This window comes from Aeromonas sp. ZOR0001 (assembly GCF_000801015.1).
Taxonomy (GTDB): domain Bacteria; phylum Pseudomonadota; class Gammaproteobacteria; order Enterobacterales; family Aeromonadaceae; genus Aeromonas; species Aeromonas veronii.
Genome location: NZ_JRJY01000033.1, coordinates 140,947 through 182,034, shown reverse-complemented (window position 1 = coordinate 182,034; position 41,088 = coordinate 140,947). Strand labels below are relative to the sequence as shown.

35 protein-coding genes are annotated in these 41,088 nt (G+C 60.0%); 17 read left to right on the top strand and 18 right to left on the bottom strand.

The window, feature by feature from the left end:
• From L972_RS03990 to L972_RS03980, 3 genes are all read right to left on the bottom strand, one after another.
• Positions 1-1,321, bottom strand: a 1,321-nt coding sequence (locus L972_RS03990) for a Spo0B domain-containing protein (RefSeq protein ID WP_047435774.1), incomplete at its 3' end; no start/stop codon positions are given.
• A gap of 17 nt (positions 1,322-1,338) precedes the next feature.
• A complete protein-coding gene (locus L972_RS03985) occupies positions 1,339-2,889 on the bottom strand; it encodes an NAD-dependent malic enzyme (protein ID WP_047435771.1) in 1,551 nt (516 codons plus the stop codon).
• A gap of 23 nt (positions 2,890-2,912) precedes the next feature.
• Entirely contained in the window at positions 2,913-4,229 is a 1,317-nt protein-coding gene (locus L972_RS03980; RefSeq protein WP_047435768.1) for a 2-hydroxycarboxylate transporter family protein, read from the bottom strand.
• 987 nt (positions 4,230-5,216) lie between these two features.
• Between L972_RS03980 and L972_RS03975 the strand changes: the two genes are divergently transcribed.
• The 4 genes from L972_RS03975 to L972_RS03960 all read left to right on the top strand — a co-directional run bounded on the left by L972_RS03975 (position 5,217) and on the right by L972_RS03960 (position 8,468).
• Positions 5,217-5,729, top strand: coding sequence for a MarR family transcriptional regulator (locus L972_RS03975; RefSeq protein WP_005349886.1), 513 nt, complete (start codon positions 5,217-5,219; stop codon positions 5,727-5,729).
• Between the two features lies 1 nt (position 5,730).
• Entirely contained in the window at positions 5,731-6,750 is a 1,020-nt protein-coding gene (locus L972_RS03970) for an HlyD family secretion protein (protein WP_052200024.1), read from the top strand.
• Between the two features lie 25 nt (positions 6,751-6,775).
• Positions 6,776-7,873, top strand: coding sequence for a DUF2955 domain-containing protein (locus tag L972_RS03965; RefSeq protein WP_047435765.1), 1,098 nt, complete (start codon positions 6,776-6,778; stop codon positions 7,871-7,873).
• Between the two features lie 238 nt (positions 7,874-8,111).
• Positions 8,112-8,468, top strand: a complete 357-nt coding sequence (locus tag L972_RS03960) for an MliC family protein (protein ID WP_047435762.1) — start codon at positions 8,112-8,114, stop codon at positions 8,466-8,468.
• Between the two features lie 56 nt (positions 8,469-8,524).
• Here L972_RS03960 and L972_RS03955 read toward each other — a convergent pair whose 3' ends face one another.
• From L972_RS03955 to nrdD, 4 genes are all read right to left on the bottom strand, one after another.
• Positions 8,525-8,917 carry a TonB family protein gene (locus L972_RS03955; protein ID WP_047435759.1) on the bottom strand — a complete coding sequence of 131 codons (393 nt, stop codon included), beginning with the start codon at positions 8,915-8,917 and terminating at the stop codon, positions 8,525-8,527.
• Positions 8,918-9,093: 176 nt separating this feature from the next.
• Positions 9,094-9,264, bottom strand: a complete 171-nt coding sequence (locus L972_RS20570) for a YqaE/Pmp3 family membrane protein (protein WP_005338440.1) — start codon at positions 9,262-9,264, stop codon at positions 9,094-9,096.
• Between the two features lie 64 nt (positions 9,265-9,328).
• On the bottom strand, positions 9,329-9,838 hold the full coding sequence (gene nrdG / locus L972_RS03945; protein WP_047435756.1) for an anaerobic ribonucleoside-triphosphate reductase-activating protein: 510 nt from the start codon (positions 9,836-9,838) through the stop codon (positions 9,329-9,331).
• Positions 9,839-9,938: 100 nt separating this feature from the next.
• Entirely contained in the window at positions 9,939-12,056 is a 2,118-nt protein-coding gene (gene nrdD / locus L972_RS03940; protein ID WP_047435755.1) for an anaerobic ribonucleoside-triphosphate reductase, read from the bottom strand.
• Between the two features lie 445 nt (positions 12,057-12,501).
• On the opposite strand from nrdD, the gene L972_RS03935 reads away from it, so the two are divergent.
• Positions 12,502-13,476: an ABC transporter substrate-binding protein gene (locus L972_RS03935; RefSeq protein WP_047435754.1), complete on the top strand. Its 975-nt coding sequence runs from the start codon at positions 12,502-12,504 to the stop codon at positions 13,474-13,476.
• A 63-nt stretch (positions 13,477-13,539) separates the two neighbouring features.
• On the opposite strand, the gene L972_RS21285 is transcribed toward L972_RS03935, so the two are convergent.
• From L972_RS21285 to L972_RS03920, 4 genes are all read right to left on the bottom strand, one after another.
• Positions 13,540-13,851, bottom strand: a complete 312-nt coding sequence (locus L972_RS21285; protein WP_013724005.1) for a hypothetical protein — start codon at positions 13,849-13,851, stop codon at positions 13,540-13,542.
• Positions 13,841-16,204, bottom strand: coding sequence for an NAD-dependent DNA ligase LigA (ligA, locus tag L972_RS03930; RefSeq protein WP_047435751.1), 2,364 nt, complete (start codon positions 16,202-16,204; stop codon positions 13,841-13,843). Before ligA ends, L972_RS21285 begins: the two co-directional genes overlap by 11 nt.
• A 99-nt stretch (positions 16,205-16,303) precedes the next feature.
• Positions 16,304-17,473 carry a cell division protein ZipA gene (zipA, locus tag L972_RS03925; RefSeq protein WP_047435748.1) on the bottom strand — a complete coding sequence of 390 codons (1,170 nt, stop codon included), beginning with the start codon at positions 17,471-17,473 and terminating at the stop codon, positions 16,304-16,306.
• Positions 17,474-17,488: 15 nt separating this feature from the next.
• Positions 17,489-20,863, bottom strand: a complete 3,375-nt coding sequence (locus tag L972_RS03920; RefSeq protein ID WP_047435745.1) for an AAA family ATPase — start codon at positions 20,861-20,863, stop codon at positions 17,489-17,491.
• 213 nt (positions 20,864-21,076) lie between these two features.
• Between L972_RS03920 and cysZ the strand changes: the two genes are divergently transcribed.
• Together cysZ and L972_RS03910 are read left to right on the top strand one after the other, a co-directional pair.
• Positions 21,077-21,841, top strand: coding sequence for a sulfate transporter CysZ (cysZ, locus tag L972_RS03915; RefSeq protein ID WP_047435742.1), 765 nt, complete (start codon positions 21,077-21,079; stop codon positions 21,839-21,841).
• Between the two features lie 146 nt (positions 21,842-21,987).
• Entirely contained in the window at positions 21,988-22,602 is a 615-nt protein-coding gene (locus L972_RS03910; protein ID WP_005338456.1) for a trimeric intracellular cation channel family protein, read from the top strand.
• An 85-nt stretch (positions 22,603-22,687) separates the two neighbouring features.
• On the opposite strand, the gene L972_RS03905 is transcribed toward L972_RS03910, so the two are convergent.
• From L972_RS03905 to L972_RS03890, 4 genes are all read right to left on the bottom strand, one after another.
• Positions 22,688-22,939 (bottom strand): lipoprotein, encoded by a 252-nt coding sequence (locus tag L972_RS03905; protein WP_005338457.1) that lies wholly within the window; start codon positions 22,937-22,939, stop codon positions 22,688-22,690.
• 47 nt (positions 22,940-22,986) lie between these two features.
• Entirely contained in the window at positions 22,987-23,532 is a 546-nt protein-coding gene (locus L972_RS03900; RefSeq protein WP_005338458.1) for a DUF882 domain-containing protein, read from the bottom strand.
• A 165-nt stretch (positions 23,533-23,697) separates the two neighbouring features.
• Entirely contained in the window at positions 23,698-25,182 is a 1,485-nt protein-coding gene (locus L972_RS03895; protein ID WP_047435740.1) for a L,D-transpeptidase family protein, read from the bottom strand.
• 92 nt (positions 25,183-25,274) lie between these two features.
• Positions 25,275-26,039: a substrate-binding periplasmic protein gene (locus tag L972_RS03890; protein WP_047435738.1), complete on the bottom strand. Its 765-nt coding sequence runs from the start codon at positions 26,037-26,039 to the stop codon at positions 25,275-25,277.
• A gap of 316 nt (positions 26,040-26,355) precedes the next feature.
• On the opposite strand from L972_RS03890, the gene L972_RS03885 reads away from it, so the two are divergent.
• From L972_RS03885 to L972_RS03865, 5 genes are all read left to right on the top strand, one after another.
• Complete coding sequence (locus tag L972_RS03885; RefSeq protein ID WP_041202288.1) at positions 26,356-26,901, top strand: hypothetical protein; 546 nt, start codon at positions 26,356-26,358, stop codon at positions 26,899-26,901.
• A 55-nt stretch (positions 26,902-26,956) separates the two neighbouring features.
• Positions 26,957-27,976 (top strand): glycosyltransferase family 2 protein, encoded by a 1,020-nt coding sequence (locus L972_RS03880; RefSeq protein ID WP_047435733.1) that lies wholly within the window; start codon positions 26,957-26,959, stop codon positions 27,974-27,976.
• Entirely contained in the window at positions 27,973-28,344 is a 372-nt protein-coding gene (locus L972_RS03875; protein ID WP_005338463.1) for a GtrA family protein, read from the top strand. The genes L972_RS03880 and L972_RS03875 overlap by 4 nt, the downstream gene beginning before the upstream one ends.
• On the top strand, positions 28,344-29,510 hold the full coding sequence (locus L972_RS03870) for a hypothetical protein (protein ID WP_040066657.1): 1,167 nt from the start codon (positions 28,344-28,346) through the stop codon (positions 29,508-29,510). Before L972_RS03875 ends, L972_RS03870 begins: the two co-directional genes overlap by 1 nt.
• Positions 29,511-29,740: 230 nt before the next feature.
• A complete protein-coding gene (locus tag L972_RS03865) occupies positions 29,741-31,852 on the top strand; it encodes an alpha-amylase (protein WP_047435728.1) in 2,112 nt (703 codons plus the stop codon).
• Positions 31,853-31,927: 75 nt separating this feature from the next.
• On the opposite strand, the gene L972_RS03860 is transcribed toward L972_RS03865, so the two are convergent.
• Entirely contained in the window at positions 31,928-32,554 is a 627-nt protein-coding gene (locus L972_RS03860; protein WP_047435726.1) for a glutathione S-transferase, read from the bottom strand.
• Between the two features lie 170 nt (positions 32,555-32,724).
• Between L972_RS03860 and L972_RS03855 the strand changes: the two genes are divergently transcribed.
• The 4 genes from L972_RS03855 to L972_RS03840 all read left to right on the top strand — a co-directional run bounded on the left by L972_RS03855 (position 32,725) and on the right by L972_RS03840 (position 36,298).
• Positions 32,725-33,369, top strand: a complete 645-nt coding sequence (locus tag L972_RS03855) for a response regulator (protein ID WP_047435724.1) — start codon at positions 32,725-32,727, stop codon at positions 33,367-33,369.
• Between the two features lie 113 nt (positions 33,370-33,482).
• Positions 33,483-34,079: a TetR/AcrR family transcriptional regulator gene (locus L972_RS03850; protein WP_005349841.1), complete on the top strand. Its 597-nt coding sequence runs from the start codon at positions 33,483-33,485 to the stop codon at positions 34,077-34,079.
• 82 nt (positions 34,080-34,161) lie between these two features.
• On the top strand, positions 34,162-35,040 hold the full coding sequence (locus L972_RS03845) for an alpha/beta hydrolase (RefSeq protein WP_047435720.1): 879 nt from the start codon (positions 34,162-34,164) through the stop codon (positions 35,038-35,040).
• A gap of 112 nt (positions 35,041-35,152) precedes the next feature.
• A complete protein-coding gene (locus L972_RS03840) occupies positions 35,153-36,298 on the top strand; it encodes a patatin-like phospholipase family protein (protein WP_005347843.1) in 1,146 nt (381 codons plus the stop codon).
• A gap of 28 nt (positions 36,299-36,326) precedes the next feature.
• Here the strand turns inward: L972_RS03840 and L972_RS03835 are convergent, their stop codons facing one another.
• Positions 36,327-38,279 carry a monovalent cation:proton antiporter family protein gene (locus tag L972_RS03835; protein WP_047435714.1) on the bottom strand — a complete coding sequence of 651 codons (1,953 nt, stop codon included), beginning with the start codon at positions 38,277-38,279 and terminating at the stop codon, positions 36,327-36,329.
• A gap of 118 nt (positions 38,280-38,397) precedes the next feature.
• Here L972_RS03835 and L972_RS03830 point away from each other — a divergent pair, with 118 nt between their 5' ends.
• Positions 38,398-39,300, top strand: a complete 903-nt coding sequence (locus tag L972_RS03830) for a GGDEF domain-containing protein (protein ID WP_047435711.1) — start codon at positions 38,398-38,400, stop codon at positions 39,298-39,300.
• 93 nt (positions 39,301-39,393) lie between these two features.
• Here L972_RS03830 and tilS read toward each other — a convergent pair whose 3' ends face one another.
• Positions 39,394-40,752: a tRNA lysidine(34) synthetase TilS gene (tilS, locus tag L972_RS03825; RefSeq protein ID WP_047435709.1), complete on the bottom strand. Its 1,359-nt coding sequence runs from the start codon at positions 40,750-40,752 to the stop codon at positions 39,394-39,396.
• Positions 40,753-41,088 lie beyond the last annotated feature (336 nt).

Sequence of the window (41,088 nt, the reverse complement as noted above, 5' to 3'; positions counted from 1 at the left end):
GCACCCGCGGCGGCCGCTGCTGGCGGTTGCGCCAGGCCGCCTGCAGGCCGTTGTCCAGCAGGTTGCCAATGAGGGTGATGAGATCGGCTGAGACCGAAGCCGGATACTCCGCCAGCGCCGAGTCAGGATCGAGCTCCAGGGTCACCCCGAGCTCGCGGGCCCGGCTGAACTTGCCGAGAATAAGCCCCGCCACCGGCTTGTTGTCGATCAGCCGCAGCAGCTCCTGCAGCATGGTCTGGCACGCTTCGTTCTCCTGCTGGATCAGCTCCACCGCCTGATCCACATGGCCCAACTGCAACAGGCCGGAGAGGCTGCTCAGCTTGTTGGCGAACTCGTGGCTCTGCATCCGCAGCATCTCGGCATACTGGCGCAGATGGGTCACCTGCACCCCCAGACTGGCAGCCACCTCCGGACGGCTGAAGATCAGCAGCCGCCCCGGCGCCTTGCCCTGCACCGCCTGCCAGCGACCGACAAAGGACTCCCCCTGAATGGTAAAGCTCACCTCGCCCCCCTCCTGCTCCAGACAGGGGGCGAGGGGCGGCACCAGCTCCGCCAGCGACTGTCCCTGCAGGGCGTGGCGCCCGGTGACCGGCAGCCGCAGCTGATAGCTGGCGGTGCTGTTGATCATATTGATATTGCCGCGGCCATCGAGGGCGATGACCCCTTCGGTGATGTGCTCAAGCACCAGATCCTGCAGGGTGAAGCGGCGCACGATCGCCTCCGGCTCCAGATCGAGCAGGGTCTTTCGCAGCAGGTATTGCACCCAGAGTGCCAGCAGCAGGCCACACCCCAGCACCGCTACTATGGCGCAGATGAGCAGGGCCACCCGCTCCATATAGATACCCTCCACCTGCTGCATCAGGTAGCCCACCACCACGGCCCCCATGACGCGCCCATCCCCGCCAACCACCGGGGAGAAGCAGCGGATCGCCGGCCCCATGGTGCCCCGATCTTTCGAGCAGTAGCTGCGCCGATCCTGCAGCGCAGGCCAGATATCCTCGCCGCGAAACTTCTGCCCCACCAGCTCGGGGTTGGGGTGGCTGAGGCGGCGACCATGCTCATCGGTCACCACCATATAGGTGGCATCGGTGCGGTTGCAGACCGCCTCCACGTAGTCGCGCAGGGTAGGATCACTGCCCTGACGCAGGGCCTCGACCACCCGGGTATCGGCCGCCATGACCCGTGCCAGATCGCTCCCCTTATCCTGCAGGTTGCTCTCCAGCAGATGACGGATAAAGAGAGCCAGCAGGCTGCCCAGAATGAGGATCAGCAGCAGGGAGAGCCCGAGAGAGAGGGTGACCAACTGGTGGCGAAGTTTCATGCACATACCTTAAAACGTCAGGACGCAGCCCAATAGTGCGGATGCCACCAGGTCTGGTCAATCAAAGGAGCCGGATCGCCGACAAAATCAGCCAATCCTTCCTCGCGGGCACAGAGCGCCACCGCTCTGGCGACGGCGCGGGCCACCTCTCCCACCTGCTCGATGGGGGGCAACAGCCGGCCCGCCACCAGCGGATAGGCGCCGACTGCCCGCACCGCGGCCAGCAACATGCCATCGCTGATGCGGCACGCCTTGACGGCGCAGGCTCCGAGACCAATCCCCGGGAAGACATAGACATTGTTGCACTGGGAGACTACCCGCCGCGCCCCCGCCACCGTCACCGGCGCAAAGGGGCTGCCGGTGGCCAGCAGGGCGCGGCCATCTGTGGCGGCACACACCTGCTCGGGGGTGGCCTCGGCGCTGCGGGTCGGGTTGGAGAGTGGCAGGATCACCGGTTGCTCGCACACCTCCCCCATCGCCTGCAACACCTCGCGGGTAAAGAGGCCGCCCTGACCGCTCACCCCGATCAGCACCGCCGGGCGCACCTGCCGGATGGTCTCCAGCAGCGAACTGCTCCCCTCCTCAACGGCGCGGGCAAACGGCTGTTGGGCGTGAGTCAAGTTGGGACGATCGGCACAGACCACCCCGTCCTGATCAAACAGCCAGACGCCATCGTGACTCCCCGCCAGCTGGGCCAGCATGGCAGCGATGCCGCAACCGGCAGAACCGGCACCGACGATCAGCACAGGGGCATCATTGAGGGCGGTACCCGCCTGCTGCAGACCGGCCAGCACGCAGGCAGAAGCCACTGCCGCCGTGCCCTGAATATCGTCGTTGAACATGCAGAGCTCGTCCCGATAACGGGTCAGCAAGTTGGCGGCATGCTTGCCTGCAAAGTCTTCAAACTGCAGCACCACCTGGGGCCAGCGCTTGCGAATGGCGGCCACCACCTTGTCCATAAAGTGGTAATAGCTCTCGCCGTCGATGCGCGGGGATTGCCAACCGAGGTAGGAGTCATCCTCCAGCAGCTCGGGGTTGTTGGTGCCTACATCGACACAGAGCGGCAGGGTGCGCGCCGGATTGATGCCGCCAGCAGCGGAGTAGAGCGCCAGCTTGCCGATACAGATCCCCATGCCGCCGATACCGAGATCGCCAAGCCCCAGCACCCGCTCACCGTCGGAGATGACGATCACGTCCACCTCCTGCTCTACAGACTCGAGGATGTCGTCAAGATCGTCCCTGTCATGCCAGGAGAGATAGAGGCCGTGGCTGCGCAGATAAAGGTCGCTGTGGCGCTGACACGCCTCCCCCACCACCGGGGTGTAGATGATCGGCAGCAGCTCCGGCAGGTGGTGGCGCACCAGATCGTAGAACAGCACCGGGTTGTCCTCCTGCAACTGGCGCAGCAGCAGATGCTGGTCAAACGGACTCTGCATAGCGCTGACCAATCGGTAGATCCGCCGCCGCTGCTGGGAGAGGGACTCCTCCTTGTGGGGCATACGCCCCCGCACGCCCTGACGCTTGCGTTCTGCATAGGGCAGGCTGGTGCCCATCATGATGTCGTTCATTTTGTTTGTTCCTCAATCCGGTATCAGGCGAGCAGGGAGATAAGGGCGGTGGCCAGGATCAGCATCACGGCGCCGCCAAGGCGAGAGGAGATCTGGGCAAAGGGCATCAGCTTCATCCGCTGGGCCGCCGAGAGCACGGCTACGTCGCCGGTGCCGCCCATGTTGGCCATGCAAAGTCCGCCGGTGATGGCCGCCTCGATGGGATAGAAACCGATCATCCGGCCCACCAGCGCCGCGCCGAGGGCGCCGCCAATCACGGTGACCATGACCAGCACGAAGTAGCTGATGGAGAAGGCGCTGATCAGCTCGGGAATACTGGTATAGGCGACGCCGATCCCCACCAGCAGGGAGGGAGTGAGGTTGCTCACCACAAACTGATACCAGTCGGCCGCCGCCTGCTCATAACGGCGCGGCAGCAAGCCGCTCACCTTGATAAAGGCGACGGCCAAAATCATCAGGGCGAAGGGGTGCATGGGGATAAAGTTGCCGAGCAGGGAACCCAGCACAAACATGCTGGTGCTGATGAAAAGCCCCATACCCAGACTCTGCAGGGTCGGCGCTTCGGCCTGCTCGTCAGCAATGCTCTGGCTATTCTCTTTGACCATCAGCTTGCCGTTGCCAGTCAGGGAAGGATAACGGCGACCAAGGCGCGCCAGCAGGGAGCCCACCAGAATGGCCAGGGTATTGGCGATCACCACCGCCGGTACCATGCGCGACAATAGATCCGCACTGGACATCTGCATCGGGGCGGAGAGGATCTCCACCAGAGGCACAGCCCCCGCCCCCATGCCACCCCCCATGATCGGCAGGCCGATCAGCAGCACCGCATTCTTGAAGCCATACCCCATCAGGGAGCCGACCAGCCCCACGCTCAGCAGTGCCAGCGCCACGCCGCCAAGAATGACCGGCAGGTAGCGCATGGCGGCATTTTTCAGCAAAGCGCCGCTCATACCGAACACAGAACCGGTCACCAGACTGGCGATAAAGAAGTTGAGAAAGCCTCCCTCCTTCATGAAGTTGGTGATGACCTGCCCCGCCTGCACCGGCAGCAGCTGGTATTCGAACAGGGCGGCGCCGCCAAAGATGGCGAGGATGGTGCCGCCCCCCAGATATTCACGGATCGGCATGATCCGCTCCCCCAGCTCGGTCAGCAGGGTGCCCAGCACGAACATCAGTGCCAGCGCACCGACCATGCCCAGCGGCAACGAGCCGTTCCAGCCGGAAAAGAGAACGCAGGTCGCCAACCCCAGAAATATAAAGAGCGGCATACCGGCAATTTGTTGGCCGCCCATAAAGGCGGCCTTTTCTTGTGTGGTTTGTAGGGGGGAGAGGTTTTTCATTGTTATGTACTCTGCGTGTGATTGTGGCCGCTACTTTATTGATCCCCCTCGCCCCTGTCGGTTAGCCAGATTGCAAAGCCATATAAAAACATTAAAAACTTAAACATCATGGTGCCGCCAACGTGCGCTGCACAATAGAACACTAGACCATCGATGCCCTGCTCGACCAGGAAATAGGGCGATAAAACGAGCGAACCCAATGATGGATATTTGGGTGATCAGCAGTAATAACGATGCGATGTTCTCTCCCCCTTCGGGGAAATAACAGAGCCAGATGACAAGCTCTGCGACCATTTATCGCCACAGATCCTGTGAGTGATAATCAGCGGGCAATGTCATCGCCATAACGCGAGTGCCACGACGTGCCACATCAGGGTTTGAGTCGGCGTGCAGGAAGCACGCACGATGAAAAATGGTGAGGAGAAAGATGCAAAAAGGGGAGATTGAAATAGTGATGAGTCAAGCCAGCGAATACCAGAGCACTGGCTTGAACTCACAAGGATCACACACGGTCAGGTCTATTCTGCCAACAGCAATGGAATATTGGCGGGGTCAAAATCATGACTGATATCGGTACTTCTGATTGCGCCTTCCCGATTCACGCCATGGTGTGACTCTGCACCATATTCCCCATCACTCAACAGCGCTTCAATTGCCAGATACACACATCCACTGTCATATCCATCCACAACCCGTTTCCCCCTTGTTTTATAACCTCATCAATATTAGCGGATAAAAAAAGAGCTGCTCGCTGAAGCTGAAAATTTCATGAAAATAATCGCCAGATATCCTCCATTCACGGCGCAATATCCGAAGCGGCAAAAGAGTCTCGAGTGGATCAGCCCCGAAAATAATATCAGGGTCTCGAATGCTGCCAACTCGCACCAGCGAAAGATCCGACCAGAAACATGATCCGCATCACACTATTTACTTAGCCTGCTAAACAAGTATGATACTTAGCAGGCTAAGTACATTGAGGGTGAGAAGATGACGGATCTGGAAAGGTTGCGCGAGCTGTCGCTCGCCGAGCAGATAGCGCGGATGCACCGGCTATGGCGTACTGCCGCCGACCTGGAGCTGGCTCCCCTTGGCCTCACCCATCCCCGCTGGACCGCGCTGTGGAAACTCTCCCGCATGGGGAACCATGTCAGCCAGAAGACCTTGGCCGAAGCCCTCGAAATAGAACTGCCATCCCTGATGCGCACCCTGGGCCAGTTGGAAGAGCAGGGACTGATTGAGCGCCACTGCTGCAGTCAGGACAAGCGGGCCCGCATCGTCTGCGTGACCCCGGCAGGCCAGACCCTGCTCGATCAGATCGCCGACCGCATCATGAATATCCGCCGGGAGCTGCTGGGGGGCATCGACGAGCAGACCCTGCAACTGTTTGAAGCCACGGTGCAGCGGATCTCGGCCAACGCCCTCAGCAAGATTGAACAACACCACGACCGACAAGCCGGAGGCGATACAAGCCCTCCCGAGACCGACACAGAGAGAGAATAAGATGACCCCGGATCAACAATTTACCCGCTGGATAAAATGGTCCATGGCGGGCTTTGCCACCCTGTTTGCCTATTTTCTGATAGCCGACCTGCTGATGCCCCTCACACCGCAGGCGATGGCGACCCGGGTGGTCACCAAGCTGGCCCCCCAGGTGAGCGGCAAGGTGATCGAGGTCGCCGTTCACAACAACCAGCAGGTCAAGAAGGGGGATCTGCTGTTCAGGCTGGATCCGGCCCCTTTTGAACTGGCGGTGGAGCAGGCCCGCCTTGCGCTGGCGCAGGCAGAGCAGCAGAACAGTGAACTGGATGCCGCCCTGACCGCCGCCGTTGCCGAGATCAACGCCAAGGAGACCCTGGCCAGCCAGAAGTGGCGCGAGGCTGAGCGGATCGATGCGCTCTACCAACGTCACATGGTTTCGCTGCAACAAAAAGATGAGGCTGACAGCGCCCTGCGCAGCGCCCAGGCCAACCTGCGCGCCAGTCAGGCCAAACTGGCCCAGATCAAGGCCAGTCGTGGCGTGACCGGTGAGGATAATCTGTTGCTGCGCCAGGCCCGCAACAAGCTGGCGCAAGCGCAGCTGGCCCTCTCTTACAGCCAGGTCCACGCGGATCAGGATGGCACCATCACCAACCTGCAGCTCAAGCCGGGCAGTATCGCCAGCGCCGGCAGCCCGCTACTGGCACTGGTGTCGGAACAGGTGGACGTCATTGCCGATTTTCGGGAGAAGAGCCTGCGCCATGTTGGCGAGCAAACCCGCGCACTGGTCGCCTTCGATGGCGAGCCGGGTCAGATCTATCCTGCTCGGGTAAGCAGTCTGGATGCCGGAGTGAGTGCCGGTCAGTTTGATGCCAATGGTCGACTGGCCGCGCCGGTGGAGTCTGATCGCTGGGTACGGGATGCCCAGCGGATGCGGCTGCACCTCGAGCTGGACCAGCTCCCCGATCATCTGCCAGCCGGGGCGCGAGCCACGGTGCAACTGCTGCCGGACAATGCCCTGACCGCCATGCTGGCACGGGGCTAGATCCACCTGCTCAGCCTGCTCCATTATGTCTACTAATCACGCCACTCACCCGTCGGCCAATACCGCCCCAGCACACCCCGCCGGTGGTGCTGCCACCCACCTCTGGTATCGGCCCCTCACCGGCAACGAGCTGCGCCAGTGCCTGCGCATCGCCTTTGGCTGCACCACGGGTTTTCTGCTCTGCAAGCTGTTTGGCTGGAATTACGGGGTCTTCTATACGGTCACGCCGGTGCTGCTGCTGGGAATGGTGCCGGTGATGAATGGCCATGCCGCGCGCCAGCTGATCGCGGCGGCGGTGGTCTGTGGGGTGGAGGTCGGGCTGCTGGGGGGACTGTTTGGCAGCCATCCGGCGCTGATGACCCCTATCGCCTTTCTGCTGTTTCTCTACCGTTTCGCCGCCATGTCGCGGGGCAGCCTGTTTCTGTTCGGGGCCAACGGGGTGCTGAGCCTCAGCATCATGCTGCACTTTGCCAGCTATCAGCAGACCGACCTCAACGACCTGATCCTCAACAATATCTGGGCGAGCGTGCTGTCGGTGCTGATCGCCTACCTGATGACCATGCTGATCCCGGATGTGGAAGCCAGACCCAAGCCCGCCTCGGCCCCCAAGGCACCGCACCGGATGCGCCATGAAGCCCTGCTGGGTGCCACGGTGGCCACCCTGTCATTTCTGGTCTTTCAGGTGTTTGACCTGCGCGACTCCATGTCTGCCCAGGCCACGACCCTGCTGGTGCTGTTCCCCATGCACTGGAACGGTGCGCTGAGTTACGCCCGTAAACGGGCGATGGGTACCTTGCTGGGGGTCACCTTCGGCCTGCTCGGCCAACTGCTGCTCTATGACTGGTCAGGGCAACTGCTGCTTGTCGCCCCGCTGCTGTGGCTCGGCGCAATGCTATTCAGCCATGCCCACGTCAAGGAGGCAGGCGGCTCGGGGGTCGGCTTCGGCGCCCTCACCACCCTCGGCATCCTGTTTGGCCAGTACCTCACTCCGGGCAACGATCTGGTGTTCAGCGCCCTCTACCGGGTGAGCAGCATCCTGTTTGCCATCGTGGTCACCCTGTTGGCCTGCTACTTCGTCCACCGGTTGCTCAATCGCTTCGAGGCGACCCGCTTCGGTTATTGATTTCCTGTTGTAAGCACTGTTGTCAGCCCATGGATGAGCTCTTTTTCGCCCCGTCGCCTGCCGGGGCGTTTTTTTGTCTTCCGCGTTTACTCCTACCTCGCCATCCCTGTCGCAAATTAGAAGTACCTCCGAGGCAGGCAGGCCGGACAGCCAGCGACGCACCGAATGGCCCCGCTGATTGCACAATAACGGCAACCTGTTAGGCTCACGCCCTTATGACACCAATGGAGCTGTAATCATGAATAAGGTACATATGATGACCGCTGGTGCGCTGGCCCTCGGCCTGCTCGCTGGCTGCAATCAGGGCAATACCCTCTCAGTCACTGGTGGCGAACCGGTCAGTTATCAGTGCGAGCAGGGCAAGAAGGTGCAGGTGCGCTACTTCTCTCTCTCCGACGAAAGCCTCAGCTTTATCAAGCTGTCACTGCCGGACGGCAAGGATTACACCCTGCCCCAAGCAATTTCGGCCTCCGGCGCCCGCTATACGGACGAACATGAGGCCGTTTGGTGGAACAAGGGGGATGAGGGCTTTGTCGAGCTTCGGGATCAAGATGGCGAGTGGCAGACCGCCTACAACGACTGCAAACAGCAATAAACGTGACCCCGGCCTGGCCGGGGTCTCTCTTTCTCTGGCATCAGAGTGGTGGGGGATCAGTTGATCTCGATTTCGAAGCGGTTGGTCACCTCGACCGGTATGGCATCCGGGTTGCCCTCTGCCGGGCTGTAGCGGATCCGCGAGAGGGTCGCCAGCGCGCTCTGCTCCAGCTCGCCGGGAGGCTCGGCCGCCACCACTTCCGGCTTGACCGGCGTGCCGCTGGCGTCGATTTGATAGCGAACTTCCACATACCCCTTGACCGGTTTGGCCGGCAGGGCCGGCTCGTCATTGCCAAGCCATGACCACTGCTTCTCCTGAACCCAGTAGCTGGACAACTGCTCGAGAGGGATAACGATCGGAGCGCGCTCGTGCGCTACCTCCTGACGGGATGAGCACCCCAGCAACAGTGTCACTGCTAGACCTGACCATACTGCGACTTTCCACTTCATGTAACGCTCCTTGTTCTTTGCCGGTGCTTGTTGCCGGACTGCGGGCCGCTCAACGCGGCCCGCTTGGTCAGTCACCCATCCTAACGAAAAAGTATTCGTATGAACATGAACAAAAGGGCCAACCCCGAGAGGTTGGCCCTTTTATCGTCAATAAGCTCACTAACCATACGCTGGCATCAGCCGCGCTTGTCGCTCACCACCAGCCAGAGCGCATGCACCATGCCCGGCAGACCGCCCATCAGGGTCAGCACTATGTTGATTAAAAAGTGCAGGCTAAAGCCCACCTGGATAAACGCGCACACCGGGGGCAGGAAAATGGCCAGCAGGATCTTGAGCAGATTGTTCATCTCGGCTCTCCTCTTCATGAATGTCGTCAGGATTGGAATGGGCTAACCATAAACATCCCGGGCTTCAACTGCAAACCAGACAGGGAATTAGCTCACCCGCATCACGCCAGGCGTTGAGGTCGTGGATCTGCTGATTGCTGCTGCCACGCCAGAGCAGGCCGGGGTCTGCCAACGCCTTTTCAAACTTGCCATCCACCAGCACATCCAGCAAGGCCACCAGCTCGCGCTGGGCCTCTGACAGTTCGCCGAGCAGATAACCGGTCCAGCACCAGATATCCTTGCCCGGACACTCGGCGCGTACCCGTTTCACCAGCGCCAGCACGTGGGGCACGTTGGCCGGGTGGAGCGGATCGCCGCCGGAGAGCGACAGACCTCGCCGTTTGATGCGGCTGTCGTTGAGATCCGCAATGACGCGATCGCTCATCGCCTCATCGAACGGCTGGCCGCCATCAAGCCGCCAGGTGCTCTGGTTGTAGCAACCCGGGCACTGATGCTCACAACCGGAGACAAACAGGGTGGCACGGGTGCCGGGGCCGTTAATCACATCGACCGGGTAGTATTGGTGGTAGTGCATCGCTTGTTTCCTGCCTCGTTCACGGGACAGCGGCATAACTGCCGCCCTCCAATGAAAATGGCCCCTTGAGTCAGGGGCCAGCTCTTCATCGCTTTTGCGCTTACATATGTTTGACGCGGCGCTTCACCTCTTCCTGCTTGCCCGCATTGAAGGGGCGCGCATCGGGGCTACCGAGGTAGCCGCAGACACGGCGGGTCACCGACACCTTGGCCGGGTCGTGGTTACCGCAGCGCGGGCAGGTAAAGCCCTTGGAGGTGCACTCGAACTCGCCGGTAAAGCCGCAGTCGTAGCACTCGTCGATGGGGGTGTTGGTACCGTAATAGGGCACCTTGTCGTAGCTGTAATCCCAGACGTTTTCGAGTGCTTCCAGATTGTGCTGGATATTGGGGTACTCGCCGTAGCAGATGAAGCCACCGCTGGCGATGGGCGGATAGGGCGCCTCGAAGTCCAGCTTGTCGTACGGATTGACCTGCTTCTCCACATCGAGGTGGAAGCTGTTGGTGTAGTAACCCTTGTCGGTCACGCCGGATACCACGCCAAACTCTTTGGCATCGATGCGGCAGAAACGGGTGCAGAGGTTCTCGCTCGGGGTGGAGTAGAGGCTGAAGCCGTAGCCCGTCTCCTCTTTCCACTCGTCAATGGCTGCCCTGAGACGGGCGATGATGGCGATGGCCTTCTGTTGCAGCTCGGTGCTGTCAAACAGGTGAACCTTGTCACCAAACAGGGCGTTGATGGTCTCGTGAACTCCGATATAACCGAGGGAAATGGAGGCGCGGCCGTTCTTGAAGATCTCGCTGACGTTGTCGTCCGCCTTCAGCCGCACGCCGCAAGCCCCTTCCATATAGAGGATCGGAGCAACCCGCGCTTTCACCCCATCCAGACGGGTGATGCGGTACATCAGCGCCTTCTTGGCGACCCGCAGAGAGGCATCGAGACGATCCCAGAAGTCCGCTTCGTCACGGGATTTCAGGGCAATGCGCGGCAGGTTGAGGCTCACCACCCCCAGGTTGTTGCGACCTTCGTGGATCTGCTCGCCATTCTCCTCGTAGGCACCGAGGAAGGATCGGCAACCCATGGGAGTCTTGAAGGAGCCGGTCACCTTGACCACCTGGTCGTAGTTGAGGATGTCCGGATACATCCGCTTGGAGGCACACTCCAGCGCCAGCTGCTTGATGTCGTAGTTGGGATCGCCCTGCTTGTGGTTGAGGCCATCCTTGATGGCGAACACCAGTTTCGGGAACACGGCGGTCTTCTTGTTCTTGCCAAGACCGGCGATACGGTTGCTGAGGATGGCGCGCTGGATCATCCGCGACTCCCAGCTGTTCCCCAGACCAAAGCCGAAGGTGACAAACGGCGTCTGACCGTTGGCGGTGTGCAGAGTGTTGACCTCGTACTCCAGCGACTGGAAGGCGTCGTAGCACTCTTTCTCGGTGCGGGCCATGGCGTAGGCTGCCACATCGGCAATGCCCCACTCTTCGGCCACTTCACGGTGTTTCTGCCAGCTGATGGTCACATAGGGGGCCAGCACTTCGTCGATGCGGTTGATAGTGGTGCCGCCATAGATATGGCTCGCCACCTGGGCGATGATCTGGGCGGTCACCGCCGTGGCGGTGCTGATGGATTTCGGGGTATCGATCTCCGCATTGCCCATTTTGAAGCCGTGGGTCAGCATCCCTTTCAGATCGATCAACATGCAGTTGAACATCGGGAAGAAAGGCGAGTAGTCGAGATCGTGGAAGTGCAGATCACCGCTCTCATGAGCCTGAACCACATCACGGGGCAGCATGTGGCTGGTGGCATAGTGCTTGGCGACAATACCGGCCAGCAGGTCGCGCTGGGTCGGGATCACCTTGGAGTCTTTGTTGGCATTCTCGTTGAGCAGGGCGGCGTTGGTCTGCTCGACCAGACCGCGGATCTCCTGCGCCAGACGGCCGCGCGCCTCGCGAGCCTGATCCCTGTCGTGGCGATATTCGATATAGGCACGGGCGATGGCCTTGTCGTCGGAAGCCATCAGGTGGTTTTCGACCCGGTTCTGGATCTCGTGGATATCAACTTCACCACGCCCTTCCAGCTCCTGACTCACCGCATTGGCAATGCGGGAGGCGAGTGCCGGATTGGCCTGATTGACCGCTTCCGCCGCACGGCTGACCGCCTCTGCAATCAGCTGGGCATTGAATGGTGCGCGACATCCGTCACGTTTGATCACAAACGGTTTCATGGATTTTCCCCGTTAAAAGGCCAGGCATTTGCCTCTGGCTCACCCTTGTTGGGCCCCCCTCCCGGCATCTCGTCCTGGACGCAAATAAATTCAGCCGAGGCTTGACAAGCCTGGGCTGAAGATAGGAAGGGAACAGCTTATACACAGCTTAATAACACAACATATAGGTATTAAAAACGAATGCGCCCCTATATGTGGTGTCTATTAGGCACCAAAGCGAAGCCTCATTTCTTGATCCAGAACAGGTTTTTCAGCGAGCGGGACAGTTCACGACCAACCCAAAATAGCCCCATTCAAATCCAACCTCAGGCAGAGTGCGGGCTGGCGTCCGATCCACCCACCCGAAAAAAAATCGCCCCCCACCGCACCGGTTTCGAGATGACAGCGCCAACCAAAACCGCCCATACTGAACAAGAACTCTCTCCCCCTCGACAAGGGACAACCCATGCGCACCTCCCTGCTATTGCTACTGCTATCCACCCTCTCTCTGCCGCTCTGGGCCGCCAACATTCTGGTGATCAGCAGCTACCATCCCGAATACCTGTGGGACCAAAGCTACAACAAAGGGCTGCTAGATGGCTTGCAGGGGGAGCACAAGATCACTCACTTCTATATGGACACCAAACGCCATCCACGGGAGAAGTTCGACGAGATCGCCCAGCAAGCCATCGCCTTTTATCTGAAGAGCAAACCGGCTCTGGTGGTACTGGGGGATGACAACGCCATCAACTATCTGGCCAACGAGATCGCCTCGCTGGGCACCCCGGTGGTATTTCTCGGCATGAACGAGAATCCGCGCCTCAAAGGCTTTGTCGGCCACCCCAAGATCACCGGCGTGCTGGAGCGCCCCCTGCTCAAACGCAACATCAGCGAAATAAGTCAGATGATGGGGGGGCTCGACAAGGCACTGGTTCTGTTTGATTCCAGTAATGTGGCCCTCACCGCCATCGAGGATGAATTCAAGACCCAGACCGAGCTGCGGGTCGGCCAGACCCGGGTCAACAGCCAGCTGATGGGGGATTACAGCCTCTGGCAGGAGGCAGTGCTCAACGCCAAGAAGAACGGCTATCAGGCAATCTTCCTCGGCCTCTACCACACGCTGGTCGATGACAATGGCAAGCATGTTAGCGAAAAGACGGTGCTGGAGTGGACCAGCGCCAACACGCCGGTGCCGCTCTTCTGTTTCTGGGAATTTACCGTCGGCAAGGGGATGGCCATCGGCGGGCTGGTGCTGGACGGCCACGATCAGGGGATACAGGCAGCCAGCCTCATCAACACCATTCTGGCGGGCACCCTGCCCCGTACCATCTCCCCGCGCGCGGCCCTGCGCGGCGAATATGTCTTCAGCAAGAGCGAGCTGGCCCGCTGGCAGCTCACCGTGCCCGACAAATGGCGCTACAAGATCCTCTGGCGTGAGTGAGAACCTAAACATCCAGAAAAAAGAACCCGGCACTAAGGCCGGGTTCATAGACATGGATAATTTTTATCCAGCCATGACTCTTTCAAAACGAGCGGTCTTACGTTTAACGTCTTTCTTCATCTGCTCCAACTCTGCTTCACTCTCTTTCAAAGAAAGATAATGAGAACACAACTCGGAACCTAAAAAATCAGACCTGAAAACATCATTAATTTGGCCGTTCAATATACCTTCAATTATTCCTGATTTATGCTTACACTTCTTTCCATAAGAACCAGCAGCACAATCACAATATAAATTGAATACGCCATTACTTTCTTTAACAATAACGGTGTACACATTACCTTCACTTCCATCAACAGAATACTTAAATTCCATTTTCAGACTCCAGAAGAGAACGCAATTCATCTTCATTGATGATTTTTATACCTAGCTCGGTCGCTTTTTTCAATTTGCTACCAGCCTTATCACCCATAATCAACATATCTGTATTTTTTGACACTGAAGTTTTAGATTCACCACCAAGCTCCTTTAGTTTTGAATTCAATTTATCCCTCGACATGAACGTAAAACTGCCAGTGATTACAAATGACTTACCCGCGATAAAACTATCTGATTTTTCCGCTGGCTCAGAATCCAATAAATCGTCAACATCCAATAGTGCATGTTTATCAACATAGATCTTGACCGCATCAAGCAAGGGCTTCTTCTCTTTAATACCTTTGACAACTGCATCAATTTTTTGCTTACTGATACTTGTGCCAGCTGTGGTTGTGATACCAACCAAATCACCATGCTGTAAACCATTGCACAACTGATCCAAAGTTATTTCTTTAGATATAGCTTCAGAGAAAGTCTTAGCAACGCCATCAATATTTAAACCTTCAATGATTTTTGCCATTGAAAATTTTCTTTTATACATTCTGGATATTGATATTCCAGATCTTTCCACACCCATTACATCGGCTAGTTCCATAACCGAATCGCTTACTGAAGCAGCACTAAAATAGTCTGATATTTCCGCATCAATATCTAAACCGATACCATTTATCTGACTAATAATTCCTCTCGGTGCTGACATTATATTATCCAAGCATCCAAGCTCAACAATCAGTCTTTCTGCTACAACTTGACCAACAGATGGAATTCCCAATCCAAATAAAAAGTCGATAGAGGATGTTGTACCAATTTTAGCCTGGATAGCATCAAATGCATTTTTTGCTGAAACTTCAGCAAAACCATCTAATTTTAAAAAATCATCAACACTCAATCTAAATAGATCTGCTGGATGTTTAACTAATCCACCATCTACTAACTGTTCAATGACTTTATCACCAACACCTTCTATATCAACCGCATTACGGCTAACGAAATGTTTGAGAGATTCTTTGACTTGAGCTAGACAATTTAACCCTCCCGTACATTTACGAGTCGCAAGTATTTTTTCGAGTGTTTTGGTTTTTTGTTGGACGATCTTTTTCTCTTGAACAATATCCGAACCGCACACCGGGCACTCGGTCGGGAAGAGGATCGCACGGGCGTCGCTTGGGCGCTGCGCCTCCACCACGGCGACGATCTGCGGGATCACATCCCCTGCCCGGCGCACGATCACGGTATCGCCAATCATCACGCCGAGGCGCTCAATCTCGTCAGCATTGTGCAAGGTGGCGTTGGAGACAGTGACGCCGCCGACAAACACCGGTTTTAGCTTGGCCACCGGGGTCACGGCGCCGGTGCGGCCGACCTGAAACTCGACGTTCTCAAGCTCTGTCATCTCTTCCTGCGCCGGGAACTTGTGGGCAGTAGCCCAGCGCGGGGCGCGGGCCACAAAGCCCAACTCCTCTTGCAGGGGGATGGCATCCACCTTGTAGACCACGCCATCGATCTCATAAGGGAGCTCGCCACGACGGGCCAGAATGTCGTCGTGGAACGCCTGACAACCGGCAGCCCCCTCTTTGAGTTTCACCTCGGGACTAAGTGGCAGCCCCCACTCTTTGAGCTGATTGAGACGACCGAAGTGAGAGCCACCGAGTTGCTCGCCGCCAACACCGACACCGTAAGCGTAAAAGCTCAGGGGACGGCTGGCGGTGATACGTGAATCGAGCTGACGCAGGCTGCCGGCGGCGGCGTTGCGCGGGTTGACGAACACCTTCTCGCCTGCGGCCAGCGCCTTGGCGTTCATCGCCTCGAAACCGGCCTTGGGCATAAACACTTCGCCACGCACTTCCAGCCGCTCTGGCCAGCCAGTGCCACGCAGCGCGAGCGGAATGGCCTTGATGGTGCGCACGTTCTCGGTGATCTCCTCACCGGTGGCGCCATCGCCCCGGGTGGCCGCCTGCACCAGCTGACCATTTACATAGAGCAAGCTCACCGCCAGACCATCGAGCTTGGGCTCGCAGCAGAAGGTGAAACGCACGTCACGCTTGAGGCGATCGCTCATCCGTTGTTCGAACGCCTGCAACTCTTCGCTGCTAAAGACGTTATCCAGACTGAGCATGGGGATCTCGTGACGCACCTGACTGAACGCCGTCAGCGGCTGGCCGCCGACCCGTACGCTGGGTGACGCCGGGGTTTTCAGCTCGGGGTGGTCGGCTTCCAGCGCAATCAGCTCGCGCATCAGGCGATCGTATTCGGCATCCGGCACTGTGGGGTTATCCAGTACATAGTACTGGTGACCATATTCGGTAAGCAGTTCACACAATTGACGGTGGCGGGAGAGGATATCGCTCATGAAAAAGTCTCGAAGTGTGATTGAACATACGGCCGGGGTAGAAACAAAAATGCGGTACCAGGGTACCGCACTTTTTCTTCACTCGACCCGCATGGCGTATTAGTCGCGACTGGCCTCGTAGGCAGCCAGCTCGTGACGGTAACGGGCAATGGTCTCGTCGCTCAGCGGGCTGCGATCCATATCGGTCAGCATGGCATCGAGATCGCTGGCCAGCTGATCGGCAGCCTGCAGCATGTCCTCGAAGGCAAACGCGGCATTGCTGCGCAGCGGCAGTTGCATGAACAGGGAGACACCCGGCGTGGTGAACTGCTCCATCCGGTACGGATTGAAGGTGCCTGGCTTGACCATGTTGATCATGGAGAAGAGCACTTCACCCTTACCGTTGGGATCTTCGTGACGGTGGAAAATATCCATCTCGCCAAACTTGAAGCCCAGCGCCATCAGGGATGAGAGCAGGGTCGCACCTTGCAAGTCGTGACCCGGACGGCCCATCAGGTTGATGACATAGACATCCTGCCAGACCTTCTCGACCGGCTGGGGGGCCATGCGCGGCTCTTCCACCACAGGAGCAGGTGCCACATAGGCCGGCTCTTCATAAACAGGCTCGGGAGCCACATGACGGGGCTGCGGCTGATATTCCGGCTCGGGAGCACGCACCGGTTCGGCACGAACGGTGTCAGCGGTACGGACTGTCTCTGCACGGGCACCAAAAGTCGGGGCGGTCGCGTAAGCGGGCTCGACCAGCGGCTCGTCATCCAGCGACTGCATCATGGGCTCGCGCTGGGGACGGGAACGGTAGACCGGGGTACGACGATTGACCTGAGCAGGTTTGCGCACCGGCGCGGCAGGCGCCTCGTCGATCTCCTCGGGCAGCGGTTCGTCGAACGCTTCCTCCTCTTCATAGACAGGAGGTGGCGGAACCGGGCGGGCAGCAGGCTTGCGCACTACGGGCGGCGGCAGATCGTCCTCGTCATCTTCATCATCAAAGGCGGGGACGGCAGGGCGACGACCGAGTTCCGGCTGGCGGCTCTCTTCACTGCGCAGCTTGGGCTCGGCACGACGGCCACCACTGACCACACGTACCTGGCCGATGCCATCGCTGTCGAAGGCGTCGTTATCACGATCCCGCGACTTGGAGTCCATCCGTCCAATCGGTTTCTCTTTGATCGGTGCCTGACGATTCTTTTTGTTGCTCCACAACCCGTGAATGAGCAATGCCGCAATAGCAATACCGCCCAGGGCAACCAAGATGTAACGCAATTCCTGCATTAGCTGCTTCTCTTTCTAGTTTTGCTCAGCCAAAGCGACGGCTTCACCGATATCGACCGACACAATGCGAGAAACCCCGGGCTCTTGCATCGTGACGCCAACCAGTTGCTCAGCCATCTCCATGGAGACCTTATTATGACTGATGTAAACGAACTGTACTGTGCTCGACATCTCTTTGACAAGAGAACAGAAGCGACCGACGTTCACTTCATCGAGCGGTGCATCCACCTCATCCAGCAGACAAAAAGGTGCTGGGTTGAGTCTGAAGATGGCAAAAACCAGCGCAAGCGCGGTTAACGCCTTCTCCCCCCCGGAAAGCAGGGCAATGGTAGCATTCTTCTTACCCGGAGGTCTCGCCATGATGCTCACTCCGGCCTCCAAAAGATCATCGGAGGTAAGCTCAAGCCAGGCACTGCCCCCACCGAACACTTTTGGAAACAGGGATTTTAAATCTTCGTTGACCTTATCGAAAGTGTCCCGGAACCGTATTTGTGTCTCTTTATCAATTCTTTTAATAGCTTGGCTCAAGGTTTCCAGCGCTTGCTCGAGATCCTGACACTGATTTTCGAGGTAGGTTGCCCGGGTTTTCGCCTCTTCGTACTCCTCCAGCGCCGCCAGGTTGATGGCGCCGAGCGCCTCCACTTGCCCCTCCAGAGTCTGGATCTCCTGCCGCAGCTTGCTGCGATCAGCGGCGATCAGCACCGCCTGATCGAGATCCACCAGTCGAATCCCCAGCTCTTCGAACTGCTCGTGCAGCCCCTGTCGACGGGTGAGGTTGCGTTCGCGCTCAAGGCGCAGGGTCGCCAGCTTCTCTTGCAGAGTCACCAGCTGCTTGTGATCGGCACTTCTGGCCTGCTCCAGCTCACCGAGCTGGCGCTCCAGCTCCGCAAGCCGTTGATGACAGGCGAGCTGCTGCGCCTCCAGATTGCGTTGCTCGGCCAGCAGGGGCGCCAGATCCGGCACGGCCTCGCGATCCGGCCCTTTCAGCCCGGCCAGCTCCAGCCCGAGCCTCGCCAACTCCTCTTCACCCAAGGTAATGAGTTGGCGCAGATTGCCCAGCTCCAGTTGCAAACGCTGGCAGGCCGCTTGCTGCTGCTCGCGGCGCACACGGGCCTCGTCAACCGCCCGCTCGCAGCGGGTCAGCTGATCCTGAGCGACCTGCAGCGCTTGTGTCAGCGGCTCCCCCTGCTCCTGCAACTCGGCAAGGCGCACCTCATCGAGTTCCAGTTGTTCACGGGCGCTGGCCAGCCGCTCTGCCTCTTCGGCCTGCTCCTGATCGAGCCGGACCAGCTCTTCGCCGAGCTGACCGAGCCGCTGCAACCGCTCCTGCCGCTGACCCTGTTGCAGGCTCCAGGCTTCGCGCAGTTGTTGCCATTTCTGCTCTTGCTCGCGCAAGGTTCGCTGCGACAACTCCTGCGCACTGGCAAGCTGGGCACGCCGGGCATCGGCTGCAACAACTTGCTCACTCAGCTGTGCCAACCCCGCGGCAACCTTATCCTGCTCGGTATGCAACCGCTCACGCTCACCCAGCAGCGCCATGGTGCCAAGCGCCGCGCCCTGCCCCAGATCTGCCCAGTTTGGCCCCAGCCAGTCGCCAGCAGGAGTCAGTACCGACTCACCGGCCGCAAGGCTTGGCTGGCGGGCCAATGCGGCCTCCCGGCTCTCCACCAGCCAGATGGCATTGAGGAAGGCGGGAATGTGCTCGCCGCCCAGTTGCGCCGCCAGCGTACCGGCAACCGCCGGTTGCGCCGGGCCAATCCAGAGCCCCTCTTGCGCCAGATTGCACTCGTCCGCCGGCGTTGCGGTGAGCCAGCGACCCAGTACCTTGTCTAGTGCCTGTGCCCACTCGGGGGCAACCTGCAACCGGTCGGCTAGGGTCGCCCCCTCCATCTGTTCGCCGAGGATCTGATCCAGGGTCGCCAGCCGCGCCTCCAACTCCCGCAGCAGGCTCAACTGCTGGCTATGCTGCTGCTTGAGTTGTTCATGGGCGTCGACCGCCTGCGCCAGCTGCTCGGTCAGCTCACCATTGGCCGCCCGCGTCAGCTCCAGCTCGCTACTCAGGGCATCGAGGGCCGGTTGCAGATCGTCGGCCTCTGTGCCGAGGGGTCCCGCGCGTTCATCTTCCAGCTTGAGGCGTGCCAGCCGGGTCTTGGCTTGCAGCTCCTGCAGGCCACCCAACCGGGTACGGGTCTGGTTGAGCTGCCCCTGCAACCCGGCCAACTGTTGCTGCCACTGCTGCTGGCGCAAGCGGGCCTGTTCCAGCTGCTCGCTGGCGTGCTGGCGGGCCTCCTGCTGCTCGGTGAGCAACTGCTCACACTGCTCCAGCCGGGCGCTCTCCTGCTCGGCGCGCAATACCCCTTCGGTCAGTTGATCCTGCTGGCTGGCCAGCTGCGCCTTGCGAGTCGCGATCCGCTCGCCCAGCGCCTCTGCACGGGCCTGCCAGTCGCGCCCCAGTTCACTCTGGTGCAGTTGCTGTTGTTCGAGGCGGGCGATAGCTTGCCCACCAAGAAAAATCTGTTGCTGACGGCTCGCCTGCTCGGCTTGCGCCTCTTGTCTGGCGACCGACAGGGTGACGTGGCGCCCCTCATCGGCGGTGCGCTTGGCATCGAGCGCCGCCAGCGCCTGCTCGGCCTGCGCCAGTTCGGTTTTGGCCTCGCCAAGGCGCGTCTCCAGCGCCCACAACTCGGAGCCAATCAGCTCGGCGCGAGCTGCGCGCGAACGACTCTTGAGCTGTTTGTAGCGCTCGGCCGTTTCGGCCTGGGCTTTGAGGTGGTCGAGGCGCGAGCCCAGCTCGCCGCGAATATCGCCGAGGCGCTCCAGATTCTCCTGAGTATGGCGAATGCGCTGCTCGGTCTCGCGGCGCCGCTCCTTGTAGCGGGAGACCCCGGCGGCCTCTTCCATAAAGAGCTTGAGATCGGCCGGACGTGACTCCACCAGTCGGCTGACAGTGCCCTGCTCGATGATGGCGTAGCTGCGAGGGCCAAGACCGGTGCCGAGGAAGAGGTCGGTCACATCCTTGCGGCGGCACTTCTGGCCGTTGATCTGATAGTGGTTGGAGCCGTCGCGCAGCACTTCGCGGCGCACCGAGATCTCGGTAAAGCGGCCGAACTCGCCGGGCACCCGGTTATGGGGATTGTCGAACACCAGCTCGACCGAGGCGCGCCCGTGCGCACTGCGGTTGATTGAGCCGTTGAAGATGACATCGGTCATGTTCTCGCCGCGAAGATGGCGGGCGGAACTCTCCCCCAGCACCCAGCGCACCGCGTCGATGACGTTGGATTTGCCACAGCCATTGGGGCCCACCACGGCGGTCATGTCTGCCGACAGTTCGATGCGGGTCGGCTCGACGAACGACTTGAAGCCGGCGAGTTTGATCAGTTTCAGACGCATGGCGACCTGTATCAGTGGCTAAATAAAGAGGATGCGGGCAGGTGACTTTACCAAATCCAGACCCGACTTTGTTTGTAATATGCAGGCATCATCCCCATTCATGCCCGATTTTTGGTCTCCACGGCACGAAATAAGGAATAGTCGGCGACTTTACCAAATCAAAGGCTTGTTTGTAATATGCTGGCAGTTCTCCCATGCATAGATGGAGCTCACATGAGCCAATCACCCCATATGGTCAAAGATTCAATCAGCGGTGCAGACTACTTTCTGCGCGGTTTTTCCCTTATTCGCCAACCGGGCATCCGCACCTTTGTGCTGATCCCCCTGCTGGTCAACTTCGTGCTGTTTGCCGGGGCCTTCTATGCCCTGTTGCTGCAACTGGACGGCCTGTTCGCCTGGCTCCACCAGCAGATCCCCGCCTGGCTCGACTGGCTGGACTACCTGCTCTGGCCCATCGCCCTCATCACCATACTGGTGGTCTTCTCCTTTATCTTCAGCTCGGTTGCCAACTGGGTAGCCGCCCCCTTCAACGGCCTGCTGGCGGAGAAGGTGGAGCAGATCCTCACCGGCCAGCCCGCCAATGACAGCGGTGTGCTGGATATCGTCAAGGATGTGCCACGCACCTTCGGCCGCGAATGGACCAAGCTGAAGTATTACCTGCCCAAGGCCATTGGCTGCCTGATCCTGTTCCTGATCCCTGTGGTGGGCCAGACCCTGGCGCCGGTGCTCTGGTTCCTGTTCAGCGCCTGGATGATGGCGATCCAGTATGTGGATTATCCCTTCGACAACCACAAGATCGACTTCATCACCATGCGCGATGCGTTGAAGCAACGCCGCGGCAAGTGTCTGAGCTTCGGCGCTTTGGTGACCCTCTTCTCCGCCATTCCGGTGGTTAACCTCTTCGTGATGCCAGTCGCCATCTGTGGTGCCACCGCCATGTGGGTCGATCACTACCGGCAGGAGCAGTTGGGGCGCTAACCCTTGAACATTGATTAGAAAAAGGCACCCGAAACGGTGCCTTTTTCGCATTTAGCATGAATTAAATTAATGCATGCATTCGATAGCTTGTCCCATATGACACGAGTTGGTAGGATTCTGGCCTTTCTCGTTCCCTGGGATATCTCATGTTACATGCACTCTTCTTGGTTGGCCTGGTGGCCGAAGGGATGACCGGCGCGCTGGCCGCGGGTCGGCGACGGATGGACCTGTTTGGTGTGGTGATCATCGCCTCGGCGACGGCCATCGGTGGTGGCACCATTCGTGATGTGCTGCTCGGCCACTATCCGCTGCTCTGGATTGAACATCCGGAATATGTGCTGCTGGTTGCCGCAGCTGCGATGGCGGGTGTGGTCTCCGCTCCCCTGATGCGCTATCTCGGCAAGCTGTTCATGGCCCTTGATGCCCTGGGACTGGTGGTCTTCTCCATCTTCGGTGCGGCCCGAGCGCTGGATATGGGCCACGGCGCCGGTATTGCCTGCATCATGGCGGTAGTGACCGGGGTCTTTGGCGGGGTACTGCGGGATCTGCTCTGTCAGCGCATTCCGCTGGTATTTCGTCGCGAGCTCTATGCAGCCATTTCGCTGATCACCGCAGCCCTCTACTGTCTGGCGCTGGATCAGGGCTTGCCGACCAACTGGGCCGCGTTCGGTTCCATCGGGATCGGCTTTGTACTGCGGCTGCTGGCGGTACGCTTCAAGTGGGGTCTGCCCACCTTCAACTACCAGTACGCGACCCACTGAGTACGCCAGCTTCTGGCGAGGCGGGTTGGATTGCGAGCAACAAAAAAGCGCCCGAGCGGCGCTTTTTTCATGGACGGTCTGCGACTCAGTTAATCCCTTCCGAGCTGAAGAAGGTCGCCTTGTCGGCGATAAAGCGGATCTTGATATTCTTCCCTTCCCCGCCCCAGAGGCAGCTGGTGGTGCCCAGCGCATCATCACAGCGCTCTGCCTTGCCCAGAATAGTGCTGGCCTCGGCGTAACTCATCCCCATCTTCAACTGGTCGTAATTTTCACGGTTGAGCTTGCTGCAACCGGTCAACAACAGGGCGATCAGGCCGCCAATCACTATCTTTTTCATCGCTATCTCCTCTCTGGTGGAAAGAGCTTGGCAGCTTGCCAACCCCTTTACCAGCTGCGCACCGGGCCAGTATCGAGGTGAACGAAGTTGTCACGGGGATAGTAACCAACCCCACCCACCTTGAGCTGGAGCGCCGCCTTGCGCAGATGGGCCAGCTGTACGCCGGGGATCCGCACATCCACCGCCTGCCCCAGGGTGTGGTAGCTGTGCTTGGCCACGCCGCGGCTCTTGTGGCGCTTCTGACGATTGGTCGCCGGGGCGCGATAGCCGGAGATCAGCTGGATTTCGCTGCGCCGGCCCAGCTTGTGCTGCAACAGAAACAGTTGATCAAACAGCTTCTTGTCGATGTTGAACACTTCATTGCGCCGGTAATCGCGGAAGATGTGGTTGAGCTCGGCCAACCCGTCGCTCAGATAGTGGCCATTTTCCCAATAGCTGGCGCGCACCCGCTCGCCGGTATTGAGATTGAAGAAACTGAGTTCACGCCCGGTGGTACTGCGGCTGGCCAGTGCAGGGAAGGAGATCAGCGAGCTGCCCAGCAGGCAACCGGCTCCCAGCAACAGGCGACGTCGACTTATCTCTTGTTCCAGCATAAGGGGTTCGTCCATCGCAGATTCAAGCGAAAAATAGTTGAATAAGATCACTGATTGAATGTGATACAGGCGCTTGAAACTACCCTCCGGCGGGGGGCCCTGTCAAACCTCAATCGCCCATAGAAAAGCCCGGCACAGGCCGGGCTTTTCACTCTGTGGCAGGGATCACAGCAGGCGGCTCTGGAAGCTGACCCGATCAAATCCGTAGATGTCGTTACGCAATTGCTGGCGACCATTTTCGTCGATCCAGCTGCTCCAGTAGACGGTAAAGACCGGGATCGGCGTGGTGAGCGGCAACCATTTGGTCTGGCTCTCCTTGAGGATATTGGCCACCTTGTCCGGCTGATAGCGGGAGTCCGCCAACAACAGCTCGGCCAGATCGTCCGCATGTTCCACCCGGATGCAGCCCGAGCTGAAGGCGCGCGCCCCCTGCTCGAACAGCGCCTTGCGCGGGGTGGAGTGCAGATAGATGGCGTCATTGTTGGGCAGGTAGAACTTGTAGCGCCCCAGGGCATTGTGATCACCCGGCTTTTGCCGCAGGCGATAGGGGAAACCGGCGGCCAGCGCCTGATGCCACCCCTCTTCGGTGAACTGGACCGGATTGCCCTCGCTGTCGATCACCTCGAACTGCTCACGACTCAGATAGGCGGGATCGCGACCCAGCTTGGGCAGGATGTCCTTGCTCAGGATCGAGCGCGGCACATGCCAGGAGGGGTTGAGCACGATGGAGCGAATTTCGCTGGCCAGAATGGGGGTGGCCCGCTGCTCCTTGCCGACGATGACCCGGCTGGTAAACACCTCGTTGCCGGACTCCACCACGCTCAGACGGTAGTCGGGAATATTGACCAGCACGTAGCGGCCACCGGCGAGCTGATCCACCAGATCGCGACGCCACAGGTTGCGCAGCAGCAGGCTGGCGCGCACTTGCGGGCCGGTATTGAGCCAGGAGCGGGTCTGACGGCCGATGATGCCGTCCGCGGTGAGACCGTGACGACGTTGAAACTGCTTGATGGCCTGCTCGGTATCACCATCGTAAATCTGATCACCATGGCTCGGGGCGCTGTCGCCCAGCTCGTTGAGCATGGCGCGGATCTGGCCGAGCTCGGCGGCGCTCTCTCCGGCACGCAGGGTCGGCATATCGAGGGTCGGCCACTTGCTGGCCATCGGCATCGCCAGCAGCTTGTGCACTTTGGCCCGCACCGCCTCGTATTCTGCCACCTGAGGGCGCAGAGATTTCACCTGGGTGAGCAGGTCATCATCGCTGGGTTGGGTTACCACAGGGCGGTTCAAATCGAGCTTGAGGGTCTTCATCTGCTCGCGCGAGACCAGATCCATCCCCCGCCAGGCGTGCTGGAAACGGCTCAGCTTGGCAAAAATGTCGTCATAGATGGCACCACGCTTGTCTGCAGGGGTGGCCTGCAGACGCTTCCACAGCGTGAAAAAATCGGGGTGCAGCTGGGCAAGCACAGCCTCTTGCAACTGCTGCTCCAGCTCGACACGGGCCTGTTCGGCCTGACTGCCCTGATACCAGTCGTGTCCGGTTTCACTGGCCGCCACCACGACTTGTGCTTCGGTCGCATGTACCGCGCCAGCGGGCAAACATCCCAGCCACACCAGATTGGCAAGGGCCAGCCAATACTTCATCCCCATGGGTACCTCAAAACGGTTTGTTCACTCTGTCGGGCCTGACAAGCAGACCCGATGCTCAGGCCGCTCATGATGCGTGAACGGCCAATACTTTGCTAGCGCCCGGGGGCATAACGCTGCCAGATAATGTCATACGCATCTGTCTCCTTGAACCGCGCCAACGCCTGATTGAATTGTTGCAAGAACTGCGGCGAAAAGCTGCGCTTGCCCAACATAAAGAAGCTCGGCGATTCAGATACCACCATGGGGTGACTGGTGAACAGACCGCTCATCCCCTCCTTGTTAAGGGCGCTGGGGGTAGCCAGCATGTCACCAAGGAAACCGTCGATCCGGCCGCGGGCCAGCTTCTCATAATTTTGCTGGTCGCTCACCGCACTCACCTGTTTGGCATAGCGACCGAGCAGCGACATCACTTCATCGCCATAGAAGTACTCTTTGGTGACGCCGAGGGAGTAACCACTGGCCAGCCAGCTCGCCAGCTCCTGCTCGGGATAGTGGCTGCCCTTGCGGATCCACAGCAAGGTGCGCCCCGGGTTGTAGGCGTCGGAAAACCAGGCATAACGAGCGCGCTCATCATTGATATTCGCCTCCATCGCCATGTCTATCTCGCCATGCTCCATTTCGTGCAGTACCCGCTTCCAGGGCAGCTCCACATAGTGGACCTTGCAGTGCATGGAAGTGAGCACAGCCGTCAGCACCTCGGCGGCATAACCGCGCACCTCTTGCGGTGAGTCGGCTTCGTAATAATGGTAGGGGGGCCAGTTATCGTAACCGACCTGAATAGGCTCGGGACACAGGGCCTTGGCCAATGCCATTGGCGCCCATAATCCAAGCAACAGACAGCAAGAGCTCCACTTCATATGTCATCCTTGACGAATAGGTGAGTCATCATAAATCGCCCCCTGCAAAATGGCGATAGAGGCCAGATGACTATCGCATCCGCTAGAAAATGACGCAGCAAAGCACGTCTATTTGCCAAATGCCCTGCCGGAGCACCACTGGCAACCGGCGCCCCGCCAGACCTGTTTAACCGGGAAGCAGCAACGTTTGGAACAGGGGTAAAAAGGGGTTAATATGTGACCAAATATTTTTTTGTGATCCACTATGCTTTTTTTGCAATTGGATTAGCATATGCGCGACATCGGCCTACCCATTCTGTCAGGCATAGAGAGTGATATGACGTACAAAAAGTTCGGTTTTTTGACTGCCATTCTGGCGTTAAGCGGTTTTTATCTTTACACCCTCTATCTGGCTGCTCACCCCAACGTGAGCCTGGCCTACAAACTCTATTATCTGGAAGGCAAGACCCGCTTCTGGGAACACAACTCCAGCATGACCTATCAGCCGGGTAACGAGCTCAATCTGACCAAGCCGAGCCGCTTCCTCTCCAGCGAAGGCTGGGCCAAGAAGCCGAGCGATGAAGGTACCTTGCTCAGCGGTCAGGGCGGTCTCTACTTTGTGCTGCCCAAGCAGGCGGCCAATCCGGATCAACTTACCGTACAGGCCCGCATCAACAGCCCGGAAGCCGGTGCCCTGTTGAAAGTGGCGCTGGGTCACGACTTCACCACCACGGTGAAACTGGCCAAAGCGGGCATCAACGAAATCCGCCTCAGTCTGCCCGGTGACTCGCTCACGGCAGATCCCAAGCGCCCCAATTTTCTGGCGCTCTCGGCACCTACTCCCATCAATGTGCAGTCGGTACGTTTGACCGTAGCCCAGTGATCCTTGCCCCGAATACCATTTTATAAAAACAACTATCCCAAATAAGGACGTTCTTATGTCGCATCCAGATTTTCGACTCTCTCTGGTCGTTCCCGTTTACAACGAGGAAGAGAGCATCGATGCCTTCATCAACGCGATAGACAACGAACTGGCCCCGCTGAAAGACCAGCTTGAAATTGTATTCGTCAACGATGGCAGCCGTGACCGCACCCGTGAAGTGGTTGAGCAGGCCATCGCCCGTGACCCGCGCGTGACCCTGGTCAACCTGGCACGCAACTTCGGTAAAGAAGCGGCCCTGACCGCCGGTCTGCATCAGGCCAAAGGGGATGCCATCGTGCCGATGGACGTGGATCTGCAAGACCCGCCCGCCCTGATCCTGGAGTTCGTCAAACTGTGGCAGACCGGTGACTATGACACCGTCTACGGCATCCGCGTCGATCGCAGCGCCGATACCCCGATGAAGCGCCTGACTGCCGGTGGCTTCTACCGCTTCTTCAACGCCCTCTCCACCAGCACCAAGCTGCCGGAGAACGCCGGTGACTTCCGCCTGATCGACCGTCGCGTGGTCGAGGCGATCAAGCTGCTGCCCGAGCGCAACCGCTTTATGAAGGGGCTGTTTGCCTGGGCCGGTTTCCGTGCCGTTGGCGTCCCCTACGAGCGCCCGGCCCGTCACGCCGGTGAAACCAAGTTCAACTACTGGAAACTGTGGAACTTCGCCCTCGACGGTCTGCTCAGCTTCTCCAGCTGGCCGCTGCGGGTCTGGAGCTATGTGGGTGTCAGCGTCTCGCTGGTGGCCTTCCTCTATATCCTGAAAATCATCACCCAGGTGATTTTCTTCGGCATCGACGTGCCCGGTTACGCCTCCCTGATGTCCGTGGTGCTGTTCCTCGGCGGTATCCAGCTGCTGTCGCTCGGCATCATCGGCGAGTACATCGGCCGCATGTTCGTGGAAGTGAAACAGCGCCCGGTCTACCTCATTGAAGGGGTCTATGGCCAGTATGCCAAGCAGGATGCGGCCAAACCGCAGAGCGCTGACAACAACCCGCAAGAGCAGCAGGAGCAAGCGCCTCAATGATCTCCCGCGAGGAATTCTGGCGGCTGGTACGTTTCGGTTTTGTCGGCGGGGGGGCTACCCTCGTCGACCTTGGCACCTCCATCGCACTGTTTCATACCTGGCCCACCATCTCGGAGCACCTGGTTACCACGCTGGCTTTTGCCATCGCATTCTGGTTCTCCTTCTTTGGTCACCGCTACATCACCTTCCAGAAGCAGGGAGCCGCCAGCAAGTTTCTGCTGGTTGCCCTCTTCTCGCTGGCGGTGCGTAACCTGATCCTGAGCGGCCTGCTGTTTGCGGGGCTCTCCGGTCTGCTGCCGGTGGTCATCGCCACCCTGACCGTTACCGTCCTAACTTACGTTCTCTCTCGCGTCTGGGTTTTTGCCTGATGAATGATATGACCAATACTGCCCCGCTAACCGGGGCTGCACTCCCCTATCGCCCGTCACTGCGCATCAGCGGTCGTGACTGGCTGATGATCATCGCCGCCTTCATGCTGAGCCGGGTGGCGCTGTATGGCATGGGTTACTTCGGTGTCCAGCTCTATGGCTCCCCCGACATAGGCCCGCTGCAGGCCTATTGCCAGTTCGACTGCGTCTGGTTCCAGCGCATCATCGAAAATGGCTACGATCTCTACCCGCGCTGGCTGAGCAAGGGCAATGCGGCCAACTGGGCCTTTATGCCGCTCTACCCGATGGTCTCCGGTGCCATCTCCAACCTGTTCAATGTCGAGAGTCTGATCGGCCTCATCATTGTTACCAACCTCTCCTTCTTCGCCAGCCTGCCGCTGATGCTGCTGGTGTTGCGTCAGCTCAAGCTGGGGGACGATACCGCCCGCTTCGGCGTCTGGCTGCTCGCCTTCTCCCCTTTCTCCGCCTACTTCGTCTCCGGTTATACCGAGTCGACCTTTATGGCGCTGATGCTTGGGATGTTCCTGTTCGCCTATCGGGAGCAGTGGCTGATGGTGGCCGTGCTGGGGGTCTGTATCTCCGCCACCCGCAACCTGGGGGTGATGATGGTCTTCCCGGTGCTGATCCTGGCGCTGCAGGCCTACGGCTGGCGGGAATTTTTCCGCTTCACCGAGCGCGCCTTCAAGGTGGTGTTCACCCTCTGGATGATCCCGTTTGGCCTGTTTGCCTACATGGTCTACCTCTATCACCTGACCGGCGATGCCTTTGCCTTCAAGCACATTCAGGTGGCTTGGGGTCGCTACATGGACAGCCCGCTGGACTGGTGGCTGAGCGGTTTCGAGCTGGGCGGCCGCAAGGCTTACCTCTCCATCATGGTGATCTTCGGCTGGTGCCTGAACGGCTACCTGTTCAGCCAGAAGCGCTGGGCTGAAGCGACCCTGATGTTCATCTGCTGCACCATTCCGCTGATGACCGGCCTCAACGCCATGCCGCGCTACATGTTCGGGCTCTACCCGACCCTGCTGGCCATCATTCTGCTGACCCATCGCTGGCCAGCCATCCGCCCTGCTGTGCTCTGCATCAGCGGCATGGTTGCCTCCTTCATCGCGGTGGCCTTCGTCAACTTCAAGTTCTTCACCGTCTGATGTGACGACGATGCCTGACACACAAAATGCCGGTCACCTGACCGGCATTTTTTTTATGGCCGCTATTTTTATCGACAGAGATTCCCACCACCTCCCTGTCACACTTTCCTCGGCTTGAAAACGTAACCATTTGAACTGATGTCACAAATCGGCATTTTGCCGATCCAAGGCGCGCTTTGCTGCTCCTAGAATGGGCCCTTGTCCGAACTGCCCTGCTCAAGGAATGGCTTATGCGTCGTGCTCATCACTTATCCCCTCTCTGGCTCGCCCTGCTGGCCGCCCCTCTGTTCACCCAACAGGCGATGGCCGCCCCCGAGGTTCGCCTCTATGTGGATGGTCAACCGGTAGCGGCCCCGATCGCGCTGGACAAGGGCACGGTGGAGCTGACTCACCCTCTTGCCAAGGGGAACCACCAGATCCGCATCAGCGACGCAGGCAACAGTTGCGGCACCAGCTTTGGCCCGAGCGAGAGCAAGCCGCTCCCCTTCGGCACCGCCCAGCCCATGGACAAATGCAGCAAGGATCAGAGCTTTACCCTGCGGGTGATGCTGGCCGGGGAGTATCAGTTCAGCTTCAACCCGGATACCCCCAGCCTCAAGGTGCTACGGGCGACCAAGAAGAGCGAATTCAAACGACAGCCACCACAAGAGCCCTGCATCAGCTGGGATGGCGGCCCGGTCACTGTGTCGCTCAAAGGGGTCTGGCCCGACGGCACCCGACTGAGGGATGCCTACTCGAAACAGGAGGCGGTAGTCAAACAGGGCAAGCTGACCCTGACCCCGAGCAAAGAGAGCGGCGGCCTGCTGCTGCTCGAACCGGTCAAGGCAGCCAAGCCAGCACCGTTCAGCTGGGATCAGGCGAGCGTCTATTTCCTGCTGACCGACCGCTTCAACAACGGCGATCCCGCCAACGACCACAGCTTCGGCCGCCAGAAGGATGGTCAGGATGAGGTAGCCACCTGGCATGGCGGTGACTTCAAGGGGCTGACCGAGAAGCTCGACTACATCAAGAGCCTCGGCATGAACGCCATCTGGATCACCCCCATGGTGGAGCAGGTTCACGGCTTTATCGGCGGTGGTGAGCAGGGCAACTTCCCCTTCTACGCCTACCACGGCTACTGGGCGCTCGACTTCACCAAGATTGACCCCAACTACGGCGATGAAGAGAGCCTGAAAACCCTGGTGGACGAGGCCCACAAGCGCGGCATGCGGATCATCCTCGACGTGGTGATGAACCACGCCGGTTACGCCACCCTCGCCGACTTGCAGGATTTGGGGCTCACCGAACTGACCCAGAACAGCGGCAAACTGCCGACCGTCTGGAACCAGTGGCGCCCGAGCGGCGGTCTCAACTGGCATGGCTACAACCAGTTCATCGACTATCAATCACCCGCGTGGAACAAGTGGTGGAGTGGTGACTGGGTGCGCGCCGGTCTGCCCGGCTACCCGCAGCCCGGCACCGACGATGTCACCGGCTCGGTTGCGGGGCTGCCGGACTTTCTGACCGAATCGGCCAAACCGGTAGGGCTGCCGCCGTTGCTGGCGGCGAAAAAAGATACCCTCGCCAAGGCGCAGTCCGACGCTACCGTGAGTGACTATCTCATCGCCTGGCACACCGACTGGGTGCGCCGCTTTGGTATCGACGGCTTCCGTGCCGACACAGTCAAGCATCTGGAGCCCGAAGTGTGGGCCAAGCTCAAGCAGGCGGGCACCGCTGCGCTCAAGGAGTGGAAGACTGCGAACCCGAGCAAGGCCCTCGACGATCTGCCCTTCTACATGGTGGGCGAGGTGTGGGATCACGGGGTGGCCAAGGATTTCTGGTATCAGAACGGTTTCGATTCCCTGATCAACTTCGACTATCAGCGCGAGTTCGCACTGTCACAGGCCCAGTGCATGGCCAGCGCCGAGCCCACCTATGCCAGCTACGCCAGCCGCATCAATCAGGATCCCGAGTTCAACGTGTTGAGCTACATCAGCTCCCACGACACCAAGCTGTTCTTTGGCGACTATCAGGATGTGCCGCTACAGCGCCGGGTCGCCAACAGCTTTATGCTGCTGCCGGGAGGTATCCAGCTCTACTACGGCGACGAGTCCGGCCGCGGGCTGGCCAAGGATGGCGGAGTGTTCGATCAAGGCTTGCGCTCGGACATGAACTGGCAGGAGCTTGCCAGCGGCGACAAGGCCGAGCTGGTCAAGCATTGGCAGCAACTGGGTCAGTTCCGCGCAGCCCATCCGGCCATTGCGGCAGGCAGCCACCAGAAACTCTCGGATGCCCCCTACGCCTTCGTGCGGGAGAAAGGGGATGACAAGGTGGTGGTGGTCTTTGCCGGTCGGCAGAAGTAACCCTTAAGCCACATTCACCAGCAGCAGAGAGGGGAGCCACTGGCTCCCCTCTCTCGTTTATCTATCTGCCAAAGCTCACTGTGACTGGCGCGCCGCCACCGGCCACTGCAACCGCGCCTTGAGCAGGGTCTCCTGCCACAGAGGCCAAGAGAGCAGCGCCTGCTGATAGGCTCCGGCCTGACCGGGCAGCACGATGCCGTAGCTGGCCAGCCGATAAGCCATCACGGCATAGAAGGCGTCGACAATGCCCGCCTCGCCAAAATAGAAGGAGCCCCGCGCCTGCGACCAGATCTCCTGCAAACGGGCCAGCTCGCCGACCGCCTCCACCGGGGGATCGATACGGGTTGGCGCCCCAAGAAAGAAGGGGAGCAGAGAACGGATCTGCCGAAATCCCGCGTGCAACTCGGCGCAGAGGCTGCGAGCCAGTGCCCGCTCGGCCAGCGAAACGGGATAGAGCTGACGGTCGGGACAGAGCTCGTGAACATATTCGGCGATGGCCAGCGAGTCGTGAACCCGCACGCTATCGTGTTCGAGCCAGGGCACCAGACCGGCCGGTGCCAGCCGCTTGAGCCGCGCCAGCGACTTGGCATCCTCCAGCTCGAACACCTGCTCCTGCCACGTCAGTCCGCTCATGGCGAGCACCAGTGCCGCCCGCATCGCCCAGGTGGAGCCGGTGCCCACCGCCAATACCAAGGAACCCATATGTTGCCTCCTGCATGTGTTGCCTGCGACCGGCCGATCTGCCCTGATGGCAAAACATCCGATGTTCGCTTCACATTTGCGCACCGGCGGGTTTGACCCTCTTGGTGAGCGATGCTAGTTTGATTTTTCAAAACAATCAGTTAGCAACAATGTGAGCCATTAACCGAAATATGGACAGCCAATTTACCATCGTCATCGCAGATGACCACCCCCTGTTTCGGGGCGCCCTTTACCAAGCGGTGCACATGGCCATCAACGACGCTCAATTGCTGGAAGCGGACTCCATCGACAGCCTGACCAGCCTGCTCGGCGAGCACCCCGAAGTTGACCTGTTGCTGCTCGATCTCAAGATGCCGGGGGCCAACGGCTTCGAGGGGCTGGCCCACCTGCGCGGCCAGTATCCCGACCTGCCCATAGTTGTGGTCTCCGCCTCGGAAGATGCGGTCATCATCCAGCAGGTGTTGCGGCTCGGAGCGCTCGGCTTTATTCCCAAGTCGGTGCCGATGAAGGAGCTGGTCAACGCCCTCAATACGGTGATCGGGGGGGATAACTGGGTGCCGGAAGGCATCTCGCTCCATCCTGAATCGGAAGATGGCCCCGATTTCGCCAGCAAGCTGGCCAGCCTCACCCCCCAGCAATACAAAGTGCTGATCATGCTGCGCGATGGCAGCCTGAACAAGCAGATCGCCTGGGAGCTCAATGTCTCCGAGGCCACCATCAAGGCCCATATCACCGCCATCTTCAGAAAACTGGGCGTCAAGAACCGAACTCAGGCGGTTATCGCCCTGCAACAGCTCGATATCAAGGAGAGCTGAGCCCCGAACGCGGCGACACAGGCCAGATGAGATAGCCAGCCATGCTGGCTATTTGTTGCTCGACAATTAGCACGATCGTACTTTATGCTGCCAGCGCCAATGAGGAGAGAGTGATGAGCAAGGGGCGCCTGACCCGGGAAAACATTTTGCAGACCGCCTTTGAGCAGGCGAGCCAGCAAGGGCTGGAGAGCCTGACCATAGGCTCGCTGGCCAGCGCCTGCGAAATGTCGAAAAGCGGCCTGTTTGCCCACTTTCAATCCCGCGACAATCTGCAGATCGCCGTGCTGGAGTACGCCGCCGAGGTGTTTCGGCTACGGGTGATCCAGCCGGTACGCCAGCAGGAGCACCAGAGCCAGCACGACAAGCTGATCGCCCTGCTGCGCGCCTGGCAGGCCTGGAACCACTGCTTTGCCGGACGCTGCATGTTCCTCGACGCCTGGACCTCAGTGCAGGATGGCCATGAGCAAAAGAGCCAGGTGCAGCAAGCCGCCCGGCAACTGGTGCGCTTCTGGCTCGACTATCTGGCCCGTCAGGTGGTGCAGGGTCAGGCCGCAGGCGAGTGGCGACGCGAGATGGATCCCTGGCGCGCCGTTTATCGCCTCTATGGCCTCTATCTGGCGGATCAGGTGTTCAACGATCTCGAACTGTGTCAGGATCCGGCCCGCCACTTCTGGCCCGAGGTGGACGCTCTGCTGAGCAGCTGGCGCTGATGTTTTGGCATCCGTTCAACACTAATTTTTAAAAACCGACAAAAAAGCACGACCGTTCGCACATAAAAACCACAGGATGACCATGAGCAGCAAGATCTACTTCAACACCCGCCGCTTCAGCCCGAGCAAATGGCTGCTGGGGATCGGCACCCGGTTGCACCACAGACTCACCCCCACCCATGCCAAGCGCACCGCCAGCAAGTTGCTGCTCACCCCCCAGCGCAATCAGCGGGATGGCCACGAACCTGCCGGTCTGGTGAAGCAGGCCGTCCATACCAGCGAAGGGGTATTGATGAGCTATCGGCTCGGTCAGGGACCACTGTGGCTACTGATGCACGGCTGGTCCGGCAGCGCCAGTCAGTTCTATCCGCTGATGAGCCATATCGCCGCACAGGGTTTCACCGCCATTGCCTACGATCATCCGGCCCACGGCCAGAGCGCAGGCAACACTGGCCACCTGCCCCGTTTCGTGCGCGCCTTCGACGAGCTGGCAGCCAAATTGGCCAGCGAAGTAGGTCCGCTGCACGGCGTCATCGCCCACAGCATGGGGGGCGCCGTCACCCTCTCCAGCCGTCAGCCGGGTATCGATACCCTGCCGCTGCTGTTGATTTCGCCGGTGCTCGACTATGTGCCCCAGCTCTACGGCATGGTGGCGCGCTCCGGCTACTCCATCCGGTTGTTCGATGCGGTGGTCAAAGAGATTGAGCAGGAGTACCAGCACCCCTTGAGCACGGTCGATCCGCTGGGTCGCCTCGCCAGTCGCAGCGGCGCGGCGATGATCGTGCACGACGAGGAGGACAGGTTTGCCCCACACGGCGATTCCTTGCGGGCCAGTCAGGATGGTCATACCCGGCTGGTGAGCACTCGGGGTCTTGGCCACGGTCGTATCCTCGCCAGCGCCCCGGTATTCGCCGCCTTCGATCAGCTGGCACGGCCGGGAAATCCTCACCGCGCCCTTTGACATGGGGCCATAAAAAAAACGGGCAAGCGCCCGTTTTTATATTTGATACAGCGCCTTATAGTTAATTTGTCAGTGGGAACATTCTTGTCAGCACACAATAAGGCGCCAGCATATGGCCAGACCCAATACAGCGTTGTTGCTCACCGGTGGCGGTGCCCGCGCCGCCTATCAGGTCGGCGCCCTCAAGGCGATTGCGGAGCTCTACCCGCGCAATCTCGGCATCCCTTTTCCCATCCTGTGTGGCACTTCGGCGGGGGCCATCAACGTCACCGCGCTCGCCTGCTACGCCTCCTGCTTCCATCTGGGAGTGCGCAAGCTGGAGTGGGTCTGGCGCCGCTTCGAGACTCACCACATCTTCGATTTTCACCCGGGGCGCCTGCTGTGGCGGTTGATGTACGAAGGGTCGGCGGGGCTGATCAACCCCCACACCAACCACGCCTTTCACCTCTTTGACAACGCGCCGCTGCACCGCCTGCTGGATCAGCTCATCGACTATCACCGCATCGATGACAACATCCTCTACGGCAGTCTGGAGGCGCTGGCCATCACGGCATCGGATTACGATGACGGCCTCTCCACCACCTTCTTTCAGGGGCGGGCCGACCACCATCCTTGGGAGCGAGCCAGACGGCGCGGGGTACGCACCGTGCTTACATCGGAGCATCTGCTCGCCTCCTCGGCGCTCCCCTTTGTCTTTCCAGCCACCCGGATCGGCGAGAAGTTCTACGGCGATGGTTCCATCCACCAGCTGAGCCCGCTCAGCCCCGCCATCCATCTGGGTGCAGAGCGGATCCTGCTGATCACCCTGGATCCGCCAGCCCACTCGGCACCGACCCATCATCACGGCCATCTCACCAGCTCCAATATTGCCAGCCATCTGCTCGATACGGTCTTTACCGACACCCTCAACTCCGATCTGGAGCGGCTGTGGCGCATCAACCAGACTCTGGATCTTATCCCAGAGCGGGAGCGCAATCGCCTCAAGCTGAAACGGGTGGAGACCTGCGTGCTGAAACCGAGTCAGGATCTCGACACCATCGCATTGGCCTACCTGCGCAAACTGCCGCTAAAGTTGCGCCGCCTGTTGCGGGTGCTGGGCGTGAAGGGGGATGAGACCAGCAGTCTGGCCAGCTTTTTGATGTTCTATCCGGGTTATTGCCAACAGCTGATCAAGCTGGGCTATCAGGACACTCTGAGGGAGCGGGAGAGAGTCGTCGCCTTCCTCGATATCGAAGGGCTACCAAAAGAGCGGGAATAAAGGGCGCGGCCGATGAGTCCGAGGGAACTCAGCGCCCCTCCAGCAGACGCTGCTCCGCCTGCTCCATCGCCACCACGGTACCAAACAGGATCAGCCGGTCACCGGCCGCCAGCACCAGCTCGGGTCTGGGCTCCAGGCTCTGATCGCCGCGCTGCACCGCCTTGATCCGCACCTCATCAAGCGGCAACTCGCGCACTTCACGGCCTACCGCCCACGCCTGATCGTGCAGCAAAAGCGGATGGAGACGTTCAAGCAGCTGATCTGCCTCCAGATTACTGGCACTCTGATCCCCCCAGTAGAAGCCGTGCAGGAAGCGATACTGACTGCTGCGCTCCAGCTCCATCCGGCGGATCACCCGACCGATGGGGATATCGCAATTGAGCAGCAGGTGGGAGACCAGCATCAGGGCCCCTTCCTGGGATTCGGGGATCACCTCGAAGGCCCCCGCCTGCTTGTACTGCTCCAGAAAACTGTCATCCCGAGTACGCACCAGCACCTTGAGATCCCCCGCCAGTTCGCGGATCAGTGCCAGCATCGCCTCCACCCGCTTGCGATCATCGAAGGTGATGATCACCAGCCGCGCCCGCAGCAATCCGGCGGCCAGCAGAATATCGCGGCGGCTGGCGTCGCCGAAGGCCACCTGCTCCCCCGCCAGCTTGGCCTCGCTCACCCGCTCGGGGTCGAGGTCTAGGGCCAGAAAGGGGATCTCCTCGATCTTGAGAAAGCGGGCACAGGTCTGCCCGGCCCGGCCAAAGCCGGCGATGATGACATGCTGGTTTTTGCTCAGGCCCGACTGGGCGACTTCGGAGCGGGTAAGCAGCGCCGGGTCGGTCAGGCTGCGGGCCAGCGAATGGGCCTGAGTCACCAGCCAGGGGGTCATGGCGATGGAGATGATGCCGATGCCGATGAGCAGGGAGACCAGTTGCTGATCCAGCAGGCCGTGGTGCAGTGCCAGTGCCAGCAACACGAAGCCGAACTCCCCCACCTGACTCAGCATGATGCCAGCCGCCATGCTGTCGCGCTTGCGCTCCCCCATCAGCCGCCCGGCCAACAGCACCAGCAGGGATTTGCACAGCACCAGCAACACCACGCAGATCAGCACCTGCCACCAAGCCCGCGCCACCAGCTCCCACTCCATGGCCATGCCGATGGTGATAAAGAAGAGCCCCATCAGCACATCGCGAAAGGGCTTGATGTCCACCTCCAGCTGATGACGGTAGTGGGACTCCCCCAGCATCATCCCCGCCAGAAAAGCCCCCAGCGCCATCGACAGCCCCAGCGAATGGGTCATGTAGGCAGCCAGCAGCGCCACCAGCAGGGCACTCAGCACGAACAACTCGTCGGAGCGGGCCCGCGCCACCTCGTGAAACAGCAGCGGCAGCAACCACTTGCCCACCGCCAGCAGAGTGAAGAGAGCAAACAGCCCCTTGAGGGTGGCCCAGGCGATCTCGGCGGCCAGGGCGCTCCCTTGTACTTCCGGCTGGGCGAGGATCGGGATCATCACCAACAGGGGCACCACCGCCAGATCCTGAAACAGCAGCACGCTCACCCCCAGCTGGGCGCGGCGGGTATGGAGCTGCTTCTGCTCGCCGAGCTGCTTGATCACCACAGCCGTCGAGGAGAGTGCCAACGTCCCCGCCACCACCAGCGACTGGGCCAGACCCAGCCCCCACCACCAGCCGATGGCGAAAAAGAGCAGTGACGTGAGCAGCACCTGCAACATCCCGACCCCCAACACCAATCGCCGCATCGCCAGCAATTTCGGCAGGGAGAACTCCAGCCCCAGCGAGAACATCAGAAAGACGATCCCCAGCTCGGCAATGGTCTGCATGATCGACTGACCGGTGATCACCGCCAGCCCGTGGGGGCCGAGCAAGACGCCGGCAATCAGGTAGGCAAGGATGACCGGCAAGCCGAGGCGCCGGAAAGTTGCCACCAGCAGCACGGCGGCGAACAACAGGATCAACAGGTCGGTGTACAAATTTCCCTCTCCTTTTATCGACTTAAGCTTAGTCAGCCGATCTGGCGGGCAGGAAAGATATATTGGGCATGCCAATTGCAGGGAGGAGACAGTAGTCAGGTGTTACAGGTGGAAGACCATGGAAAATACGTCGTCACTTAATGGCTTTAGCCATGGCATCGAGCAGTGGGTTCGCCAGATGGAGCGGCTCACGCCGTTGCCCAGCATTGAACGCAACCAGTTGCTCGAGCAGTTGTTGGGGCAGAGCGATCTCGGCGGTCTGCTGACAACTTTTGCCGATCGTGCGGCAAGAATTGTCAGGATCCACGGTCTCTACCTCGATTGTGGCCAGCCCCATGTGCTGATCCAGCACCCGCCGCTGGCCACCCTCAACCTGCACAACTATCCGTTCGAACTGCGCGGTCAGCATGGCCAGCTGCTCGGCCAACTTCACTACGAGCTGGAACATCCGCTGAGCGGCAGCCAGCAACGGGTACTGATGCAATACCATCAGCTGCTCTGCCTGCTGCTCCCCCTCTATCTGCGGCTGGAAAAACTGGATCAGCTGGTCAGGCTCGATCACCTGACCGGCCTTGGCAACCGCTCCTACTTTGACGAGGCTATCGGTCGCGCCATCGAGCAGCACAGCCGCGATCCCCACGGTCTGGTGCTGGTGCTGCTGGATCTCGATCGCTTCAAGCAGATCAATGACACCTGGGGTCATCCGGTGGGGGATCTGGTGCTGAGCCGTTTTGCCCAGCTGCTCAAGGGGTGCATCCGCAGCACGGATCAAGCCTTTCGGCTCGGGGGAGATGAATTTGCCCTGCTGCTGCAACCGGCCGAACCCGAGGCGTGGCGCCCGGTCTGGCTGCGACTGCAGCATATGTTGATGACCAACAAGGAGCTCAGCACCTTCTCGGTCGGATGCAGCCTTGGCGCCGCCAGCTGGCAATCCGGGGTCGATGTGCCGAGCCTCTACGAGGCGGCCGACAGTCACCTCTACGCCCGCAAAAAAGCAGGAAAGGCCAGCCCTAACGAATAATCCCGAACTCTTCTTTGCTCCGGCACATGCGCGCCATGTGACCGGAGCTTCTTTTTTTTGGGGGGGCTAATCCCCCCTCACGCCGAGATCACCTCAGGCAAGATCCTGCTCGGGCGAAACCGGGGCGGCACCGCTTCCCTGCCAGTGGCACACCAGCCCGGCACCCTGCGCCATAAAACCGTCGCAGACAAAGAGCCCCACCACCGCCGCCGCCTGCTCGCCATAGTAGAGGATGGGGATGCGCCCCCGCTGCCACGAAGGCACGCCATACTCCTGCAGCAGCTTCTTCATCCGCCGACTACCGCTCCGCCCCACCGGTTTGAGGGGGATCCCGGGCGCCACCTGAAAACGCACCGAGAGCGGCTCGTCCGGCCGGGGGGAGCGCAGCAGATCCTCGCCGTGCTCCGCCATGCGCACCACCAGCTCGCCCACCCCGTCCGGCAGGGTCAGCGGCTCGCCCACGGTCAGCGGCAATACCTGATGGCAAGGTTGCAGGTCAGGGCTCACCAGATAGAGCCGCTCCTGAAAACGGCGGCAGCTTTGGCGCCCCCAGTTGAGCTGGGGATTGGCATCGCCGCGCGCCAGCGCCACCTCCTGCCAGAGCCGGGCAATCTGCTCACGGGATGGCATCTCCCCCCCCTGACGGCGGATCCAGTAGCGCAGCAGGTTGTTGCGCCGGGTGGGCGAGAGGGCGTGTAAGGGGCCGATATGGAGCGCCTCCCCCTCGCCCGCCAACTGCCAGTCGTTCTCGGCCAGCTCATCCAGCAGCGCCTCCTGCTCGGCGCACAGGGCCATGCTGCGCGCAGCGGTCTGGGCCATGGCGGGCCAGCGCGCCTTGAGCTGGGGGATAAGTGTCTGGCGCAAAAAGTTGCGGTCATAGCTCACGTCCTGATTGCTCTCATCCTCCACCCAGCCAAAGGGGAGGCTCGCCGCCGCCTCGGCCAGCTCGGCGCGACTCATATCGAGCAGCGGCCGCAGCAGCAGGCCGCCGGCAAAGGGCTGGCTTGGCAAGATCCCCGCCAGTCCACGCAGACCGGCGCCGCGTTTGAGGGCCAGCAGCAGGGTCTCCAGCTGATCGTCCTGATGGTGGGCGGTGAGCAGCCACTCCCCCTCCCGCATCCGAGCGGTCAGCCGCTGGTAACGGGCTGTGCGGGCCTGCGCCTCCAGACTCTCGCCATTGCCGCGGATCAGAGTCACCCGCTCGACCAGCAGCTCCACCGCCAATTGCTGACACACGGCTTCACAATGAGCGACCCACTCATCGGCATGGGGACTGAGGCCGTGGTGCACGTGCAGGGCGCGAAGTAGCAGGCCATGCTCGCGGGCATACTGCGCCGCCAGCACCAGCAGCAGGGTGGAGTCGAGGCCGCCACTGAAGGCCACCAGCAGACCGGTGGAACCTTCCGGCGCTGGCATAGTCAGACAAAAGCGAGAATAAAGATGAGAAATCATAGGCTTCCCCAAAACGGACCGGCCGATCTTAGCAGAGTCGGGCTTATCAAGCTGCAACCCTGCTGCTAGAGTGAGGCTCGCCCGCCCTCTCCGCCAGGCAGACCGCAAGACGGTCGCACAACCGGTTGGAGCAAGGAAGATGGGCAGGGAAGCAAACAACCCGAATTGGAATCAAACAAGATGAACAATAAGAAGAGCTTACTGGCCGGCCTGATTGGACTGGCCCTGCTGGCTGGCTGCAGTCAGGCACCGCAAGACTCCCCCAAACACTCCGGGCTGGCGCTGGCCAATATGGACACCCAGGTCAAACCCGGCGATGACTTCTTCCGCTACGTC

Bases quoted from the DNA above. Each gene is read 5' to 3' on its own strand.
- L972_RS03900 (WP_005338458.1), bottom strand. From the start codon at position 23,532: ATGCTGGAACAAGAGATAAGTCGACGTCGCCTGTTGCTGGGAGCCGGT.
- L972_RS03880 (WP_047435733.1), top strand. From the start codon at position 26,957: ATGTCGCATCCAGATTTTCGACTCTCTCTGGTCGTTCCCGTTTACAAC.
- L972_RS03870 (WP_040066657.1), top strand. From the start codon at position 28,344: ATGAATGATATGACCAATACTGCCCCGCTAACCGGGGCTGCACTCCCC.
- tilS (WP_047435709.1), bottom strand. From the start codon at position 40,752: ATGATTTCTCATCTTTATTCTCGCTTTTGTCTGACTATGCCAGCGCCG.
- L972_RS21285 (WP_013724005.1), bottom strand. From the start codon at position 13,851: ATGGAATTTAAGTATTCTGTTGATGGAAGTGAAGGTAATGTGTACACC.
- nrdD (WP_047435755.1), bottom strand. From the start codon at position 12,056: ATGAAACCGTTTGTGATCAAACGTGACGGATGTCGCGCACCATTCAAT.
- L972_RS03975 (WP_005349886.1), top strand. From the start codon at position 5,217: ATGACGGATCTGGAAAGGTTGCGCGAGCTGTCGCTCGCCGAGCAGATA.
- cysZ (WP_047435742.1), top strand. From the start codon at position 21,077: ATGAGCCAATCACCCCATATGGTCAAAGATTCAATCAGCGGTGCAGAC.
- L972_RS03895 (WP_047435740.1), bottom strand. From the start codon at position 25,182: ATGGGGATGAAGTATTGGCTGGCCCTTGCCAATCTGGTGTGGCTGGGA.
- L972_RS03910 (WP_005338456.1), top strand. From the start codon at position 21,988: ATGTTACATGCACTCTTCTTGGTTGGCCTGGTGGCCGAAGGGATGACC.
- L972_RS03885 (WP_041202288.1), top strand. From the start codon at position 26,356: ATGACGTACAAAAAGTTCGGTTTTTTGACTGCCATTCTGGCGTTAAGC.
- L972_RS03935 (WP_047435754.1), top strand. From the start codon at position 12,502: ATGCGCACCTCCCTGCTATTGCTACTGCTATCCACCCTCTCTCTGCCG.
- L972_RS03845 (WP_047435720.1), top strand. From the start codon at position 34,162: ATGAGCAGCAAGATCTACTTCAACACCCGCCGCTTCAGCCCGAGCAAA.
- L972_RS03985 (WP_047435771.1), bottom strand. From the start codon at position 2,889: ATGAACGACATCATGATGGGCACCAGCCTGCCCTATGCAGAACGCAAG.
- L972_RS03830 (WP_047435711.1), top strand. From the start codon at position 38,398: ATGGAAAATACGTCGTCACTTAATGGCTTTAGCCATGGCATCGAGCAG.
- L972_RS03960 (WP_047435762.1), top strand. From the start codon at position 8,112: ATGAATAAGGTACATATGATGACCGCTGGTGCGCTGGCCCTCGGCCTG.
- L972_RS03850 (WP_005349841.1), top strand. From the start codon at position 33,483: ATGAGCAAGGGGCGCCTGACCCGGGAAAACATTTTGCAGACCGCCTTT.
- zipA (WP_047435748.1), bottom strand. From the start codon at position 17,473: ATGCAGGAATTGCGTTACATCTTGGTTGCCCTGGGCGGTATTGCTATT.
- L972_RS03855 (WP_047435724.1), top strand. From the start codon at position 32,725: ATGGACAGCCAATTTACCATCGTCATCGCAGATGACCACCCCCTGTTT.
- L972_RS03955 (WP_047435759.1), bottom strand. From the start codon at position 8,917: ATGAAGTGGAAAGTCGCAGTATGGTCAGGTCTAGCAGTGACACTGTTG.
- L972_RS03980 (WP_047435768.1), bottom strand. From the start codon at position 4,229: ATGAAAAACCTCTCCCCCCTACAAACCACACAAGAAAAGGCCGCCTTT.
- ligA (WP_047435751.1), bottom strand. From the start codon at position 16,204: ATGAGCGATATCCTCTCCCGCCACCGTCAATTGTGTGAACTGCTTACC.
- L972_RS20570 (WP_005338440.1), bottom strand. From the start codon at position 9,264: ATGAACAATCTGCTCAAGATCCTGCTGGCCATTTTCCTGCCCCCGGTG.
- L972_RS03865 (WP_047435728.1), top strand. From the start codon at position 29,741: ATGCGTCGTGCTCATCACTTATCCCCTCTCTGGCTCGCCCTGCTGGCC.
- L972_RS03970 (WP_052200024.1), top strand. From the start codon at position 5,731: ATGACCCCGGATCAACAATTTACCCGCTGGATAAAATGGTCCATGGCG.
- L972_RS03920 (WP_047435745.1), bottom strand. From the start codon at position 20,863: ATGCGTCTGAAACTGATCAAACTCGCCGGCTTCAAGTCGTTCGTCGAG.
- L972_RS03965 (WP_047435765.1), top strand. From the start codon at position 6,776: ATGTCTACTAATCACGCCACTCACCCGTCGGCCAATACCGCCCCAGCA.
- nrdG (WP_047435756.1), bottom strand. From the start codon at position 9,838: ATGCACTACCACCAATACTACCCGGTCGATGTGATTAACGGCCCCGGC.
- L972_RS03860 (WP_047435726.1), bottom strand. From the start codon at position 32,554: ATGGGTTCCTTGGTATTGGCGGTGGGCACCGGCTCCACCTGGGCGATG.
- L972_RS03840 (WP_005347843.1), top strand. From the start codon at position 35,153: ATGGCCAGACCCAATACAGCGTTGTTGCTCACCGGTGGCGGTGCCCGC.
- L972_RS03890 (WP_047435738.1), bottom strand. From the start codon at position 26,039: ATGAAGTGGAGCTCTTGCTGTCTGTTGCTTGGATTATGGGCGCCAATG.
- L972_RS03875 (WP_005338463.1), top strand. From the start codon at position 27,973: ATGATCTCCCGCGAGGAATTCTGGCGGCTGGTACGTTTCGGTTTTGTC.
- L972_RS03905 (WP_005338457.1), bottom strand. From the start codon at position 22,939: ATGAAAAAGATAGTGATTGGCGGCCTGATCGCCCTGTTGTTGACCGGT.